Source organism: Brumimicrobium sp., from assembly GCF_048268645.1.
GTDB classification, from domain to species: Bacteria; Bacteroidota; Bacteroidia; order Flavobacteriales_D; family Crocinitomicaceae; genus Brumimicrobium; species Brumimicrobium ulvae.
This window is the reverse complement of the sequence record NZ_JBLWVE010000018.1, coordinates 1-57671: the sequence shown is the minus strand read 5'-3', so window position 1 is coordinate 57671 and position 57671 is coordinate 1. Positions and strand designations below refer to the sequence as shown.

The following is a 57671-nucleotide window of genomic DNA, read 5'->3' as shown; positions in this document are numbered from 1 at the left end:
TCTTCTCTTAATAAATAATGTTTGTTCTTTTGTAATAAAGGGTCCTCCGTTAAGATTTCTCTTGCCGCTTGCCTTGCCGCGCTAACCAACTGACCATCGCGTGCCAGATCAGCCAACCTAAGGTTTAATATTCCACTTTGTTGTGTTCCCATTATGTCCCCAGGTCCTCGAATCTCCAAGTCGACTTCTGCAATTTTAAAACCATCATTTGTTGCCACCATTGTTTGAAGACGTTTTTTGCCTTCTTGTGAAAGTTTTTCACCAGTCATCAGAATACAATATGATTTTTCAGCGCCTCGACCTACCCTACCACGTAATTGATGTAATTGAGATAAACCAAAACGTTCAGCGCTTTCAATAACCATCAAGGAAGCGTTAGGGACATTCACACCAACTTCAATAACGGTTGTGGCCACCATAATTTGGGTATTGCCTTTTGCAAATTGTTCCATTTCAAAAGCTTTGTCTTCTGGTTTCATTTGTCCATGTACAATACTAATTTGATAGTCTGGTCGGGGAAAGGCCCGCGATATTGCTTCATAACCTTCCATCAAGTTTTTGTAATCCATGGTTTCGGACTCTTGAATTAAAGGATACACAATATAAATTTGTCTACCTAATGCAATTTCTTCCTTAATGAGTTGAAATACTTTTAATCTACTCTTTTCAAAATAATGCAGCGTTGTAATGGGTTTTCTGCCTGGTGGCAATTCATCAATTACAGAAACATCTAGGTCGCCATAAAATGTCATGGCTAAAGTTCTTGGAATCGGGGTGGCGGTCATGACCAAGATGTGAGGAGGTTTTTCGTTTTTCCTCCATAGTTTTGCCCTTTGAGCTACACCAAATCGATGTTGTTCGTCGATGACTACCAATCCTAAGTTTTGAAATTTAACTGTAGGTTCTAATAGGGCATGAGTTCCAATTAAAATGTTGATCTCTCCATCTGCCAAGGCTTGAAATAAGACTTTTCGTTCTGATTTCTTTGTTGAACCTGTCAGTAATGCGACTTTAATATTTAATGGGGAAAGTAATTCTTCAATGGTTTTAAAGTGTTGCTGAGCTAAAATCTCTGTGGGCGCCATAAGTGCCGATTGGAAATCATTCCCTATTCCAAACAGCATAGCCAGTACAGCAACCAAAGTTTTACCACTTCCTACATCTCCTTGGAGAAGACGATTCATTTGATTACCACTGCGCAAATCTCTTCTGATTTCTTTGGTGACCCTCTTCTGTGCATCTGTAAGTTCAAAAGGGATATGGTTTTTATAAAACGCATCAAAGTACTCGCCCGTTTTTTCGAAATAATACCCTCCAGCTTTCTTAATGTTGGCGTTTTTTCTTAAAAACAGTTCTAACTGAAGGATGAATAGCTCTTCAAACTTTATTCTCAATTGCGCTCTTTTGACATCTTCAAAATTGCGTGGAATATGAATGTATTTATAAGCTTCCTCTCGGGAAATTAAATTGTATTGTTGAACGAGTTCTTGCGGTAATATTTCAGGAATCTTTCCAGTGATATTTGAAGCAAGATTGTAGCTTAGTTTTTCAATTCCTTTTGAATGAAGCCCTTTTTTTGTAAGCTTTTCTGTACTGTTGTATATGGCTTGAAGCCCTTTTTCATGAGAAATATTTTGAAAAGGGGTAATTTCAGGATGGGCAATGTTCCACGAACTACTGTAGCGTGTTGGTTTTCCGTAAACCCTGAATAAAACACCTGGCGTCAACTTGTCTTTAACCCATTTAGCTCCTTTGAACCAAACCAGATCAATTACACCAGATTCATCTTGAAAACTTGCTTGTAATCTTTTTCCGCGGCCAGTACCGATTTCACGCACGCCTATGATTCGACCTTTCAACTGTACAGATTGTCCTTCGTGAACAGGGAGGTCAATAATTCTCACATAGCTTGAACGGTCAACGTACCTAAAAGGAAAGTAATTTAAGAGGTCCCACAATTTATCTATTTCAGCCTCCATTCTTAAAGCGTTGCCACGTTCGGCACCAACACCTTTAAGGTATTCAATTGGAGTGTTGATAAGGTAATCCATGGTTATTTTACTTCAGTTTAATGAGGCTTAATTTTTTTTATTTGAACGGGGAGATTGATTTCATCTTCGTAAACAAATAATAGAATTCCATTGCTTAATCTAGACTTCGGAATAATCAGATTAGCCAACTGTTTAGTTGATTTATAAAGTGTTCTTCCTGTAACATCATAAATACTTATTTTCCCAATATTTTCAGTAATAACAATGTAATTGTCGTTTGATTCTTGGACTTTAAAGAAAGGAGGTTGTGTAGCATTCTCTATATCTGATAGAGAAGTATTGTGCAAAATAAACGCCCTGTCTGAAGCCTGTTGTAAGGAGTCTATTCCACCTGCAATCATCCAATTTCCTCCTCCTAACTTTGCAATCCCTTTCAAATCCATCACATGAAATGAGGTGTTGAATTGATTTAAATGTACGTTGTCATTTGTGGTATATTCTAATATTCTATGGTTTGGAGTTACAGGATTGTTGGTGTAAAATTCTAGCGCGTCATAATTGTAGGCTTTTCTAGCGCCGCCTATCCAAAAAAGAGTTTTGTCATGGCCAGAACAAACTCCTTTATAGAGTGGGTTACCGGGAGAGGAGAAAATCATTGACCAGCTAATTTGGGAGGGGTCATCCTTGTCGATAACGCCTTTTCTAAAATAATTTGTGGCTTGATAGGTAGGGTCTTCTGTTACTCCTCCAAAATAATAGATGGTATCACCAAGAATATAACCTGATGCTCCAAAACTTTTATATTGTGCGTTATTTGGCAACGGAGTTCCGGTTGTCCATGAATCAAAAGAGGGATTGTAGATTTGTACATCAGGAACTGTAGTCGTGTTACTGTGTCCTGAAATAACAAATATTAAACTGTCCCTCCAAACGTTTTGGACATGGTCGTAAACAGGAGTAGGCATTTCACTTCTATCGATTTCGAAAGTATCTAAAAAAGGATTGTATACATGTACTTTTTGAGATGAAACCTCCGTTCCATCATTCAACACATGTTTTCCTCCAATAAGGTAAATTCGATTTTTCACAAAGCTTGCAGCACTACCAATCTTAGCTAAAGTATCTGGGACATCCAAAACTTCTGTCCACTCATCATTACTTACTTCGTATTTAAATACCCTTTGATGGATACTTGACGGAATCAGAGGGTTGGAAATTCCTCCAAAGCTATAGACTAAACTATTGTTGTTGACTTTAGCTTTGCAAATTGTGTTGTTGGCTGAGGCAATAGGTAAAGGCGCTACTTTTGTCCACTTCCAATTCCCTTGAGCACTAATCCCAAACGAAATTGAAAGTAAAATAAAAAATAGAATCAATTTATTCATAGGTACGAATTTAATGAAATTCGCCGATAGATTGCAGGGATCTTTTAAACAACTTAAGAGTTAATAGAATATTTAGTGAATTGATGAAGATGAGTCGTGCTTTTTCTTTTAATTGCACGTGATATTCTTTAAGTTTGTTAGACAAAATAAATTATATGAAAAAAGTTGGTGTAAACGGATTTGGGAGAATTGGAAGATATTTTACCCGAATGAGCTTAAAACAGGAGGAGATTTCTGTTGCTGTAGTAAATGATCTTGCTGATGTGAATACATTGGCACATTTGTTCAAATACGACTCAGTACACCGAAAGTTAGATGTAGAGTTCACAGTTGAAGGAAATACAATTGTTTTTGAAAATGGAAATAAGATTGTTTTTACACAATTTCGTGACCCTGCAGATATTCCATGGGAAAAATATGGCGTTGAATTCGTGCTAGAATCTACAGGTCTTTTTAGGACTGAAGAATTGGCATCAAAGCATTTTAAAGGTGGAGCAAAAAAAGTGATAATAAGTGCTCCAGGTCAAGGAGAAAATATAAAATCAGTTGTTTTAGGAGTCAATGACGAACTCCTCAAAGATGATGATACTTTAATCAGTAATGCTTCTTGTACTACTAATTCAGCTGCGCCAATGGTTAAACTTATTTCGGAACTATGTAATGTAGATAGTGCATATATTACAACTGTTCATAGCTATACTTCAGATCAAAGATTGCATGATGCCCCGCATAAGGATTTGCGTAGAGCTAGGGCTGCTGCAGAATCAATTGTTCCTACAACTACAGGAGCGGCAAAAGCATTAACGAAGATTTTCCCGGAGTTAAATGGAAGAATTGGTGGGTGTGGAATTCGTGTGCCTGTGCCAAATGGTTCTTTGACCGACCTTACGATCACTGTTGACGGAAAAGTTCCAACAGTGGAAGCCATCAATGCAGAATTTAAAAGAGCCAGTGAAAATGAACTTAAAGGCATCTTAGCATATACCGACGAACCTTTGGTTTCTGCGGATATAATTGGAAATCCAAACAGTTGTATTTTTGATAGCCAATTGACTTCTGTAGTTGGAAACTTAATCAAACTTGTAGGTTGGTATGACAATGAAGCAGGCTATTCTAATCGTTTGGTTGACTTATTAAAAAAGATTTGATTTGGCCATCGAAATAGAAAGAAAGTTTTTGGTTGATAAAGAACAATGGCGTGCTGTTCAGCCCGCTCAAGGTGTGCGGATAATGCAAGGTTACCTGTTGAATTCAATCGAAAAGACAGTCCGCGTTCGTACAAAAGGAAATCAAGGATTCATTACAATTAAAGGTAAAACAGAGCATATCTCTCGTGTGGAATACGAATATGAGATCCCTGTTCATGAAGCTGAAGAATTGTTGAACACATTTTGTCCAAAAAAAATCGATAAAATTAGATATGAACTCGTTTTTGAAGGTTTTTTATGGGAAGTGGATGTGTTTACTCGTCCAAACAAAGGTCTGATCCTAGCTGAAATCGAACTTTCTGATGAACATCAACTATTTAAGTTGCCAAAATGGGTAGGAAAGGAAGTGTCGGATCAAGCCAAGTATTTTAATGCAAATATGTTATAAATCGCTTAATTAACTGTGTGTTAGTGTGGTGTTGGTTCGTTGTGTAGTAAGGTGCATATTGTTCACCTTAAAATCATCTTGAAAGACACCGTTGATATGATATATTTAATTTAACTTTGCAGGCTGTTATGTGTGAAAAAAAGATGTTGTTAGAAATCATCATTTAAAAGGTAAAAAACATAAAATAAAACGGTGTCATGAAGGCAAGAGGAATATTTATTTTAATATCTATCCTAATTATAGGAGTTGTAGCGTTAATCTATCCATTGTGGAACAACGTGATATGGTTTATGGTCTTTTTTGGACCATTGATTCTAATAGGATACTTTGATATTTTACAACGTAAGCATAGTATTCGTAGGAACTTCCCAGTAATTGGTAATTTACGCTTTATTTTTGAGTCTATCCGTCCAGAAATAATGCAGTATTTTGTAGAAACAGATACCGATGGTCGACCAATTAATCGTCTTGATCGTTCTTTGATTTATCAACGTGCAAAAAAGGTAAATGATACTGCTCCTTTTGGAACCCAATCAAATGTTTATGATATCGGTTATGAATGGATGGACCATTCGATGTATGCTAAGAATCGGAAAGAAATTGACCATGACCCTAGGGTGATGATTGGTGGTTTAGATTGTAAACAACCCTATGCTGCAAGTATTATGAATATTTCAGCCATGAGCTTTGGATCTTTAAGTAAAAATGCAGTTTTAGCAATGAATAAAGGTGCTAAGATCGGAGGTTTTGCTCAAAATACCGGAGAAGGAGGGATCAGCCCTTACCATCTTCAATATGGTGGAGACTTGATTTGGCAGATTGGAACAGGGTATTTTGGATGTAGAGATAAGGAAGGAAATTTTAATCCTGTTACTTTTAAAGAGAATGCGAGTATCCCTAATGTTAAAATGATTGAATTGAAAATCTCTCAAGGTGCAAAACCTGGACATGGAGGACTTCTTCCAGCGAGTAAAAACACAGAGGAGATCGCACGAATTCGTCACATCGAACCGCATACCGAAGTACATTCACCAAACACCCATAGTGCTTTCTCTAACGCTACAGAGTTGATGTACTTCATTAAGCAAATGAGAGACCTTTCAGGTGGTAAACCGGTAGGATTTAAAATGTGTATTGGTAAACAAATTGAATTTACAGATATATGTGAAGCCATGATTGAGACTGGAATTAAGCCAGACTTCATTACGATTGATGGTGGAGAGGGTGGAACTGGTGCTGCCCCAGTTGAATTCTCAAACTCTATAGGTATACCGTTACGTGATGGATTAGCGTATGCTGTTAATACACTTAGGGGCTATGACCTCAAGAAAGATATCAGCGTTGTTGCTTCAGGAAAAGTATTCAGTAGTTTCGATATTGCTAGGTTAATTGCAATTGGTGCAGATACTGTTGCTTGTGCACGGGCGATGATGTTGGCGACAGGTTGTATACAAGCCTTACTTTGTCACAAAAATACTTGCCCAGTTGGAGTGGCAACACAAGATAAACGTTTAATGAAAGGACTTGATGTTGAAAACAAGTCGCTGCGTGTTGCTAATTTCCATACACAAACTGTTTATAGTTTCATTGAATTGTTAGCGGCAAGTGGTGTCGTTACGCCAAAAGAGTTAAAACGTGTTCATATTAACCGCCGTGTTGAAATGGATAAAGTGAAGAAGTATAGTGAAATTTATCCACTCACAGAGGTGGGTTCATTGTTGAAAAAACCAGAGTTACAACACGTAACAAATTAATTAAAGCGAATTTGAATTGAAGGCATCCGAAGGGTGCCTTTTTTTATGACTGAAATTGAATCAGTTGAAAGTGATAGATTATTGAATGTAATCAGGAGTGTTCAATGTTAAACTGTCCTGAATTTCAGTGTAAATTTTGATCAACACTTCCTGTTGAGTTGTGTAATAATCCATGGATTCAACATAGCGTAGACTGTCGATATTGTACTTCTCGAAGATAGGATGCATTGCTGTAGGTAAAGTCTCGTAAAATGTGTTTACGTTGGCTTCTTGACTTTTATAGTAGGACTCCACAATCATTACGTCCTGAAGAACTAAAGTAAAGGTGTCTATAGGGATAAGATTGTCTGGAGCTTCAACATTCTCTAACTCGTATGAACAGTTGGTGTGAAGCAATAAAAACAAACCCATGAAAAGACATTTGGCTACTTTCATTTAGTCTTTGCGATTAAAAGTTAATCTTTTTCCGTTTTTCTCATTCAGTATTTTCCCATTATCGAATGCTAAAACACCATTTACAAAAGTTTTTTCAATGGAGTGGCTAAAGGTAATGCCTTCAAAAGGAGACCATCCACATTTGTATAAAATATTGTCTTTTTGAACCTTTGTAGAAGTAGAAGGGTCAATGATAACCAAGTCTGCAAAATAACCTTCGCGAATAAATCCACGGTTTTCAACACCAAATAATACCGATGGAGCATGAGCTGTTTTTTCAATAACGCGTTCTTTGCTAATTATTCCTTGTTTTGACTTTTCTAATAATGCCAATAAAGCATGTTGAACCAAAGGTCCTCCCGATGGCGCTTTGAAATAGCTTTGAGACTTTTCCTCTAATGTATGAGGTGCGTGATCTGTTGCAATAACATCAATTCTATTGTCCAAAACCGCCTTCCATATTGCTTCTCTGTCTGCTGCCTTTTTTACAGCTGGATTCCATTTGATAAATGTACCTTTTTGATCGTAATCTTCTTCTGAAAACCAAAGGTGGTGAACACAAGCTTCTGCGGTAATTCTCTTTTCTGATAACGGAGTCTTATTCTCAAATAAGGATAGTTCTTTGGCTGTTGAAATATGCAGAACATGGAGTCTGGCATTGTGCTTTTTTGCTAAAGCAACAGCCATTGAAGAGGAAAGGTAGCACGCTTCTTCACTCCTGATTACAGGGTGATACTTCATCGGAACGTCCTCACCGTATTTTTCACGATATAATTCCAAGTTCTTACGCACTGTAGTTTCGTCTTCACAGTGTGTTGCAATTAACATTGGAACTTCACTAAATATTTTATTTAATGTTGTTGGTTCATCAACGAGCATATTCCCCGTACTTGATCCCATAAATACTTTGATCCCACAGACATCATTAGGGTTTGTTTTTAAAACCTCTTCGATATTGTCGTTTGACGCCCCCATGAAAAAGCTATAGTTAGCAGCACTTGATTGAGCGCCTATTGCATATTTATCTGCAAGTAACTCTTGGGTTAATGCATTGGGAACAGTGTTGGGCATTTCCATGAATGATGTGACTCCACCAGCTATGGCCGCACGACTTTCAGATTGGATGTCTGCTTTGTGTGTTAACCCGGGCTCACGAAAATGAACTTGATCATCGATACTACCAGGGACTAAATATTTTCCTTCACAGTTTATTTCCGTTGCCGAAGCATCAGCTATTGTATCTGCAATTTTTTCTATTCTGTCATTATGAATTAAAACATCACCAACCTTAGAGCTTCCTTCATTGATAATTGTAGCTTGCTTTAATAAATACTTCATAATTTCATTTTTCTCATTTTCCAAACTCCAAAGAATGCTTCTTTGAAAATACCTGAACTCATTTTTGAGGTTCCTCTTTGTCGATCCACAAAGGTAATGGGAACTTCAACAATACCTAGTTTGTGCTTTCTTACTCCATATTTCATACAGATTTGAAAGGCGTAGCCTTTAAATGGAATAATGTCGTAATTGACTTTCTCCAATGCTTCTCTAGTGTAACATTTGAATCCAGCCGTTGTGTCTTTAATTCCAATCCACAGAATCATTCGAACGTATATAGATGCAAAGTAAGACATCAATATTCTCATAATCGGCCAATTTTTGACTTTACCTCCTTTGCAATAGCGTGAACCTATTGTTAAATGAACACCTTCTTTGGTGCAGGCCTTGTAAAGGCGTATTAAATCGTCTGGATTGTGAGAAAAGTCAGCATCCATTTCAAAGATATAGCTATAGTCTTTGGTCAGGCACCAATCGAAACCGGCTTTGTAGGCTGTTCCTAAACCGTTTTTACCTGGGCGCTCTAAAATAAAAAGACGGTTGGGGTATTCTGATTGAAGTTCTTTTACTTGTTGGGCAGTGCCATCAGGTGAGTTGTCATCTACAACCAGCAGATGAAAATCTTTATCGTAACTGAAAACCTTTCGAATCATCTTTTCGATGTTTTCAATTTCGTTGTAAGTAGGAATAATTATAATACTGTCTGACACTGCGAAAACTTATAATTCGCTAATATAATTTAAAATCCATAGACCTTTAATCTTAAATGCGAAAATTATTCAAATTATTGCTTCGATTCACCTTCTAGGTCATCAAGTACATTGTAGATCAGTTCAAATTCGTAACCTTTATTGGCTAAGTACCGTTGTACTTTGATTTTGATTTCAAAATCACTTCCTTTTTTTTCTCTCCATTTTCTAGCCGCTAAATTCTTGATGTTTTCTAGGTAAAGTTCTTCATCAATTGTTTTGAGGGCATCGGTAATGCACCTTTGTGGTACGTTCTTTTGTTTAAGGTGTGCGGTGATTTTGTTGCGGCCCCATTTTTTTATGCGGTATTTTCCTGAGACAAAACTGTCTGCGAATCTTTGCTCGTCGAGAAATTGATAGGAAATAAGGTGGGAAATTAAAGCATTGGTGTCCTCATCATCTAAACCATATCCGCGAAGTTTGTTATAAACCTCACTGTGACATCGGTCTTGATAAGCACACCAAGCCTCAATTTTCTGTTTAGCTTCTAAAAAGGAATATTTGACATTCCCTTTCATGCTTAAATCTTTACAGTTTTTCCTTCACTATTTTTAAAGGAATATTGTAGTAAATGGAAGTTGGTTACACCTGTAACTGGAATCCATTTTTTGTATTTTAAAAACCATTTTACTTGTTTTGAGAGAATTCCACGTTTAAAGTGAGATTCAATATAAGGATGAACTTCTAATGAAAGTTTATTCATTTTCTTATCCTCGATCAAGTAAGTCAAGTTGTTTTCAATTTCGTCAGCAAATAAAATACTTGCGGTAATTTCTCCTGTGCCATTACAAACTGGGCATTTTTCAGAAGTTTCAATGTCTGTTTCAGGACGTACACGTTGACGTGTAATCTCAATGACACCAAATCTTGATGGAGGCAGAATGTTATGTTTAGCACGGTCAGGCTTCATAAACTCTTTCATTTTTTCAAAAAGAGCTTTATTATTTTCCTTTTCATGCATATCAATGAAGTCGACAGCAACAATTCCACCCATGTCTCTTAATTGGAGAACACGAGCTAGTTCTTCGGCCGCTTCAAGATTGGTTGCAAGTGCGTTACTTTCTTGACCTTTGGCATCTTTTCTGTTTCCACTGTTTACATCCACCACGTGCATGGCTTCAGTATGTTCAATAATCAAATAACCACCACTAGGAAGCGGAACTTTTTTACCAAACAAGGTTTTGATTTGTTTGTTGATACCAAACTTTTCAAAAATGTCTAGCTTGCCATTATATCGTTTTACAATCTTCTCTCGTTCAGGTGCAATAGAAGCCACATAGAGTTTCATTTTTTCATATAATGCATCATCATTCACATGAATGTTTGTGAAATCTGCATTAAGAAGATCACGAAGTAGAGAAGAGGCTTTATTGATTTCTCCTAAAATTCGCCTTGGTGGCTTTGAGTTCAATAAATTACCATGCAACTTCTTCCACTTTTCAAGAAGATTTTTTAAGTCTTGATCTATTTGATCAATCTTTTTGTTTTTCGCAACAGTTCGAATAATCACACCGAAATTTTTCGGTTTGATGTTCTTCATAATATCACGCAGACGTTCACGCTCTTCAGGGTCTTTTATTTTCTGAGAAATAGAAACCTTGTTAGAGAATGGAACGAGTACTAAATACCGACCAGCTAATGTTACTTCAGCACTTAATCGAGGTCCTTTACTCGAAATAGGTTCTTTTGCTACTTGAACCATTATGTGTTGAGACGAAGAAACTACATCTGTGATTTTTCCATCTTTTGCTATATCTTCTTCAGATTTGAAGTACAAGAGGTCGGCTACGTTTTGTTTACCTTGCAACGTATGTTGGGTGAACTTATTGAGTGATAGGTATTGTGGACCCAGGTCGAGATAATGCAAAAACGCATCTTTCTCGTACCCAACATCAACAAAACATGCATTCAGACTGGGAACAACTTTTCTCACTTTACCATGGTATACATCACCAACAGCAAAGTCTGTTTGTTCACTTTCTTCATGTAATTCAATAAGTTTCCCGTCTTTTAGTAGTGCAAGCCAAACACCCCCTTTGCGGGAGTCAACTACTAATTCGTAATTCACGGAAGCCTATTTAAGTTTATATAATACAAATAACTTAGCAATAGTATTTGCCAAGTTATCTGTTAAAATCTGTCTATATTAAAAAAGAAAATCTATTTCTTCTTCTTATGACGGTTTTTTCTTAAACGCTTCTTTCTTTTGTGGGTAGACATTTTATGTCTCTTTTTCTTTTTACCGCTTGGCATAACTATATGTTTTAAGTATTAATATTCTATCTATAATGTGTCTTCAAAAAAAACACTCCTGCTTTTAGGATTTAAAAACAGGAGTGCAAAGATATAAATAACTTTTATAAGTCCCAAAATCGGAACGTTTTTTCATTTATTTTACCTTAACGTTTGATTTTACGTCTTCTACAAACGTTTTCGCTGGCTTAAATGATGGAATGTTGTGTGCAGGAATGATAATTGTCGTGTTTTTTGAAATATTACGACCCGTTTTTTCTGCTCTTTCTTTAACGATGAAGCTACCGAAACCTCTAAGGTAAACATTCTCTCCATTTGTTAAAGAATCTTTCACTGTGCTCATAAATGATTCAACAGTTTTTTGAACTTCATTCTTCTCTAATCCAGTTTCTTCAGCAATTTTTGCAACAATATCAGCTTTTGTCATAATTTATTTTTTTTACTTGTAACAACAATATGATTTTCAGGTACAAAGGTACTTAGCTTATTCCTTTTATCTTTGTATTTTTAATAATAACTTTAAAGTTTTACCTAAATGCATCATTTTGCTCTATCAATTCGGGTTTGGTATCGACAAAACCATCGAGAACTTCCTTGGAGAAGTACTAAAAACCCATATAAAATATGGTTGTCTGAAGTTATTATGCAGCAAACAAGGGTCGATCAAGGACTCTCCTATTATAAAAAGATACTTGAAAGGTATCCTTCTGTTGAATTTTTAGCAGAAGCAGATGAACAAGAAGTATTGAGGTTGTGGCAAGGCTTGGGTTATTATAGTCGTGCAAGGAATATGCATAAAGCTGCTCAACAGGTCGTTGATGATTTCGGAGGTGTTTTTCCTGACAACTATAAAGATATAAAAAGCTTAAAAGGGGTTGGAGATTATACGGCTTCTGCAATCGCTTCTTTTGCTTATGATTTGCCATATCCCGTGTTGGATGGTAATGCATTCCGTGTGTTGTCGAGGTATTTTAATGACCCTACACCTATAGATACGGGTGAAGGAGCAAAGGTTTTTAAGGCTTATGCCGAAGATCTAATCAGTAAAGATGATCCTGCTGAATTTAATCAGGCTATTATGGAAATGGGTGCTATGATGTGCCGACCTAAAAATCCTAACTGTGAACATTGTCCCTTAAATGAAACTTGCCTTTCTTATAACGAAGGAGACCCATTGAGTTTACCCGTGAAATCGAAGAAGGTAAAGGTGACCAAGCGCTATTTTCATTTCTTACTCCATCCTGAATCGGGTATAACACTTGAAAAGCGCACCAAAAAAGGGATTTGGCAAAACATGTATCAGTTTCCAATGCTTGAAGTCGAGAAAAAAATTGCTAAAAGCGAATTGAAGAAAAAAGTGAAGGAGCGATTTGGAGTTGAATTAACTAAAAAAGTATTTGCCGAAAAACATATTCTGTCACATCAACATATTGAAGCTGTATTTTGGAGAGTAGGGGGGGAAATAACCCTTGACCCAAATGTGAAGGTGGATTTAACAACTATTCATGATTATCCTTTGCCAAGACTTATAGATCGATTCATTGAAAATAATTCTGAGCTCTTTGGCTAAATTGAAGATTCTTCAATATTTAGGAAAATAGTATGTATATTTAAATGAATATTTTTTTAATTTTGTAAATATGGCAGGAAGTGTAAATAAAGTAATCCTCATTGGTAACTTGGGTAAGGACCCCGAGGTTAGAGTGCTAGAAAACGGAACTAAATTGGTTCGCTTTCCTATCGCTACATCTGAAACGTATACGGATAAAACTACAGGAGAGCGTAAGAGTATTACTGACTGGCATAATATTGTTATTTGGAGAGGACTGGCAGAAGTTGCAGAAAAATACTTAACAAAAGGTCAAAAAGTTTACATTGAAGGAAAGTTGAAAACGCGTTCCTGGCAAGATGAGGCCGGAATAACAAAGTACAGTACTGAAGTTGTTGCCGACAATATGACTATGTTGTCCAGTAGGTCGGAAAGTATGCCGGCTTCCAATCAACCGGATTTCAATACTGGAGATACGCCAGAAAAACCAAAGCAAATGAGCGGCGGATTGTCTGAGGATGATGACGACGATTTACCATTTTAAAGCTATTGTTTAATGGATGATACAGATCCCCTGAGTTTTTACTTGCTATCAATAACTACAACAGATTTCGGAATTGGTTTTTGGATTTCAGTTGTTGTGTTGTTGCTGTTGTTAGTGTCTTCAGCCCTTATTTCTGGGTCAGAGGTAGCCTTTTTCTCTTTGTCTCCCGAAGAAAGAGAGGGTGTTGATGTTGGAAATGAACCTTATACTGAAACAGCCTCGCAACTCTTGAGGCAGCCCAAAGATTTATTGGCCACAATTCTTATTGCTAACAATTTTGTTAACGTGGCAATTGTTATTTTATCGAGCTTTATCTTTGATCAAATTTATCCTGCTAATCCAGATTTAATTGGAGTGGATTATTTAAGGGCGACAATTGAAATTGCTGGAATAACCTTTGTCTTATTGTTGATAGGAGAAGTAGTACCAAAAGTCTATGCCAATAGAAATAGCCTGAGCTTGGTGAAGCTGATGTCATCTCCATTAAATTTTATTGGTAAACTACCGCCTTTCTCATGGTTGAAGAATTTTTTGGTGAATGGGACTGAAGTGATTCTTAAATATGCAAGAAAACGACAAATTGATGTCTCTACTGATGATTTAGAAAATGCGATTGCCTTAACGCGTGAGGAAAGTACTTCTCCGGATGAACAAAGAATTCTTGAGGGAATTGTGAATTTTGGAAATACAGATGTTAGACAAATTATGCGTTCAAGAGTGGATGCAATTGCAGCGAATGAGGACATTACTTATGCTGAGTTGATGGAACTGATTTTGAATTCAGGTTATTCTAGAATTCCAGTTTTTAAAGACACTTTTGATAATGTTACAGGAATTCTTTTCGTTAAAGACCTGCTTGGACATTTAAATGCTCCACCAGACTTTGAATGGCAAAAAATTATTCGTCAACCTTTCTTTGTGCCTGAGAATAAGAAAATTGATGATTTGCTAAAAGAATTCCAAGAAAAGAAAATGCACATGGCTGTAGTGGTCGATGAGTATGGAGGGTCCTCAGGAATTGTAACCTTAGAGGATGTTCTTGAAGAGATTATTGGTGAAATTACAGATGAGTTTGATGACGAAGATATCGTTTATACCAAGGTCGATGAATCAACTTACTTGTTTGAAGGTAAAACTTCCTTAGTCGACATGTATAAAGTTTTGGAAATCGATGGGAAAGCTTTTGAGGAATCAAAAGGTGAGTCGGACTCTATTGGTGGTTTTTTAGTGGAACAATCGGGGCGAATTTTACGGAATAAGGAGTTTTATGTTTTCGAGAATTTTAAATTCGTTGTAGAGTCTTCTGATAAGAAAAGGGTGAAAATGGTCAAGGTGATTAAACTTTAATTGATTAGAAATGGGTAAGGTAGTTGTTTTTATTTTCGGAATTATTCTTTTGAGTGTTGTTGCGTGTGAAGGGAAGAAAAACTACGTACCAAAACCCTCAACCTATCTGGAATTGAATCTTCCTGAGCGTTCTTATGATTTGTTTTCTGATTCTTGTGGTTATTCATTTAATAAGCCCAGTTATTTTAATGTGAAAAACGTTAATGGACAACCTTGTAATCGAGATGTTGACCTTTCTAGCTTGAACGGTACTTTGCATTTGAGTCGAATAGATTTAGATACTTCTCTGGCTGTTTACGTGAATTACGCCATTGATAAAGTGGAAGAACATAAGGTGAAGGCAACTGCAATTTATGATTCTACCTTTATTAGAAATGATGACCGCGTCTTTGGAACTTTTTTTGAATTACAGGGAAATGTTGCTTCTCCATTTCAGTTTTATTTAACGGATAGTACTTCTCGTTTCATTAGTGGAGTAGTTTATTTTAATACACGCCCAAACTACGATTCTATTAAACCTTCTTTAGATTTTCTTAAAAAGGATATTTTTGAATTGATGAATACTTTGGAATGGAAATGATTGTTCATTTCTATAGCGATAAACATCCTTTTGCCGTTCAAATATTTATGTCTTCATTCGTGTAGTTTTTTGTTTTTTTGATTCAATTCAATTGAGAATCATTACTTTTAATGTAAATAACTATACATGAAAACAATTTTATGCTCTTTCGTTTTTCTTTTACTTAGCTCTACTTTTCTTGCACAAGAACACTATTCTAGGGCAAAAATATGGTTTGTAGATGAAGGTATTTCAGCCTTGTCTGACTTAGGTCTAGCCATAGATCACGGGCATGTGAAAAACAATACTTTTATCATAAGTGATTTTTCTGAGGCCGAGATTCAAAAAGCGATAGAGGCTGGGCTGCAAGTAGATATTTTAATTGAAGATGTTAAGGCTCATTATGTTGAGCAAGCAACTGCAGTTTACACAAAGAATATTGCTTGCCCAGATGTTGGGGCGCCTTCCTATGCACCACAAGTTCCAACGAATTTTCAGTTGGGTTCCATGGCAGGCTATTATACCTATCAAGAGTATTTAGATATTCTTGACGATATGAGGAGCCAATACCCCAATTTAATTACCGAACGAGCTGCTGTTTCGGATACTTTGACCCATGAAGGTCGACCTTTGTATTTTGTGAAAATTTCAAATAATCCTTCTGTAGAACAGTCAAAGCCAAGAGTTTTGTATACCGCCTTGCATCACGCCCGAGAACCAGGCTCTTTGTCTGAAACGATATTTTTCATGTGGTATATATTAGAAAACTATGGGGTAGATCCAGAAATAACATATTTGGTTGACGAGCTAGAACTTTTTTTCTTACCTATGATTAATCCTGATGGTTATATCGAAAATGAAACCAACGACCCAAATGGAGGAGGAATGTTTAGAAAAAATAAAAACCCGAATATTGGAAGTTCTAATCCGGGGGTTGACTTAAATAGAAATTATTCTTATCAATGGAATACCACTGGAGTGAGTTCAGATGAAAACAGTGACGTTTTTCCAGGTGTAAGTTCTTTTTCTGAACCAGAGACCAAGAATATAAAAAAGATTGCCGAAAAATGGAACGTGGAATTTGCGTTGAATGCACATACGCATGGCGGAATGATGTTGTTTCCTTATGGTGCAACAGAGAATGATTTTGCGGCAGACCATACTTATTTCACAGCAATTGGAAATCAAATGGTGAGCTACAATAATTATTTAAATCAAAAAAGCTCTGGTTTATATCCTGCTTCAGGTGATTCTGACGATTTTTTATATCATGACCACGGTATTTTTGCCTTAACTCCTGAAGTGAGCCATAATGGATTTTGGGCGCCTGCTTCTGTGATAACTGATGATTGCATTGACATGCTTTTTAGTAATATTGTTTTGGCACACTTGCCATTGGTCTATGGAGTTACAAAAAGCCTTGATGATGAGATGTTTATTAACGACATGACAGGAGATTTTAATTATGAAATTACACGTTTGGGTAGAACTTCTGGAGTGCTGACTGTTAGTGTTGAATCTATTTCTGGAATTCAAACTGTAGGTAATCCAAATACATATAATTTAGCTCTAGAAGAAACTCAATCGGGAACCATTGCTTTTAGTTTGAATCCAAACATTCAGTACGGAGATGAAATCAAGTATGTGTTGGTTACCGATAATGGAACGTGGCAGCATAGAGATACCTTAATTAAAACATATGGAAGTCCTACGGTTCAACTTTTCGATGAAGCCAATACAATTGATAACTGGGTAGGAACTTGGGATTTAACAACAGAAGACTATTATTCACCAAACTATTCCTTTACCGATAGTCCAAATGGGAATTATAGTGGTAACTCTGAAGAGGTATTTCGATTAAAGGATACTATTGATTTAACCAATGCCATTGATGCTTTGGTTTCTTTTAGAGCTAAATGGGATATAGAAGATAACTATGATTATGTTCAATTCATGGTCTCCACTGATTTCGGAAATTCTTGGAATGCACAGTGTGGAAAATATACCAATACCGGTGTTTCTGTTTCTGGCGGAAGTCAACCTATCGAACCTTTATATGATGGAATTCAAAACGACTGGGTGCTCGAAGAAATAAATTTGAGCGAATATTTAGGAGAGCAAATCATGATGAGGTTTGTATTGAATACCGATTATTGGGAGCATAATGATGGTTTTTATTTTGACGATTTCCAAGTAATGTACAATTTGGAATCAGCAAGTAGCATTGCTGAAGAACATTTAATTTCTTTCAATCTTTTCCCTAATCCTGCAAATGAAACAGTAAACATTTCCGCCAATGAAATTCTAAATGGTGAGGTTTCGATTTTTAATACCAAAGGTCAAAGGGTTAATTCATATAGTATCAATGGTCAATCAAAACAAGTTGAATTAGATGTCTCAAGCCTTGAGCAAGGAGTCTACTTCGTTCGTGTTTCAAATGAAAAAATGGTTTCTCAATCTAAAAGATTAGTCATCGTAAGGTAGTCAAAAGGATTAGTTTGGTCTTGGTGCTTTGACAGTCAGGGAGGGAATTATAACTTCATAATTTTGTTTTAATTGGGCTTTGTTCCAGAAATAAACAGTTATGCGATCTCCTTTTTGAAGTTCGAAATCAATTGTGTTTTTTATGAGGAAATTAATTACTCGCTCCTCAGATAGTGGACTTTCCTGTAAGTTTAAATCGAGCTTATTCCATGTTAAAGTAGAATCACCCCGCATTGCAGAGTAAACCAAAATTGGGTTTTCTTCATGGGGGTCTTCCATTTTCCAATCACCACTAAAGCTGATGTTGAGCTCAAATAAAACTTCTTCATAAGCTTCTTTGAGTTCAAATTCAGTGATGTTGTAAAATTCTGCCTTATTATTCATATGGATTTGTTTACTCACATTGTTTATTTTTTTTAAGGCCTTTTTGTAGGAAATCAAAATATTCTGACTGACTACTTTGTCATGGACTAAAGTTGAAACTTCAAGGAGCTGCGAAAGTAATTCTTTCTTTTCTTCATCTTCCCAAGCTGTTAATTGAAGTCGGTCTCCAACTTTGTAGAGTCGACCCTCTGATAAGTAGTATTCTTTGTGAAGAATGTCTCGAACTTTTCTGTTGTTAAGCATAAATAAGACGTCTCTATTGCTCTGGAATGTAGCTGAGGTGTCAAATGGTTTTCCAAGCCAGCTTACAGAATCTAATTTTGGATAATTGTATTTTTCGCTCAATAAATTATGAAAAGAAGGAGGGATGTCTAAATGTGAATTCGTTCCTTTGAAAGTTTTTGTTCGTTTAAGCAAAGGAGAGTAGATCATCAGTGCAGATCGGTATTTTTCTATTGCGCTGGATTGTGCAATTTCACCCATCATGTGGTCACCTAGAATAACATAGATGGTATTTTGGTGTTCAGGTCTTGACTGTTGCGATTTAAAATATTCTTTTATAGCATCGTCTGTATAATGGAAGGTGGCAAATTCAGCGATGTATTTCATGTGCTTTTTCTTGATTTGTTCATTCGCAGAGGAGTTTTTAATAGTTGTTTCTACCATTTGATGATAGCGTTCATGTTCTTCTATGATATAAGGATAATGCATGGATAAAGTGAGATAGACATCAATGAATGGGCTGTTGTTCTTTCTGGTATTGTTTATTTCTAAAACGTTTTTTAGAAATTGTTTGTCAGGAATCCCAAAGGGTATTGAGTCTATACTGGTTTTCAATCCTGTTCCTTCATAATTATATTCTTTGCGGTCATAAATATTGCTAAAGCCCTGATCGTTAATGAATAAATCCATGTAGTCAAATCTGGCATATCCTCCGAAGTGGAAATTTCCTGTGTATCCATTGTCAATTAGCCAAGTCGCTAAAGTCTCGTTGTTTGGATAGCCAGAGCTGTTGTTAGTAAAGCCTTTTTTCCCGTGAGGAAGACTGCCTAAAATACTCGGTAAAACAGCAAATGATCGTTCTGACGTGGCCAAGGAATTGTCAAAGTATAAGGCGTGCTGAGCGAGTGAGTCTAAGAAAGGAGTGTAGCTGATTTCATCTGCATCTGGACCACTAAAAGAAGATGAAAGTCCTTCTACAATCAAGAATACAATATTTGGTGGAGATTCTTTGAGGTCAAAAAATGGACCTAGTGGATTTTCTTTATCGTTTTTTCTATATAATGGATAAGTGCTGTTTTGTAATTGGGGATTGGTGGTTTTTTGGTAAAAATCAATGTGTTCATTGGCTAAAATCTTGAGTTTAGGTTGTTGACTTTTATAAATTGATTGAATAAAGTGAATGGTTTTGTTTTCTGGAATATTCGTAAAGCTACCATTGTCCTTTTCGACTTTTAATCCTAGAAAAATTGCAATTATCCCTATGGCTAAAAAAGAGTAAAGTATTAAGTTATCATTCCTGAGGGTGACAAACTTGATTCCGATAAAATAAAGTACCGAAGGTAAGGGCAGTAGAAGATATATCCACTGGAATACGAAATAGTTGTTGACAATTATGTTGGCTTGATCAAATGAAAAAAGAAATACAGTGTTGTCTAGAAGTGTTAAGGTAATTGAGAAGTAAAAGATTGAGATTAGCTCCAAGGTAAGTATGGCGCAAAAGATCAGATGTGTTACTATTCTGGTGGCTTTATAGCGTCTTCCTAAGAGGTAGAGTGGGCTAATGATTAAACTAAAAAAGCCGACAGCAAGCAAAACATTTATTATTCCATAAAACCAGGTCGTCCATACATCCTCAAGATAATGATTTTTAGAAATGATGATTAAACCTATACTCCAGGTTAGAGCTAAAGAAATCAAAAAAGAAGTAAGAGAAGAAGAAAGATGTTTAATCATTTGTAGCCGTTTTTCCCCTTGGGAATGTTTCTAATTTACAAATATATTCAAATAAAAAAAGGAGGGATTACCCTCCTTTTGCTTAATTTTCATATAATCCTTACCAAACGATTTCATAAGGCATTCTCGCTTGAACTCCTGTCATCTGTTCAACTTGCTTGATGCGCTTGTACATTTGAATCATTTCCTTAGGTAACGCAGATTTATTTACGTTTTGATCTTCTTCATCCTCATTTAATGTTTCCATTACTTCCATCCAAGGGTCTTTATCCATTTTGGGGTAATATCTAACTACTGGTTTTTCGATACCCGCTTCTTTGGCTGCGTATGCAATGGCATCTTGAATTCCTCCAAGTGTATCAACTAATCCAACACGTAAAGCATCTGTTCCTGTCCACACTCTACCGCGAGCAACTTCATTGACTTGATCTAATGACATGCCTCTTCCTTCTGAAACCCTGTTTAAAAACTCAGAATAAATAAAATCTACCTCGTTTTGTACGATTTGGTACTCTTCAGGTGACATCTTACGATTAGTCGATAGTACCGCATGTGGGTTTGTACTCACTTTATCAAAGGTAAGTCCCAGTTTGTTTTCGAGCATAGCTCCAGTATAGGGGATAACACCAAACACACCGATGGAGCCTGTGATTGTAGTTTCTTGAGCAAATATTTTTGTGGCTGGAGCAGCGATATAGTATCCTCCAGATGCCGCTACATCTCCCATGGAGACAATGACTTTCTTTTTCTCGTTGGCGAGTTTAACTTCTCTCCATATTTCATCGCTTGCTAAAGCACTACCACCTGGAGAGTTAACTCTAAATACGATTGTTTTTATGTCATCATCTTTTCTAGCTGCACGTAATAGTTTGGTGATTTTACTACTGGCTAAACCTTCTCCTTCAACTACTACCGCTCCTTCGGCAACAATTACTGCGATATTTCCTCTTTTGGTATGTGCAATGTTTTGCTGAGTCTCAAACTTCTTTTGAGCATACCTTTCAAATTTTTTGAGGTTACTGCTTTTTAGTTCATCAACCCCAATTTTTTCTGCCAAAAGTTGAATTACTTCGTCACGGTACTTTACTTCATCTAGAAGTTTGTGGTCAACAGCTTGTTTTACACGTCTAACTAAGCTGCTGTCAGCAATCATTTCCAATTGCTCCATTGTGATGTCTTTATCTTGACTGATGTTGGTTTTAACAGCAGTCCATATGTTGTTCAAGTATGTTTCCAATTGTAGACGACTAGAATCACTCATTTCTGTTAAAAAGTAAGGTTCAACAGCACTTTTAAAGTCGTTGTTTGAACCGCGAACAACTTGCATTTCGAGGTCAAGTTTATCAAACATTCCTTTGTAGAACATCAATTCCGCACCCAGACCTAAAAATTCAAACATTGAAGAATGGAATCCATAGTTTTCACTTGCCGCAGAAGCAATATAGTACTGTCTTAAGCTTACAGCTTCACCGCTGTGGTAGGCTACTACGAATTTACCAGATTCTTTTTCAAATGTTTTGATGGCATTGCGAATTTCTGTTGCTGTAGCATAACCACAGTTAGCCCCTTTTAATTCGATAAAAACACCTTTAATTTTTTCATCTTTGGCTGCTTTTTCAAAACCATATAGTAAATCAGCTAATCCAATTTCATTCACTATACCTAAATTTGAAAAGCTAATATCACTTTTGCTCATTTCGGAAATAGCACCATTGAGTTGTAGGTGTAATATCGTTTTATCTTGAACCGTATAGATAGGCTTTGTGTTAAGCATTGATCCGATTAAACTAGCGAATAATACTAGGAATAAAATGATGAGGACAACCCCAGAGGTTAAGCTGGGCCAAAAGACCCGCCAAAATGATACTTTTTTGTTTGTCATAATTTACTTTTATTTGTAGTCAAAATATATTTTAAAAAGCTCTAGTAAGCAGCCTATGTACTTTTAGAGGAAAACGAATATACAAAATATAGTGTAGACATTGTTGCTCATATTTACAAAAGGAACAAGAATCACTTAATAGGTAAATAAATCAGATGAGATGAAAGAAAAGCGTAAAGTGATTTTGAGTTTAGGAAGTAACATACCTGATCGAAAACAGTATTTAGAAAAAGCGATTGTTGAGCTTGAGAAAGTTTTTGAAACCCAGGTTGTTCGATCGAGAATTTACGAAACTGCACCTTGGGGTTTTGAATCTGAAGTGCCTTTTTTAAATTGTTGTGTCAGTTTCTATTCATCTTGTATTCCTACGGACCTTTTATTTGTCACAAAAAGGATAGAAAAAGACCTCGGAAGAGTTAAAAAAAGCCAAAAAAATGAATACCAATCAAGGGTAATTGACATAGATATACTGTATGTTGGAGAGCTCATAGTGAGGACCGATGAGTTGACCCTTCCTCATCCACAACTTTACGACAGAAGCTTTGTGTTGACGCCACTTATAGAGATTTGTCCTGCATTCGTAGACCCTGTAAAAAAGCAAAATATCACAGCGATATTAGAGACGTGCAACGATAAAAATAGCGTTATATTGTATGAGAATTAGACATTAACATTTTAATAATTAGCAAAAACTTCTTTTAAGTGGTTAAAAAAATCATTATTATTGCAGACAAAACACTGAAAGAAAAAATATTATGATAATGAAAAACAAAGGAATCAAGAGTTTAGCATTTATTGCGGCAGCTGGTTTAATGACTACTAGTTGTGACCTACTGAAAGATGTAGATTATACTGTAACGCCAGATCCATTAGAAATGCATGGTGATAGTGTAAGAGTAAAAATTGACGTAAGTGTTCCTGAAAAAGGAATCAATAAGAAGTCTTATGCTGAGATTGTACCAACAATCGGTAGCCATGCATTAAAACCTGTTACTATTGTAGGTGAAAAAGCAACAGCTAATGGAACAGTGATTCCTTATAAAGCGGGTGGTAGAGTTGTTTATGAAGACGTTATCGCTTATACTCCAGATATGGAGGTTTCTGAATTAAAAGTTACAGGAACAATTTATAAAAAAGGAAAAGAAAAAGGAGAAGTAGAGGAAATGAAAATTGCTGATGCAACAATCATTACTCCATTATTGGTAAATAAAGACTTCAGAGCAATTATAGCAGCTGATGAATTTCAGCGTGTAACACAAGAGAAGCAAATCGCTGAAATTAACTACCTTAAAGGAAGTCCTGTTGTGCGTTCATCTGAAAAAGTAGATGAGGATATGAAGGAACTTGAGGCTTTCTTAACAATGGCTCAAACGAATCCTAAGGTAGAAATTAGTGGTGTTAAAATTGAAGCATTTGCCTCTATTGAAGGTGAAGAAGACCGTAATAACACACTTTCTACTGATCGTTCAGAGTCTGCTAAAAAAGCAACAATGGAGATCGCTGGAAAAAGAAAAGTAGCGAATGAATTTGCTCAAGATGATGCAAACTACTCTACTGTTGGTAAAGGTGAAGATTACGAAGGATTCAAAAAAGCATTAGTTGCTTCAAGCATGGATAAAGGTGATAAAGACCGTATTCTTAGAATTTTAGAAATGCAAAATTCTTCTGCTGCACGTGAGCAAGCAATCCGTGATTTATCTACGTACTTATATTTAGATAAAAACATTTTCCCAGCACAACGTCGTGCAGAAATCGTTGTTGAATACCAATTGACAGGATACTCTGATGAAGAGTTAGTGGCTTTGTCAAAATCTAACATCGATACTTTAAACGTAGAAGAGATTCTTTTCACAGCTACTTTGACTGATGACTTGAACGAGAAATTACGTTTATACAAAGAAGCTGAGCGTTTGTACCCGGAAGATTACCGTACTGCAAATAACGTTGGAACTGTTTACTACATGCAAAATAAATTGACTGAAGCTAAAGCTCAGTTCGAAAAAGCAAACGGTATTCAAGAAAACCCAGTTTCTAAAAATAACTTAGCTGCTATCGCAGGAGTTAATGGAGACCGTCAAAAAGCAAAAGATTTATTGGCTGAAGCTGATGGAGCTGGAAGTGAAGTTTCTTACAATAAAGGGGTGTTAAACATTCAAGATGGTGAGTACGATGACGCTATTTCTAACTTCGGTGGTGAAGCTTCTTACAACAAAGCTTTAGCACAATTGTTAAACAAAGACGAGGCTGCTGCTAAATCAACTATTGATGAGTCAGCTGATGCTGAGACTGCAAGAGGATACTACCTTAAAGCAATCATCGGTGCACGTCAAGATAAATTAGATGCAATCGTTTCTAACCTTAAGAGTGCGTTCGCAAAAGATGCTTCTCTAAAAGAAAAAGCATCTAAAGACCGTGAGTTTATCAAGTATTTAGATAATGCTACTTTTGGTGCAGTTATCAAATAATTAGATATTAATTCTTTCAAAGGGCTAGTCGCAAGATTAGCCCTTTTTTTATGCCTAATGTTTTTGTTTCTTTCTATTACCGTATCTGGTTAAGAAGTGCGTAAAGCATAAAAGTGGTTAAAGCCATCAATCACCAATTGATGCGGGATTCATCCCGCATTTAATAATTTAAGACTTTATAACATTAGCCTTTTTAACGGCTTTTTTTAAATAATTAGAACAAACTGTATCATTAAAGTTTTAAGCACAAAAGTGGTTAAATTCATCACTCGCTTGTTCAATAATTGAGGAATGATTCCTTCCCCAACTTTTGAGATTGATCCCGTATTCGCTTTTGATTGAGTTATTGATTCTATACTTTGTTGCTGCTAAGGATAAATGCATGTGGTATCGTATTTCGCATTGAGGCTCACCATAGACTTGTTTAAAAGTAGGGTTGAGCAATTTATGTTTCCGTTGGGCGAAGTGCTTGATAAACTGGCGCTATCGTATGAAAGCGTTTTTTGACTACAAATCAAATGATATTATTGAATTAAAAACTTTTTCGGGTTCAACTACTGTTACTTTATAATCTTCACCTTGCATAAACAAAAACGCCTCCTCTGTTAAGAGAAGGCGTTTGATATAATAAAGCACTGTTCTTATCGGCCTATTTACCGTGACATTGTTTGTATTTTTTACCACTTCCACACGGACAAGGCTCGTTTCTTCCAACTGTTTTCTCTGCTACAACGGGTTGTTGTTTTGGAGCACTTTGTTGTTGTGACTGAGCCATCGCTTGGTCGTAGCCTTGGCTTCCTTGAAATTTTTGACCTCCTCCTGCAGGAGCAGTTGCATTCACTTGAGCTTGTGCGTAACTATCACTTTGCTTTGTCGCCTTGTTTTGAACCGACGCAGCGTCTGGCTGAACAGGGATTGCACCCTTCACTAAGAATTCAACTGTTTCTTGATTCAAACGATCAATCATATCTCTAAATAGATTGAAAGATTCTAATTTATAAACCAGCAATGGATCCTTTTGCTCATGACGTGCTTGTTGCACCGACTGTTTTAAGTCGTCCATTTCACGCAGGTGTTCTTTCCATTCGTTATCAATCAATCCTAAAACAATCGCTTTTTCAAATTCACGAACAATAGAATAACCTTTAGAATCATATGCTGCTCTAATTGTTGTCGAAACCTCTATTCCTTTATTTCCATCTGTTAATGGAACACGGATGTGGCGTTCCCTGTTTTCAGGCTGTTCGTAATGTTGTTTTACGTTCTCGTAAACCAATTCTGCAATCTTCTTGTTCTTCTCATCGTAACGATCAAGCGTGGCGTTGTAGATAGCATTAATTGTGTCGATTTGACTATTGTTTTGAAATTGTTCTGCAGAAACAGGAGATTGAATACCCACTACACGTAGTAATTCAAGTTCAAAATCATTGAAGTCATCTTTGCCGTTGTATTTACTTACAACAACTTCGATAGTGTCATAGAACATGTTAGCGATATCAAGATCTAATCGATCACCATAAAGTGCGTTCTTACGTTTTCTGTACACTGCCTTACGCTGTGCATTCATTACGTCATCATACTCTAATAAATGTTTACGGTTACCAAAGTTGTTTTCCTCAACTTTCTTTTGAGCTCGTTCAATAGATTTAGAAATCATTCTATGTTGAATCACTTCACCTTCTTTTAGTCCCATTCTGTCCATTAACTTTGCAATACGCTCTGAACCGAACTTACGCATTAAATCATCCTCCAATGAAACGAAGAATTGAGAAGATCCTGGATCTCCCTGGCGTCCTGCACGACCACGTAACTGTCTGTCAACACGACGTGAATCATGTCTTTCTGTACCAATAATCGCCAGTCCTCCAACTTCTTTTACACCTTCACGTAATTTAATGTCGGTACCACGTCCCGCCATGTTAGTAGCGATGGTCACGGTTCCTTTTGTACCTGCTTCTGCAACGATTTCCGATTCTTTTTGATGATGCTTAGCATTCAGTACATTATGTTTGATTCCTCTCATTTTAAGCATGCGGCTTAATAATTCTGAAATCTCAACAGTTGTTGTACCTACTAGAACTGGACGTTCTTCTTTAACCATACGTTCGACTTCATCAATTACAGCGTTGTACTTTTCACGACCGGTTTTGTAAACCATGTCTTCAAGGTCCTTACGCAATAAAGGTCGATTGGTAGGAATAACAACAACATCTAATTCATATATATCCCAAAATTCTTTTGCTTCAGTCTCTGCCGTACCAGTCATCCCTGACAACTTGTGGTACATTCTGAAGTAATTTTGAAGAGATACACTCGCATAGGTTTGTGTTGCTGCTTCTACTTTAACATTTTCTTTTGCTTCGATTGCTTGGTGAAGCCCGTCTGAATAACGACGACCTTCCATAATACGTCCTGTAGATTCATCAACAATTTTTACCTTGTCTTCTACAATTACATATTCAACTTCCTTCTCAAATAAGGTGTACGCTTTAAGCAACTGGTTAATGCTGTGGATTCTTTCAGATTTTACTGAGTAATCACGAATTAACTCGTTTTTCTTTTCAGCTAAAACCTCTGGAGTTAATCCTTCATTTTCAAGTTTAGCCAACTCTGTACCGATATCCGGCATGATGTAAAAGTTAGGATCGTTTTGTCCTGACATCAAGTCAATTCCTTTATCCGTAAGATCGATAGTGTTGTTCTTTTCATCAATCACAAAATAAAGTTCGTTATCGATAATTGGCATTTGCTTATTCTGCTCTGCCATATAAAAGTTCTCTGTCTTCTGGAGGTGAGCCTTAACTCCAGGTTCTGATAAGAACTTAATTAATGCTTTGTTTTTTGGAAGACCGCGGAAAGCACGAAGCAACTTTTGTCCTCCTTCATCTAATCTTCTTCTTTGTTCTTTTTTATCCTCTAAAGGTTCGTTAATTACCGCTAAGTCCTTTTTCGCTTCAGCAAGTACTTTATTCACAAACGCTCTTTGGGCACTCACCACCTTTTCAATTAAAGGTTTTAAAGCAACATATTCTTGTTGATCTCCTTTTGGTGTAGGTCCAGAAATAATTAATGGCGTTCTTGCGTCATCAATTAACACTGAATCGACCTCGTCAATAATTGCATAATGATGCTTTCTTTGAACCAAGTTTTCGATATCACTTGACATATTGTCACGCAAGTAGTCGAAACCAAATTCATTGTTCGTACCAAATGTTATGTTTGCTTTGTAAGCTTCTCTTCTTGATTCCGAATTCGGTTTGTGCTTGTCAATACAATCAACAGTTAAACCATGGAATTGGTAAAGTGGTCCCATCCATTCACTATCACGACGAGCAAGGTAATCGTTTACAGTAACCAAGTGAACACCTTTTCCAGCAATAGCGTTGAGGTAGACAGGAAGCGTTGCTACTAAAGTTTTACCTTCACCTGTTTGCATCTCTGCAATGTTTCCTCCATGAAGAACAGCCCCTCCCATAATTTGAACATCATAATGAACCATGTTCCACTCAACATCAGTTCCTGCTGCAGTCCATTTGTTTTTCCAAATGGCTTTATCTCCTTCAATTTGTAAACCGTCGTGTGTTTTTGCTAATTCTATATCAAAATCAGTTGCGTTAACCACAAGTTGTTTGTTCTCAGCCCAACGGCGTGCAGTTTCTTTGATGGTAGCAAAAGCATCTGGCATAATTTCTTGAAGTACAACCTCAAGTTGCTTATCTAATTCTTCTGTTAACTTGTCTATTTTTTCGAAGATATTCTCTTTGTCAAGAACAATTGTGTCGGGATGGTCTGCTTGATCTTCTAGAGTTTGGATTTCTTTTTCAATTTCTGCAGTACCTTCCTTGATTTTGTCCTGGAACATCTTTGTTCGTGCCCTCAACTCATCATCACTAATGTCATGAATTGTTGCGTAAATTTCATTTACCTTGTCTATGATTGGCTGATATGTTTTTCGGTCTTTTACCGATTTGTCGCCAAGTATCTTTTTTAATAGTCCTCCTATCATTTTAATGCGCTTGTTTAGAATCCAAAAATAAGCTTTATACTTTTAATTGGGGTGTTGATTTATAAGTAATTTGATGTTATCATAAACTATTCCAAGTATAGATAACTGACAAACTGACGCAGGTCCTAAATAAAAAAGCCTCGACTAAGGTGTCGAGGCTTTGATAATCAATGATTTTGCTAGTATTCATCTTCGTTAAAGAAGAAGTCTTCCTTTGATGGATAATCAGGCCAAATATCTTCGATATTTTCATAAATTTCCCCTTCATCCTCTATATGTTGTAAGTTCTCAACTACTTCTAGTGGTGCTCCTGTACGAATTGCGAAGTCAATAAGTTCGTCCTTAGCAGCTGGCCAAGGTGCGTCTTCTAAATAAGAAGCTAATTCTAATGTCCAATACATAATTATATAAGTTTTATCTTGTGATTCAATAAATTGTCTGTTTCAAAGCGCAAAAGTAATTTTATTTTTTGAAATTCCAAATTCTAAAGTAATTTCTGGTCTAATTGCATTTTGTGTATACTTAAACTCTTGGTTTCCATTGAATTTCTTCAATGTTTAAGTCAAAGGCTACTTTTCTTGAAAGTACAAACAAATAATCGCTCAATCTGTTCAAATACTTCATGGCTAATTTGTATTGATCGCTTTCATCATTAAGTCCTACGGTTAGTCTTTCTGCTCTTCTGCACACACATCTTGCAATGTGGCAATGCGAAAGGATGGGTTCTCCTCCAGGTAAAACGAAATGACGCATTGCTGGAAGTTGTTCATTCATTTCATCAATTGCCTTTTCGAGATAAACAATGTCTTCTTCGTAAACCAAAGGCAAATTCATTTTTGTTCCTTCTGGTTGAGTAGCCAATAAAGAGCCAATAGTGAATAATCGATCTTGAATCTCGATCAATTGATTGAATTGATTCTTAGGAATTTCTTCATGGTCACGAACAAGGCCAATCCAAGAATTGAGTTCGTCAACAGTACCATAACTGTCTATGCGTAAATCATTTTTTGATACGCGTTTACCACCAATTAATGATGTTTGTCCAGCGTCTCCTTTTTTGGTATATACTTTCATGAGTGATTATTAATGACTTTTTAATTTCGAATCTGAATATAAGTAATTTCTATTGGATTAAAGAAAAGATTTAGCCTAAAGTTGAGTGAAATATTTCAATGTATTTTTTTTCATGTTTGTCGGTGTCTCCCAATAAAAAAAGGCAACGATTATTTCGTTGCCTTTTAATGTGCTGAAGTTAAAAATGCATTACGCGTTTAATACTCCTCTTGAAATAACAATCTTTTGAATTTCAGAAGTACCTTCATAAATTTGAGTGATTTTTGCATCACGCATCAAGCGTTCAACATGGTATTCTTTTACGAATCCATAACCTCCATGAATTTGAACAGCCTCAACCGTTTGTTCCATTGCGACAGATGAAGCGTATAGTTTCGCCATTGCACCTGATTGATCATAGTTTAGACCTTGATCTTTTTCCCATGCAGCTTTGTGTACCATTAATCTAGCTGTTTCAACAGCAGTTGCCATATCTGCAATTTTAAATGCAATGGCTTGGTGCTGACTAATTTCTTTCCCAAACGCTTTACGTTCTTTCGAATAGGCTACAGCCAACTCCATAGCGCCAGAAGCAATTCCTAATGCTTGAGCAGCGATACCGATTCTTCCTCCTGAAAGGGTTTTCATTGCGAATTTGAATCCAAATCCATCTTCACCAATTCTGTTTTCCTTTGGTACCTTTACGTCTGTGAAAAGTAAAGTGTGTGTGTCACTTCCTCTAATTCCTAGCTTATCCTCTTTTGCACCAACTTCGAAACCTTCCATCCCTCTTTCTACGATGAATGCATTAATTCCTTTGTGTCCTTTTTCAACATCAGTTTGAGCAATTACAATATATGTAGATGCAGAGCTACCATTCGTAATCCAGTTTTTGGTACCGTTTAATAAGTAGTGATCTCCTTTGTCAATTGCAGTTGTACGCTGTGATGTCGCATCAGAACCAGCTTCAGGTTCAGAAAGACAGAACGCACCGATTTTTTCTCCAGTAGCAAGAGGAACCAAGTACTTTTGTTTTTGCTCTTCAGTTCCATATGTTTCTAGTCCCCAGCAAACAAGTGAATTGTTTACACTCATACAAACGGATACAGAAGCGTCAACTTTAGATATCTCTTCCATCGCTAGTGCGTATGAAATGGTATCCATTCCTCCTCCTCCATATTTTGGATCGACCATCATTCCTAAAAAACCAAGTTCACCAAGTTGTTTGATTTCTTCTTTAGGGAAACGTTGTTCATTATCTCTTTCGATAACCCCTTCCTTTAATACATTTTGTGCAAAGTCTCTTGCCGCATCACGTACTGCAATTTGTTCTTCTGTTAATTCGAAATTCATATCTTGTTTATTATTGTTAAATATTGAGATGATGGTATTGGTCAAAAACTGAACTTACTGTCCTTATCTCAATGATATCTAAATATATTTACTTATAATTGATGCGTAAAATTAAGGTAATTATTCAAATTTCACACTGTAAGTGTAATAGAAATGAAAACTTTTCGCGTGATCGGTTTAATGTCAGGGACTTCGTTAGACGGCTTAGATGTCGCAGATGTAACTTTCGTTTCTCAACCTGATGGCTTCTGGAAATTTACATTAAATCATTCAGCTATTTATAGTTATGGTTCTGAGTTGTTAGCACGCTTAAAAACAGCCCATCAAATTCCTGCTCAAGATTTAGTCCAATTAAGCACAGACCTAGGTCGTTTATATGCCGAATGGGTGAATCGTTTTATAGATGAACATCTAGTAGATAAATCAGAAGTAGACTTTATTGCAAGTCATGGTCAAACCATTTTTCATCAACCTGAAAAGGGATTTACCTTGCAAATTGGCAATGGACCCGAGCTTTCTGTTCTGACTCAATTGCCCTCAGTAGTTGACTTCCGAACAAAAGATGTGGCCTTAGGTGGGAATGGAGCGCCACTAATCCCAATAGCAGATCATTTACTCTTTTCCAAATATGCAGAAGCCTTTCTGAATTTGGGCGGTTTTAGCAATGTGTCATATAGACAAAACAAAGAAGTGCTGTCAAATGATATTTGTCCTGTGAATATTCTCATTAATGAATTAATGAGAAGTGTTGGTGAAGAGTTTGATGCGTATGGGAATTATGGTAAGGGGGGAGCGATCAATCAAAAACTTTTTGATGAATTGAACGGCTTAACTTTTTATGCTCAGTCGGGACCAAAATCTTTGGGTTGGGAATGGGTCGAAGCGGAAATTCTACCATTATTGGAACAAGAAACAGATTTGAAAAGTAAAATAAGAACCCTTTATGAACACATTGCTTTCCAAATTGGAAAAGTGTTGAATAATATCGGTGCTAAATCAACTTTGGTGACAGGAGGAGGGGCGCTGAACTCATTTTTAATTGAAAGAATAAGAGGTTACTATAGAGGAGTGCTGATCGTTCCCGAAAAAGAAATAATTGATTTTAAAGAAGCAATAGGGTTTGCATTCTTAGGATTGTTGAGGTGGAATGATGAGATTAATGTTTTGTCTAGCGTAACAGGTTCAAAATGTGACTCTTCGTCAGGAATCATTTTGATGCCTTGAATTAAATCGGAGGGGATAAGTTGCCATTGGGAATTGTTTTTTATTTTTGTTCTGGAAAATTATTTATCACTTATTAATAGGCAGGTGAAATAATTTGAAAACAAATACTTTGAAATCGTTTTTGAATATATAGATCTTATAGTAACTGATAATGGTTTGATGAATTTTTAACAAGGACTAAACTTTTAAATGGAAGAGTTTAGGGTTTATTTTTTAACACAGCTAAAATTACAAAGAAAGTATCAAGAAGATACTAGGGTTAACACTACATTATTATGGAACTATTTATTGTTTTTGTTTTTATTTTGGGGTATTTGGGAATTACCCTTGAGCACAGTTTGAAGGTTGACAAACTTGTTCCTTCTCTGCTAATGATGGCTTTTGCGTGGGCAGGAGTTTCTATAGGGTTAAATGATTTTGGGGCATGGTTCAATTCTGCGGCGCATGAATTAATGGACATTACAGGAATGAATGCTATCGATAGAGGTCATTTGATGCAAGAAACATTGCTTCATCATTTTGGGAAAACATCTGAAATCTTGATCTTTTTAATAGGTGCAATGACGATTGTAGAAATCATTGACCATTTCCATGGATTTTCAGCCATTAAAGGATTTATTCGCACCAATAAAAAACGAACTTTGCTGTGGATTGTGGCGTTTTTAGCGTTTATTCTTTCTGCAATCATCGACAACCTAACAGCTACGATTGTATTGATTACCATTTTGAGAAAAATATTAAGCAATTCAGAGGATCGAGTATGGTTTGCTGGAATCATCATTATTTGTGCAAACGCCGGTGGAGCATGGTCTCCGATTGGAGATGTAACAACAACAATGCTGTGGATGGGTGGGAAAGTCACTGCTATAAAACTGATAGAGTACTTATTGATTCCTTCAATTGTATGTATGATCGTTCCAACTTTTGTTGCAAGTTTTATGAAGCCTTTTAAAGGAACATTTGAATTGCCCGAAGAGGATGGAGAGGTGAATTCGAAAGCTTCTTTAATGTTATACCTCGGTTTGGGAATGATTGTTTTTGTACCAATTTTTAAAACAATCTTCCATTTACCTCCTTATATTGGAATGATGCTGTCGTTAGGTGTTGTTGCACTTTTTGCAGAAACAATTAGCGTAAGACAGTTTAAGATGTCTTATGTTGGAGTTGTTAAAAAAGGTCAAAAACCAGAATATCTTCCAGAAGATTCAAAAGAAGAGCACGAAAGTCCTACCTTTAGGGCGTTAACAAAAATTGAAATGCCTTCAATCTTATTTTTCTTAGGTATTTTAATGACTGTTGCAGCACTTGAATCACTGGGCTTGGTGTTTAACTTTGGTCAGTCTGTTCAAAACAGCATGCATGATGATATCTTTGTTTTGTTGTTGGGGATAGGCTCGGCTGTTATTGATAACGTTCCACTTGTTGCGGCAAGTATGGGGATGTTTAATGCGCCAGTTGATGATCACATTTGGCAATTCATTGCATATTCTGCAGGAACAGGAGGGTCAATGCTGATAATCGGTTCTGCAGCAGGTGTTGTAGCAATGGGGATGGAAAAAATTTCATTCTTTTGGTATTTGAAAAACATGTCTTGGTTGGCATTTATTGGTTATCTTGCAGGTGCAGGATTTTATTTATTAGAAAGAGCGTTGTAACAAAATTTAATTTAATTCGTTATTGATACTATGAAAGGATCATTTTTACTACAAGTTGTTCAAGATTCAACAGCAATCGGAGCTGAAGAGAACTACAAAGAAGTTGCTATTTGGGAAGCTGTTTCAGATGCTGCAAGCAGTGTTATGGGACTTGTAATCCTGTTGTCATTAGCAGTGATGTCTATTTATGCAGTCTATGTTTTTGTAGAACGTTTATTGGCATTGAAAAGAGCTTCGAAGAAAAATCCAAACTTTTTATCTGAAGTGAAAAGGTACCTTACAGATGGTAAGATTGATGAAGCGAAAAGTTTATGTGTTCGCACAGACTCTCCTTCTGCAAGAATGCTAGAAAAAGGAATTGATCGTTTAGGGAAACCAGTGGATATCGTTGCATCGACAATTGACAATACTGGAAAATTAGAAATTTCAAGACTGGAACAACGCTTGAGTTTCTTGGCAACTGCTGCAGGTGCTGCTCCTATGATTGGGTTCTTAGGAACTACGATAGGAATGGTTCAAGTGTTCAACGACATGAAGAATCTTGATTCTCTGGATTTAGGGACAATTGCGCCAGGGATTATGACTGCCATGATTACAACAGTTGCAGGTCTTATTGTTGGAATTATAGCATATATGGGATACAACTATTTAGTGACTCAGATTTCAAAAGTTGTATACCGAATGGAAAATGATGCAATGGAATTTATGGATATTCTCCATAAACCTTCAAAGTAAAATATTGAATTATGGGATTTGGTACACAAAATAAAATAAAAATTGAGGGCGGGATGGCTTCCATGACCGACTTGGTGTTTTTATTGCTCGTATTCTTTATTATTATGAGTACAATGGCAGAGAAAAACACTCCTGTTGAGTTACCACAGCCTACTGAGAAGTTAGATACCTCGAAAGAAAATGCCACAACCACAATTGTGATTACTGAAAATGACCTCTATCAAATTATGTTGAGTGATGCCAGTAATACCACGAATCCTTACGGAGTGAAAACGGATGGAGTGAGCTATGAAGAAATTCGTGACTTCTTAATTCAAGAGGTTGAGAAAACACCAGAAATGAAAGTGAAAATTGCAGGAGCAAGAAAAGCAAGTTATGAAGCAGTGTTTCAAATTTTGGCTTTGTCAAAGACAAAAGGATGGAAGCCTGTTTTAGCATATGATTAATTTGAATGAATAGAAATGGCAGTAGTACCTGTTGTAAGAGCATCGGACAATCGTAAAGGAATCATCGCAGCAATTGCGTTCCTATTGATTACCTTATTCTTACTTTTCTTTATTAAATACAGTGAACCTGATCCGCCAAAAGTAACCGTTCCTATTCCCATCACGATGAGTGAAAGTGGAATTGAAGATTTTGAAATTCACAATGCAGGTGGAGGATCTCCAAGCGAGAATGTTACGCCAACTCCAACGCCACAAGAAAACCCTCAACATCAGGCAACACAAGAAGAGTCTCCTGTTCAAACCAATACAGGAACAGGAGAGTCCAATAGCAATAACTCAACTTCTCAAGAAGAAGAAGCAGCAAACCCTTTCTCAGGAAGTGGTTCAGGTGGTTCTGGAACGAGTGGATCTGGAGGTGGATTCGGAAATGATAGCGGTCCTGGAAGTGGAAGCGGTGAGGCAGGAACAGGAGGTGATGGTGAAAGAGTCCGTTTGTCTAATATACGTTCAAAACCTAAAACACCCAACGACGAAAGATCTACAATTGCCTTAAAGTTAACTGTTGACTCGCAAGGGAAAGTGGTTAGGGCAGATGTAATTAGAAATGGAACCACTGCTTCTAACCAAAGGTTAATTGATGAAGTGATTGAATTGGTGAAAAAAGAAGTGCGTTATAAGGAAAAGCCTGGAGCTCGAAACGAAATCACGTATTATACCGTCACTGTTCAACCTGGATAAAATGATTCCCGAAAATTATGATGAAAAGGTCGATTGGTTATTCAATCAATTTCCTGTTTTCCAAAAAGTAGGTAGTTCCGCCTATAAACCTACACTTGACAATACTCTTGCTTTAATTCAATTTTTTAATGTTCCCATTGACAAGATGAAATTCGTTCATGTTGCAGGAACTAACGGTAAAGGAACTACGTGTTCTATTATTGCCAGCGCATTAACAGCCGCAGGAAAGAGGGTTGGTTTGTTTACATCTCCTCATATCAAAGATTTTCGAGAAAGAATTCGTGTGAATGGTGAGAAAATTGGAGCAAATCAGGTGGTCGACTCTATTGACCGTATTCAAAATACCGATTTTGATTTCTCCCCTTCTTTCTTTGAAATGACTTGGGTGATGGCTTTGGCGCATTTTCATAAAGAGAAGTGTGATGTTGTAGTTGTCGAAACGGGATTAGGAGGTCGTTTAGATGCAACAAATGTTATTCTACCAGAATTGTCTGTCATTACCAATATCGGACTGGATCATGTTGCGATATTAGGAGATACACGGGCGAAGATTGCTGGTGAAAAAGCAGGAATAATTAAAAAGAATGTTCCTGTTTTAATTGGAGAATCCGATGATGAAATAAAGCCTGTTTTTATTGAAGCTGCAAATAGAAACCTATCACCAATTTTCTTTTTACCCGAACAAAATGATGAGCATACTTTTGAAACAAATAAACGTTTGGCTTTTAAAGCCATTGATTTTCTCTTAAAAGGAGATTCAAGACTTGATTCAATAAAGAAAACGGCTTTAAAAGATTTATACAAGAACACAGGATTGTATGGTCGAAATCAATTGTACAGTGCAGAACCTTTGGTGATTTTGGATGCAGCTCACAACGTAATGGGAGTTCAACGTTTTATTCAAGATGTTCAAAAGAAATATACCAATAAAAACGTTAGGGTTTTATATGGAGCATCAAATGATAAAGATTTAGCTGAAATATTTAAGCTCTTTCCAGAAGAATGGGAATATTATTTCACTGAATTCAATAGTCAAAGATCTATGAAAATTGACGATTTTAAGTCAGTAAATAAAATAAATGAAAAAAAAGTAAGTTTTTTTTCTGATGCAAAAAAAGCCTTTGCTATGGCGCAAGAACTTAATAATAAACAAGATATGTTGATTGTTTTTGGAAGTTTCTTTTTACTCGAAGAAATAATTTAATTTTTTTTCAAAAAAGTTGCAATAGATTTAAATATTGTACTTATATTTGCACCCGCAACGGGGTTAAACGAAACCTCAAAACAAAGCGAAAAGAAAGGGCCCTTAGCTCAGTTGGTTTAGAGCACCTGCCTTACAAGCAGGGGGTCACTGGTTCGAATCCAGTAGGGCCCACAAAAAAAAAGCACTTACAGAAATGTAGGTGCTTTTTTATTTTATGCCAATTAGCTTTTGAGACTGATCCATTTTTCAAACCATCAAAAAAACAACTATCTTAGTCCGACCAACACCAATTTAAAGTGGCAAAAACAGAATATTCAGTTTATGTAGTCGAGTTATCAAAGAAAGTGTTTTCTGAAAGTGCAAAATTCAGGAGGGCGAACCCGCAATTCAATGGAGCTTTGCAATGTGTTTATGTGGGGATGACAAGTAAAACCCCTGAAGAGCGCTTTAAACAGCACAAAACAGGCTATGTGAATAAGAAAGGGCACAAAATATCATCGCGTATTGTTGAGCAATATGGAAAGTACTTACGTCCGAGTTTATACAATCATTTGAATCCGATGAAAACCCAAGCTGAAGCAATGGCAATGGAAGAGCAATTGGCCCTAGAATTAAAACGTCAAGGGTATGGAGTATGGTTTAATTAGTCTTCAAAGTTAGACATGCCGTTCTCATCTGTTGTGAGTACCTCAGTCATGAAATCAAAATAGGGGCGGATGGCCTTGAATGCATTGTTAATCTCTTCCATAAATCCTGGAGATAATACTTCTTCGTCTGTAAAGTTTTTGGTGAAAACGAATTGTTTTTTACGAATCAAATCTATGTTTTCATGTTCTTTGTTGAAGCCTTTTGGTGCTGTTTTTAATTCTTCACCTTCCATTTCTCCCCAAATGTTTTTGAATGTTTTGTCCCCAAGGATTTCCCTGATCTCTGTGGCATCCATTTCGAATTCTTTTCTGATGCGCAATAAATCTTCTTTTTCTGGTGCCCAAAAACCACAAGCGATAAATGATTCACCAGGCGTTAAATGAAGATAATAGCCACCTCGAAGTTTTGGTTTTGCTCTTGTGAAAGATGCTCCAAGATGGGTTTTGTAAGGTGTTTTATTCTTCGAGAATCGAATATCTCGGTAAATACGGAACACCTTAAGCTTTTCAATAGCATCATGTTCCTGCATGCTTATCATTAACTCATTATAGAACTCCTTCATTTCAGACGCTATAGCTTTAAACTCAGCCTTGTGCTCGTTAAACCAATCACGATCGTTGTTCTTTGCTAATTGTTGAAGAAATGTAAACGCTTTTTGAGGGACTTTTTTTGCCATGATGTTTTTATTGGAGTTTAAAGTTAAGAAAGTATATGCGTTTATCAAACAAGGCGATGACATAAGGGTGTTTGTAAAATAAAAAGCCGATTTGCATAAACTATGTTTAGACCATCATCATTGATTCCATAACATCCTATCCATCCATTCGAAAGGTCATTGTCATTGTCTACAACAAGTCGCAAGTGTGCTGGATTGATTTGGTGTAACTTTACAGAATCACTGAGTTGAATGTCAATGTTGAACCTATCTGTTATGTTGGTGCGTTGTACTTTCCAGTTTCGTTCGATGACAGAAAACAAATGACATGAAGTGGAATAAGCAAGACCAGCAAACATTTCTGTGTTAGAAGCATCAGTTGCATGCAGCTTGTCTTCATTGGAACCCATTAGTACAAAAGACCTGTCTTTTGAAAAAGTTCCGTTATTTTCTTGATTCGTTGTGTGAATTTTTTTGAGGTATAAACGAACAACATCGTCCATCTGATGCGATTGCTTTTGATTTAATAATGAAATGTCATCTCGACCAATTCCAATGATGTTGTTTTGGTACTTTGAATCTGCTTGCCAAATGTTAGCTCCGTTTGAGGCTTTGGAGTTCACAGTATTAGAAACAGATCCTAATGGTTGACCATATTTTATGGCGAGGTAGCTATGTACCCTATTCAATTCTTCATCATTTAAAGCACTTGCAAAGACAATCGCTTCTCCTATGAAGCCTTGGTAATAGTGAGCGTTGGGGATTTCTCCAATTCCGAACATTTTATTTCCTGTTTCTGCAAACCTACCTGACCCTGAAGTGACATAGAAACTTAAGGAACTATCAAGAGTCAAATTGTTGTAAGTTTTTAGAAAAACATCTCCACCTCCAAACTTTTTCACTCTTTTAAATTGAAAAGTGCGTAATGAAGGGAGGTTATTTATATTGTTGGTCCAGTTTATTGAAGTACCATTTGTCAATTCTCCTCTGTACCAGGAAGATTTACTAAGTATTGAGAGTTCGTTTTTAGAGAAATTATCTGATCTGTATCCAAAAACTCCTCTGCCGTCATTGTCTGAGCTGTTGCCGTGTAACTTGAAATAGAAATTATGGTTGCTTTATTTCTATGGAGTATACCCGTCATGTTTGAAACTTCTGCTCGGAATCCATTGTTCCCTGATTTTCCGTTGAACTGAAGATAAGGATTGTAATTCCATGACTTATATCGATATTTGTTTAAAGACCTAAGGTGAACAGTAATTCTAACATAAAATGAAGAGGAACGAATTTAATTTATGATATTTGTTCATTCAAAAACAAAACCATGAAATATACTCGTTTGCAATTACAGGATTTGAAGGATTTAGAAAAAGAATTCGTTGAGTTTTTAGTATTGAATGGCATCCCAGCAGAAGATTGGGAGAAAATGAAGAAAAATGATATAGAGAAGGTGGAGGGAATTATCGATCAATTTAGTGATGTAATTTGGGAAAGTGTCTTGAGAAAAACTGAAATGGTTGAATTGAGAAGAAAAGATACTTTAACGGTTTGTAGAGTAGTAGAAGGAGAGTTAAGCACGCTTGTAATTAAGACCTATGATGGTGATATTGATTTAACGCATGCAAATGAAGTTGAAAACGCCTTGTCTGATCTGGAGAATTATGAAGTGAACGTAAGGGTAGATAAGATTACCAAACCAGTAACAGAACAATTGTTTGAATTGCTTCAAATTGGGTTTTATATCACGAAGAACGAAAAGTACAAAGAGGTAATTGATAAGCTGAAATAAAGCTGAATATTGTTTTGATTGAGAAGTATTTGATTTTCAATCTCACCCTCACTCTAGAGCGCTCTCCCTATTTTTCCTTAATCTAGACAATTGCAAGGATTGTCAAACTTCACCGTTGTATTGGGGAAGGCGGTAGTCCATTGCTTAACAAATGAAGTTGCAAAGGTCGTTCCTCTAAAATCGATAAATACTAATTGTTGCAACTCTGCAAACGCGGGGTCAATTGTCGTAAAGCGATTGTCCCATAGGTCTAAATACCTTAGTTTTTTCAGGTTTTTTATTCCAGCTGGAATGGAGTTGATCTGGTTTCTACTGATGTTCAAATAAGTCAAGTCTTCTAAGTAGAATAACTGCGGTGGAAAATGGTTGAATTTGTTTTTGTCAAGGTATAAAAATTCTAGCTGGGAAAATAGGGTGAAGAACTCAGGCAATTCCTCCAGCTTATTCTTTGTTAATTTGAGTCCTTTTAAATTTCTATATTGCTTTAATTCAGAAGGCAACTGCACTAGTTTTTTCTTGCTTAAATCTATTGCGTATATGGTGTCTGGATGTGCTTGTTGTACTTCTTCAAGAGAATAATAGTGTAAATCATCCACAGGGATTTGGCCCCAAGTGAACTTACCAATTATAATCAACAATCCAATTGCGAAGACGTTCCTCATCTTTATGCATTTCTTTAACCAATTCATCTAAGGTATCGAATTTTTTCTCGTCACGGATGCGTTTGAGGATTTTTAATCTTAAATTTTCACCGTATAAATCTCCTTCAAAGTCCAAAAGGTAGACTTCAATAGAGATGCGGCCAGAATCATCAACCGTTGGCCGTTCACCTATGCTCACTAAGCCAAAGTATTCTGCATTGTTTTCTCTTGCGACTCGCGTGGCGTAAACACCGTTTTTAGGAATCAGTTTAATGTCATTTTCAAGCTCGATATTGGCTGTAGGAAAACCAAGTTTTGTACCTAGTTGTTGACCGTGAACGACAGGACCATTGATTTGAAATTCTTCACCTAAATAAGTGTTGGCCAATTCGATATTACCTTCTTTTAATGCTTCACGGATCTTTGTTGAACTCACATTGACTTCATCGATGTCTTTAGCGCCAATTTCTATGACTTCAAAATCGTAAACAGGTGCCAGTTCCTTGAGTAACTCCAAGCTTCCTTCTCTGTTTTTTCCGAACTGGTGATCATAACCAATCACAATGGTTTTGATGTTCAACTTGTTGACTAAATAGTCGCGGACAAATTCAAGTGCGGTTAAACGTGAAAATTCTTTGGTAAATGGGTGGACAATAATGTTCTTCAACCCCATGCGCTCTAACTTGTCTAGTTTTTCAACCTGGGTTTGAATTAGTTTTAAGCCATGAGATTCAGGGAATAGCACCATTCTAGGGTGAGGGTAAAAGGTAAAAAGTACAGATTCGCCGCCTATCTTCTCAGCGACTTCATTGAGCTGCTTGATGATTTTTTGATGTCCCAAATGTACTCCGTCGAACGTTCCAATGGTTAAAACGGGATGAGGAATCTTTGCTATTTCATTAAAACCTTGAAAAACTTTCACTTATGACTAACTTTTTTTCAAAGATAAAGATTTCAGCATTCATGTGGGTTTTATTTACGACTTTTCCTCATTTCATAAAAAAAATGAATATTCTTATTTTAGTATGCTTGCATAGTAAAGATATAATTGTTATGTTTACGACAGTAAAAAGCTGAATATTCATTAAAACTATATAACATGTCAGAAAACAATACGATTAAAGGTGGAGAGTTCATTATCCGTGATACAAAGCCAGAAGATATTTTCATTCCAGAAGAATGGACTGAAGAACAAGGAATGATTGCGAGTATGTGCGATGATTTTATCGAGCAAGAAATTAAGCCGAATTTGGACCGCATAGATGAAATGGAAGAGGGATTAATGCCTTCTTTATTGGATAAAGCAGGTGAGTTAGGTCTTTTAGGTTTGTCTGTTCCAGAAGATTTAGGAGGAATGGGCGTTGATTTTAAAACGACTTTATTGGCTACCGAAAGATTAGGAAAAGGATATTCTTTCTCTGTTGCTTATGGTGCACACACAGGAATCGGAACTTTACCAATTCTATACTATGGAACGCAAGAACAAAAAGAAAAATATATTCCAAAATTAGCTTCTGGTGAATGGAAAGCATCTTATTGTTTGACAGAGCCTTCTTCAGGTTCTGATGCAAATTCAGGAAAAACTAAAGCTGAATTAACTGATGATGGAAAGCATTATATCATCAATGGTCAGAAAATGTGGATTACCAATGGTGGATTCGCAAAGGTATTGACTGTTTTTGCTAAAATTGGTGACGATAAAAACTTAACTGCATTTATTGTTGATGCAGAATCTGAAGGAGTTTCTTTAAATCCGGAAGAGAAGAAGATGGGAATTAAAGGTTCTTCTACGCGTCAGGTATTCTTTAATAACGTTAAAGTTCCTGTTGAAAATATGCTTTCTGAGCGCGGAAATGGGTTTAAAATCGCCTTGAATATTTTGAATATTGGTCGTATTAAATTAGCGGCAGGTGTTTTAGGTGGAGCGAAAGATGCTATAACTTATTCAATTAAATATGCTAACGAGCGCGAGCAATTTGGGCGACCAATCTCTAAATACGGAGCAATTCGTCATAAAATTGCCGAGCAAGTAATTAAATCTTTTGTCGTAGAGTCAGCAACTTACCGTGCCGGTCAAAATATTGATGATGCCATCCAAGCATATATTGATGGGGGTATGGACAAAGAGCAAGCAACCTTAAAAGGAATTGAAATGTTTGCTCCCGAATGTGCAATCTTGAAAGTTGCAGGTTCTGAGTGTTTAGACTATGTTGTAGATGAGGCAGTTCAAATTCATGGAGGAATGGGGTATTCTGCAGAATCGGCGGTAGAAAGAGCTTACCGTGATGCACGAATCAACCGTATCTTTGAAGGAACCAACGAAATCAACCGTATGTTGACTGTAGACTTGGTGTTGAAAAGAGCAATGAAAGGAGAACTTGATTTGATGGGGCCCGCTCAAGAGGTAGCCAATGAATTAATGAGTATCCCAGATTTTGGTGATGCACCAGAAGGTGTTTTTGCTGAAGAATATAAAGCATTGGCTGGATTCAAGAAAACAATATTAATGGTAGCTGGATCTGCAGTTCAGAAATTAATGCAAACCCTAGCTAAAGAACAAGAGGTTTTAATGAATATCGCCGATTTATCAATCGATACTTACATGGCAGAATCAGTTCTATTGCGTGTAGATAAGATGATTGCAATGAAAGGTGAAGAAGCTTGTAAAGATGAAATCGCTATCGTGAAGACATACTTCTATGATATGGCAGATAAAATCAATAAGTCAGCAAAAGATGCAATTAACGCATTTGCTGGAGGGGACGAAGCGAAAATGATGTTGATGGGATTACGTCGATTCACTAAAATCGAAGGATTTAATTCTAAAGAAGCACGTCAGCAAATCGCACAACGTGTTATCGAAGCTGGAGAATATAACTTCTAGGAAGAATATAACCAACAAAAAAGGGCGCATTTATGCGCCCTTTTTTGTTGGTTATACTTAATATAATAAATGGCTCATCCTCTTTGTAATGGATGTTTCCAATACGATAGAATGTGGAGAGACTAGTTAACGACTAAAAAAAAGAGATTCCTCGGCGCTGCGCTTTGTCGGAAAGACATAGTTGTGGCTCGGAAGTTTAAAAAAAAAGCACTACTCAAGCGGAGCTTGAGGAGTGCTTTTTTTTCCGAGACCTACCAAATGAAATGTCATTCAGACAAAGTTTATATTCTTGCAAAAGAATGTAAACGCCGAGGAATCTCTTTAAAATGTTATGATTTAAATTGTTCAGTTACTTTTGTTTTTCATTATAAGTTGACGATTTCTGTAAAGTCTACTTCACGATTTCTATACCATCAGCAATAAAAGTCATCCCATATTTAACTTCTGTAACCGCATCGATTTCTTCCTGAGATGCATTAGCGTCCTCTAAAAAATGCTTTTGCATATCTACAGAAACAGTATCTTGAATTGCTTTTCCTGACATGTAAGCGATGGTACCTGGTTCTGTGTCAACAGGAATAGTAAAGTGGTCTTTAAAACGAACTCTAAATGTTTCACCATCTTCCTTTGCGATGTTTATCCAACATCCCATTTTTGAGCAAGTTTCGTTAATCTCCGCTTTGAAAGTGGCTTCCAATTCTGTTTTTCCCTCAAACTGTGCTAATAATTCCTCAGTTGAAATGGCAATTGTTGTGTCAACCTTGTTAGGACCAAACGAAGTTTGATTCGGATCAATCGTTGTCTCTTCCTCTTCTTCTGTTTCTTCAACTACAACTTCTGTTGAGTCTGTTTCGCTAGTAGGAGCATCAGTTGTTGAAGGAGTGTTACAGCTAGCAAAAAAACCAGCAGTCATCAAACCTATCATTAAGTGTTTCTTTTTCATAATTATAATTTTCCGCTAAACTACGATTTTTGATTCTTTTATAAAATAAATCTTTTAAACAAATGGATGAATCGAAGCGCCTCGCTCTTTTCTCTCTTTCTCACACTATATTTAAAATTTATTTTAAATATATAGTACCTTGTATTGCATAGTACTATATTCTTTTGTATATTTGTCCTGTAATAATATAATTATGAAGGTAGAGAACACGAAAGCACAAATGAGGAAAGGTATTTTAGAATACTGTGTTTTATCCATCCTTTCAGAAAAAGAATGTTATCCATCTGAAATCATTGAGCAGTTGAAGGAAGCTGAATTGATTGTGGTAGAAGGAACGCTTTATCCTTTACTCACCCGATTGAAGAATGCCGAATTGCTAGATTATCGTTGGGAGGAATCTAACGCTGGGCCACCAAGGAAGTATTATGGATTAACCAAGGAAGGCGAGTCTTTCTTGTCGGAGTTAAAAGCCACATGGAGCATATTGAAAAAAGCAGTTAACCAATTAGAAAATAAAACGCTATGAAAAAGACAACAACTATAAATCTGGCAGGTATGGTTTATCATATTGAAGAAGATGCTTTTCAGATTTTGAAGGATTACCTTACAGACATTAAACGGGTTTTTTCTAGTCAAGAAGGTGTAGAAGAAATGGTAGCGGATATTGAATCGCGAATTGCAGAACTATTTCAAGAACGATTAAACAAAAATAAAGAAGTTGTTACTTATGCAGATGTTGAAGAAGTTATCTCAATCATGGGGTCACCGAATCAATTTGATGAGGATTATGACGAGGCTGAATATGAAGAAAATAAATCAGAAACACAGTTCAATCAAAAGGCGGAATCTAAGCGATTGTACAGGGATACTGATGAAGGAATGCTGGCGGGAGTTTCCGCAGGTTTAGGTCATTACCTTAACATCGACCCCGTTTTGATTCGTGTTTTGTGGATCGTATTGGTTTTGGTTGGTGGTTCTGGAGTTTTGGTGTACATCATAGCTTGGATTGCAATTCCAGAAGCAAAAACTACAGCTCAGAAGTTGCAAATGAAAGGTCAACCTGCAAATTTGGATAACATAAAAGCCTTCGCCGATTCAGTGAAAGAGGAAGCTAAAACTGGATTTAAGCGCGCGTCAAACTCAGTGAAATTTACCATTGAAAAAGGGAATGGGGCCATAACTACAGTGCTTCGCATGATTTCAAGGTTAATAGGTTTTGTTTTGATAATTGGTGGAATCGTTTCAATAGTTGCGCTTGTACTTGTGTTCATTACAAAATCAAATTTTGTGTTCGTCAATGGAATTCCTGTATTTACCGATGTTAAAACAGGAGTAGGATTGATTTTTGAAGATGCAACCCTCGCGGTTTGGAGTATTTTCTTTGTTGCTTTGATTCCAATTATGTTTTTAATTATGTTGGGAGAAATGCTGACCTTGAGTGGAAAGAAGAAGTCAAGAGCGTTTATTCTAACTTTATTGGTGATTTGGTTTGCTGCAATCGTAACGATTTCTGTACTGGGAGCAAAAACCGGCTTCGATTTTAAAGAAAGATACACTTCTGTTGAACGTCAAATTGTTCAAGTAGACTCTCTGGATTTACAAGTGAATTTATTCGAAGATGATTTGAAAATTTCCAATGAAATGGAATATAGTTTCAACAACTATTTATCTATAGATGAAGAAGAAATAAAAATGGGCTATGCAAGAATTGAAGTGTTGTCAACACCAGATTCTATATTCTATTACACCGTTGAAAGACGTAGCCAAGGTGGAACATTGAAAAGTGCTAAAATCAATTCTGAAGATGTTTGGTATGCCATTGCACAAGATGGAAATGTCTTGAATATTCCAACCCGTTATTCATTTCCTAAATCAAGTAAATTTAGAGGTCAAAAAGTAACAGTAAAAATATTTGTACCCCAAGGAAAGCAGATTGTATTGAATGGGAACTTAGAGAATTACCCCCTAAAAGTTCACACAAGAACGCATTTTTCAGACGATTTTATAGAGCAATCTTCAACGTGGAAAGCAACTGATTTAGGAATGGAGTTTAAAGGTTTTTTAGAGTAAAAAACCTTTAAGTTGTGAGTGTGAATTTTGAGTTTTTTTAAATGATAAATGCAGAAGGGGGTTGGTACACACGAAGTCCCGACTGCATTCATCATTCATCACTCATAATTATCAGACAAACATTTATTCACCCCAACCCACCACCATTTCCTAGCGTTTAATTATCTTTGTGTCAAACAAGAAAATAAGCATGGAAATTCCCAAAACATACGAACCACAGAAGTCAGAAGAAAAATGGTACAAACACTGGATGGAGAAAAACTATTTCCACAGTGAACCAGATGACAGAGAGCCATATACCATTGTAATTCCACCGCCCAACGTTACAGGAGTTTTGCACATGGGACACATGTTGAACAATACCATTCAAGATGTTTTGATTCGTCGTGCACGTATGCAAGGTAAAAATGCATGTTGGGTGCCAGGAACAGACCACGCATCTATTGCAACTGAAGCAAAAGTAGTGAACAAATTACGTGGTGAAGGAATTAAGAAATCCGACTTGACACGTGATGAATTTATGGAGCATGCTTGGGAATGGAAAGAAAAACACGGAGGAATTATCCTTGATCAATTGAAGAAATTAGGAGCTTCATGTGATTGGGAGCGAACAACCTTCACAATGGATGAGAGCTATGCTGAATCTGTTGAAGACATTTTCATTGATTTATATAAAAAAGGAAAAATATACCGTGGCGTAAGAATGGTGAATTGGGATCCATCTGCAAAAACGGCGCTTTCAGATGAGGAGGTAATTCACAAAGAAGTGAATTCTAAATTGTACAACGTGCGTTACCAAATCGAAGGAACGGATGAGTGGTTAACAATTGCAACAACTCGACCTGAAACCATTTTGGGGGATACCGCAATTTGTGTGAATCCGAATGACGTTCGTTATGTAAACTTGATCGGTAAAAAAGCCATTGTTCCTATTGCTAACCGTGCTATTCCAATTATCGAAGATGATTATGTGGATATGGAATTTGGTACAGGGTGTTTGAAAATTACACCAGCACACGATGTGAATGACCACGAAATGGGTGAGCGTCACAACTTGGAAGTAATTGATATCTTGAATGCCGACGGTTCCTTGAATGAAAAAGGATTGCATTACGAGGGGATGGATCGTTTTGAAGCGAGAAAAGCTATTGCAAAAGAATTAGAAGAGAAAGGTTTCATGGTGAAAGTGGAAGACCATATCAATAAATTAGGCTTTTCTGAAAGAACCGACGCAGTTATTGAACCGCGTCTTTCTTTACAATGGTTCGTAGATATGAAAAACTTATCTGAACCAGCATTGGAACATGTGATGAATGGCGACATTAAGTTCTATCCAGACAACATGAAAAACACCTACCGTCACTGGATGGAAAACATCAAAGATTGGTGTATTTCTAGACAATTGTGGTGGGGACACAGAATTCCTGCGTGGTATTTTGGTGAAGGAGACGACGACTTTGTAGTGGCGAAAAATCAAGAAGAAGCCTTGAAATTAGCCAACGAAAAAGCAGGAAGAACTATTTCTGAAGTAGAATTAAAACAAGACGAAGATGTTTTGGATACTTGGTTCTCGAGCTGGTTGTGGCCAATTTCTGTTTTTGATGGATTAACAAACCCAAACAACGAAGAAATAAAATATTACTATCCAACAAACGATATCGTAACGGCTCCAGAAATTATGTTCTTCTGGGTAGCAAGAATGATTATTGCTGGATACGAATGGATGGATGAACAACCGTTTAAAAATGTATATTATACTGGAATTGTTCGTGATAAATTAGGCCGTAAAATGTCTAAATCATTAGGGAACTCTCCAGATCCGATTAAATTAATTGAAGACTTCGGAGCGGATGGAGTTAGAATTGGAATGTTGGTTTCATCACCAGCAGGAAATGATTTGCCATTTGATACAAGTCAGTGTGAGCAAGGAAGAAACTTCACCAATAAGATCTGGAATGCCTTCCGTTTAGTAAGTTCTTGGGAGGTTGCAGAAATCGAGCAACCAGAATCTTCTAAAATTGCAGTAGAGTGGTTTGAAAGTAAACTCAACGAAACTTTGATTCACATCAATGACCAATTCGATAAATTTAGAATTTCTGATGCTTTAATGGCCTCTTACAAATTAGTTTGGGATCATTTCTGTTCTTGGTATTTAGAAATGATTAAGCCAGCCTATCAGCAACCGATTGACGCAAAAACAAAAGCACAAACGATTGAATTCTTTGAGCAATTAATGAAAATCATTCACCCTTTCACACCATTTATTTCTGAAGAAATTTGGCACTTATTGAAAGAAAGAAAAGAAGGAGAAGATATTATTGTTGCAGAATGGCCAGAAGCTGGAAAAGTAAATGAAGACATTATTAACAACTTCAAAATAACTGCTGAAGTGATTTCTAATATTCGTAACATCCGTAAGCAAAATAACATTGCCAATAAAGTTGAAATCGAATTAGGAATTGTAAAAAGCAATAATCATTCAGTAGCAATGGATCCTGTTTTAATCAAAATGGGTAACGTTTCAGCACTTTCTTATATTGATGAGAAAATGGACAATGCCTTCTCTTTTATCGTGAAGAATTCCTCTTTCTATATTCCTTTTGGCGATACTGTGGATGTTGAAGCTGAAATTGAAAAAGTTAAAGGTGAATTGAAATATACGGAAGGCTTTATGAAATCTGTTCAAAAGAAGTTAGGGAACGAAAGATTCGTGAATAACGCACCCGAACAGGTGGTTAATATCGAAAAGAAGAAGTTAGCCGATGCTCAGGAAAAGATTAAAATCTTAGAAGAAAAATTGAAAAGTTTGGGGTAGGGAGATTAAGTCTGTAGCCTGAGAACTTCTTATTGCTTCAGATTAATATATTTAATGTTTCGATAGGTACAAAATACTTAGTATTGAAAAGGGATAGTTGATAGGTAAAGAGATTCCTCGTCGCTTTGCTCTGTCGGGATGATATTAAATAAAATAGAACTAAAACGTTTTTAACATGACAATACAAGATATTCAAAAAGACATTCAGGAAGGAATTCCTTCAAAAGTTCCACCAGCAAAGCCTTATGATTCTTCAGTGAATCACGCTCCAAAAAGAAAGCAAATTCTTTCTAAAGAAGAGGAAAAGTTGGCCTTGAAAAATGCTTTAAGATATTTTCCTTCTGAGCAGCATGCTGAGTTGTTACCTGATTTTAAACACGAATTGGAAACTTACGGTCGAATTTATATGTACCGTTATCGTCCAGATTATAAATTGCACGCCAGAGACATTAAGGAATATCCTGGGAAATGTGACCAAGCGAAAGCCATCATGCTCATGATCCACAATAATTTGGATTACGCAGTAGCACAACATCCACACGAGTTAATAACCTACGGTGGAAACGGTGCAGTATTCCAAAACTGGGCGCAATACCGTTTGACCATGAAGTATTTATCGGAAATGACGGAAGAACAAACTTTAGTGATGTATTCTGGACACCCGATGGGACTTTTTCCATCGCATAAAGATGCTCCAAGAGTTGTGGTTACGAATGGAATGATGATTCCGAATTATTCGAAACAAGACGATTGGGAAAAGTACAACGCACTTGGAGTTACGCAATATGGTCAGATGACTGCTGGTTCTTTTATGTATATCGGACCTCAAGGAATTGTACATGGAACAACGATTACCGTTTTAAACGCAGGAAGAAAAATTGCAAAAGACGGTGAAGGATTAGCAGGAAAATTATTCCTTACCGCCGGACTAGGTGGAATGTCAGGAGCACAACCGAAAGCAGGGAATATTGCAGGATGCATTACCGTATGTGCTGAAATCAACGGAAAAGCAACAAATACCCGTCATTCTCAAGGTTGGGTCGATGAGGTAATTTCAGATTTAGATGAATTGGTTGCTCGTGTAAATGTAGCAAAGGCCAATAAGGAAGTCGTTTCGATTGCTTACCAAGGAAATATCGTTGATGTTTGGGAGAAATTCGATCAAGAAAACGTAAAAGTTGACTTAGGATCTGACCAAACTTCATTGCACAATCCTTGGGCGGGAGGATATTATCCTGCTGGATTAAGTTTGGAAGAATCCAACAAAATGATGGCCGAAAACCCAGAGCAATTTAAAAAAGAAGTTCAAAAATCTCTTGTTCGACATGCCAATGCGATCAATAATCACACAGCAAGAGGAACCTATTTCTTTGACTACGGAAATGCCTTTTTATTAGAAGCGTCACGCGCTGGTGCAGATATTATGGCAGAAAACGGAATTGATTTCAAATATCCATCTTATGTTCAGGACATCATGGGACCTATGTGTTTCGATTTCGGATTTGGACCTTTCCGTTGGGTTTGTGCTTCAAACGATCCAGCAGATTTAGCCAAAACTGATGAAATTGCTTGTCAAGTTTTAGAAGAATTACAAAAAGAAAGTCCAGCTGAAATTCAACAGCAAATGGCGGACAATATCCAATGGATTAAAGGTGCGCAAGAAAATAAATTAGTTGTGGGTTCACAAGCAAGAATCTTATATGCCGATGCATTAGGAAGAATGAAAATCGCGGAAGCTTTCAACAAAGCAATAGAAAAAGGAGAAATCGGACCAGTAGTTTTGGGAAGAGATCACCACGATGTTTCAGGAACAGATTCGCCTTATAGAGAAACGTCAAATATTTACGACGGGTCACAATTCACTGCCGACATGGCGATTCAAAACGTAATCGGGGATTCATTCCGCGGTGCAACTTGGGTTTCCATTCACAATGGTGGTGGAGTAGGTTGGGGAGAAGTCATCAACGGTGGTTTTGGAATGTTGCTCGATGGAACAGCCGATGCTGACAGAAGATTGAAATCTATGCTGCATTGGGATGTAAACAACGGAATAGCCAGAAGAAACTGGGCAAGAAACGAAGGATCAATGTTTGCAATCAAACGTGCCATGGAAATGGAGCCTTTGTTAAAAGTTACAGTGCCGAATTTGGTGGATGATTCATTATTTAATTAGGAATTGAAATTACGAATTACGAATTTTGGATGGAACAAAATCCACGCAAAAACAATCGTTTAAAAATGGAATACGCAGGGACGGTTTGCAACCGTCCTTTTCCATTTGTTTTAAATTGTTGTGTTTTACTCCAGCTTAATCCGCGTTCCTTCATCCTACTTGAACCAAATCAATCAGTGGTCTTTGAATACTTGTTTTTCCTTATATTTAACCAATTCAGAATGAAAAGAAACGATGTAAGAAAAATTATTAGTTATTCCATTGCTTGGGAGTTTGCTATCGGGGTAATAAAAAAATTAGATTTGAACTACCATAATTTTTGTGGTAAAACAATATCGTGTAGTGGAAGCCGATTATCAATTGAAATTTAGTGGAGAATCACGCTTGCGAATATTCTTGCAAGCCATAGTTGTTGTTCCTCTTTTAGGAATGATACTTTTTGCATTTTTTATTTCTTTTAATCTAATAGGAAAACTTATATTTATTGGGGTGTTCTTATTGTTGTTATACCTTTTTATAGACAGCGCTATTAAGAATGTAATACTCAAAAATGATTATATACAAGTAGAGAAATTAAGTGGTAGGAAAATTATTTATAACTATGATTTCATAAAGAGATTCGTAATAAAGCAACAGTTGAATCCGCATCCTACATTGTTTTTAGGTGAATTAGATAAGGAGATAATTGTTGTTGAGCTTGTGAGAAATAAAAAATCAGAGATAACCTTCTTTTGTCCCGAGGATAAAAAGATTGAATTGAATGAGTTTTTGAGGAGTAAAGGCTTGAGAATGTTTATTTCTGAATAAACACTGAAGACATTCCCTGTTTGCATAATTTTGTACCGATTATTAAATTTGTTGTTTCCTCCATTGGTAATAGCACATTTTGAAATTCAACAGCTCTTCTTTAAGCACTTTACCACTTAACTTAGGATTTAAATGTTTATATTTATCAATAAGGAAAAGTCATGGAAATTTCATACACCACAAAAGAAGAAGCGAATAGAATGGAGGAAAAGCGATTTTTAGCTTTAAAGCCAAGTGAGCGACTAATTGAGTTTTTAAATGAAATGCCCTATTTTGCTCAGTTTCCTTCCAAAAAACCACAGGAAAAGGAAGAAAACTTTATTGTGATTTTGAATGATGAAAAGTGATGGAAGATTGGAGTAATAATATTTTACAATTTTACGAACTAGCTCAAAAGGAAAAAGTAGAAATGGTTATGGTTGGAGGCGGGGCAGTAAACTTCCACGGTTATAAACGACATTCAGCAGATGTCGATTTTTGGATTAAAACCAGTTCAGAAAACTTAAAGAAATTAGTTAAGGTTTTTAATCAGATGGGATATGAATTGACCCAATTTCCAAAAGAAGTCGTTGAACAAAAACAGAATATCTCCGTTAAATTTTCACCGAGAGAGCCGTTAAATTTAGAACTTATCACTAAGTTTTCAGCAAATAAGTCTTTCGATGAGGTTTTTAAAAATGCTGAAACTTCAATATTAAAAAAAGAAGAAAAAGAGATTCATATCAAAGTAATGAATTATAACGATCTTATTTCTAGTAAAATAAAGTCGAATAGACCAAAGGACTTATTAGATATTCAAGAATTAGAACGAATCAGAAACAACTTTGATTAATCTTTTCAGCGCTTATTCTTCACGGAAATAAATTGACTTCATTACATAAAAATATCCGCCAAAATCAGCGATGCTTGTATTCGCGTTATCCGCGTGCCGTCATCCAAAAAACACCCAAAACCACTCAACTAATCAATATGGAAATCTCAAATCGTAGCTGTAACAGGCCTTTAGCTTTAAGCTTATAGCCCTCAGCTATGAAATCCTACTTTTTCCTTATCTTTACACAATTCAAAAAGAGAGAAACATGTATAAAAAACTATTCGTTATCCCAATTCTTGGAAGTCTGCTGATTGGATGTAACCAAGAGCAAGGAGAAAATCTAGAACAAGAAAAAATGAAAACAACTTTGGAATATCCAAAAACAGAGGAACGCAGTGATGCCGACACTATTTTTGATAAAGTTATCGCTGATCCCTACCGTTGGATGGAAGATGATATGAGTGATGAAACAGCGGAGTGGGTAAAGGCACAAAACAAGGTGACTTTCGATTACCTAGACGAAATTCCATACCGCGATGATTTAAAAGAGCGTTTATCAGAATTGTGGAATTATGAGAAAATATCTGCACCTTCTAAAAAAGGAGATTATGTTTATTATTCTAAAAATGACGGATTACAAAATCAATACGTTGTATACAGAAAAGATGCAGAAGGAAACGAAGAAGTGTTTTTAGATCCAAATACATTTTCTGAAGACGGAACAACTTCTTTAGGTCAACTTTCTTTCACAGAAGACGGAACTTTGGCTGCTTATGCTATTTCTGAAGGAGGTTCAGATTGGAGAAAAGTAATCGTAATGGATGCCGTGAAAAAAGAAATCTTAGAAGACACATTAATTGATGTGAAATTTTCTGGACTTTCTTGGAAAAATAACGAAGGTTTCTTCTACAGTAGCTATGACAAGCCAGAAGGAAGTGAACTTTCTGCAAAAACAGATCAACATAAATTGTATTACCATAAATTAGGAACAGCACAATCTGAGGATAAAGTAATTTACGGAGCAACAGAAGAACAGAAAAGAAGATATGTTGGAGGTTCTGTTTCAAAAGATGGAAAATATTTGTTCATTACAGGAGCTATTTCAACTTCAGGAAATGAGTTAAGTGTTTTGGATTTAACAGATGAGAACGCTGAAATCAAACCGTTGGTAACAGGTTATGATCAAGATGCAGGAGTTTTGACAACAAAAGACAATACTTTCTACATTTCAACGAACTTAAACGCGCCAAACAAAAGATTGGTCAAAACAACATTTGAGAATCCAACAACTGACAATTGGGTAGATGTAATTCCAGAAACAGAAAATGTACTTTCTACTTCCAAAGGAGGAGGTTACTTGTTTGCTCAATATATGGTGGATGCAACTTCAGAAGTCAAGCAATATGATTTTGATGGAAAATTAATCAGAACAATCGACTTGCCAGGGATTGGTTCTGCTGGTGGATTCGGCGGTAAAGAAGAAGATACGGTTTTGTATTATTCTTTCACGAATTATATTACTCCAGGAAGTGTGTTTGAATTTAATCCAGCAACTGGAGAATCTAACAATTATTGGAAACCAGAAATTGATTTTAATCCAGCTGACTTCGTTTCAGAGCAAATCTTTTATGAATCAAAAGACGGAACAAAAGTACCGATGATTATTACCCACAAAAAAGGAGTAGAGCTAGACGGAACGAATCCCACAATTTTATATGGTTATGGTGGATTTAACGTAAGTCTTACACCTTCTTTTTCTACTGCAAATGTAGTTTGGATGGAAAATGGCGGAATCTACGCTGTTCCTAACCTTCGTGGTGGTGGAGAATACGGTAAAGAATGGCACAATGCAGGTACGAAAATGCAAAAACAAAATGTTTTTGATGACTTTATTGCAGCAGCTCATTACTTAATCGATAATAAATACACTTCTTCTGATTACTTAGCAATCCGCGGTGGATCAAACGGTGGTTTATTGGTAGGAGCATGTATGACACAAGAACCAGATTTATTTAAAGTTGCCTTGCCAGCGGTAGGGGTTCTAGATATGATTCGTTACCATACCTTTACTGCAGGTGCAGGTTGGGCTTACGATTACGGAACAGCAGAAGACTCTCCTGAAATGTTAGATTACTTATTAGGTTACTCTCCAGTTCACAACGTGAAAGAAGGAGTGAGTTATCCAGCAACTTTGATCACAACAGGAGATCATGATGATAGAGTAGTACCAGCGCATTCGTTTAAGTTTGCAGCAGAATTACAAAAGAAAAACGGAGGTAATGCACCAATGTTAATTCGTATTGAAGTAAATGCTGGTCACGGTGCAGGAACACCAATCAGTAAAACCATTCAGCAGTATGCCGATATTTATGGATTCACTTTGTATAATATGGGGGTGAAAGAATTACGAATTAAGAAATAATCAATTACGAATTATTGGTTTGCGATAATTCTGCAGTCTAATTAAAATTTAGCCAGTTGTGAAGTTTACTTTGCAACTGGCTTTTTTTTATATATTAAGGTAATGACCTCATCTAATTAGGTTAGTAATTTAAAATAGGTGGGTAGATGTCTCCCTCTTTTTAGGAGAGGGATTAAGGGAGAGGATTTACCCATTGTTAGGAGGATTTTTAACTCGTTATCTTGCTAATTCATAAAAGCAAACTATCTTTAATTATTAAATTTTCAAATACCTATTCTTGAAGAATAGAAAGACTAACAAAAAAACAGTCAAATATGCCGCAATCGCATTAATTACAATCCTAAACCTTTTGGTCTTATTAATGTGGCTCGGACAACTTTCGTTTGGACATGGGCTAGGAGATTTAAGTTATCTTGGTTTTTATACCTTGTTGGCCGTTCTAGGCTGCATAATTGTTGTTGTAAATAAGAAAAAATTCGTAAACATAATTTTGATAGTCGTTTTCATTATAGCAAACTTTTTATTTCTCGAAAAAGCAACTATAGGAAGAGGCCCTGAGCAAAAATGGAACGGTCATTTATTTGTTTTAACCCAAAGACAAAACTCTCCATTTTTTTGTCAAACAAGTTTTTTTTGGAGAACATTTAAATTAATCTAGTCATCAAATCTCCCTTTCAAGGCTTCTACCAAATCGGTTTTATAATTGCGTGATACTGGATATTGCTGATGATCTTTAAGTACAACATTTTGACCTTCTATTTTTTCAATTTGATCGAGATTGATAATATGCGATCGATGACAGCGGTATAATTTAACGTGTATTTGCTCGTACATTTTAAGTGGTTTTGAGGAAAGTATCACTTTGTCTTTTAGTTGAAATTTACTGTACATTCCATCTGCGGTAATGGATAGTATTTCGTGAATATTGATGAAATAAGTTCCTTCATGAGATTTAATTACGATGACATTTTGATTCTCAATTGTTTTTAATTGCTGATAGGTGTTTTCTGTTTTCTTTTCGTTGATAATACGTTCTAAACATTCAGCAAGCTCAGTGTGTTCTATTGGTTTTAATAGATAGTCGAAAGCTGAAAGTCTAATTGCCTGAATGGTATATTGATCGTATGCGGTAACAAAAATCAATTTAAAATCGAATTCCTCTTCATTTAAAAATGATTTAATTTTTAGTCCAATATGTTCGGGCATTTGAATGTCTAAAAATACAACATCTGGTTTCTCTTTTCGAATTAAATCAACGCCTTCCAATAAACTTTTAGCCTCACCTACTAATTGGTACGGAAGTCCGAGTGATTCTATTGAAAAAATCAATAATTCTCTTGGGTTAGGCTCATCATCGATAACAATGTATTTAATCATTTTCTTTCACTTTTATGGTGGTTTTTGTTCCTTGGTCAGTAGAAGAGACTTCTAAGTCAACACTAATCTCATTGAGGGAGTTGATATATGTAATTCGCTTTCTAATCGCTTGCATTGCAAATGAATCAGATTTGTTGTTTTCTTGGTTAATTTGATTGGCTTTTTCTATTCCAATCCCGTTATCGCTAATTTCTAAGGTGTAAGATAAGTCATCAATTTTATGAAGAATAATGCTGATCTTCTTTTCGCCATGTTTATGTTTTAATCCATGATGGATTGAATTCTCTGCAATGGGTTGTGTGATTAATGATGGTATTCTAAAGTCTTCTAAATCCATTTCTTCATTGATATTCATCTCAATATTCAGCTCATCTTCAAATCGATTTCTCTCTAATTCTAAATAGTTATTGAGAATGTCTAATTCTTGCTTTAAAGAAATCAGTTCTTTTTGTGAATAGTTTAATATTCCACGCATTAATGAAGAAAATTTCTGAACCATTTTGAAGGCTGCACCTGTTTCTTTTTTTGCAATTTTCAATTGAATAGAT

50 protein-coding genes and 1 tRNA gene (1 of these 51 running past the window's edge) are annotated in these 57671 nt (G+C 36.3%); 29 read left to right on the top strand and 22 right to left on the bottom strand.

Annotated elements, in window-relative coordinates:
- A protein-coding gene (gene recG / locus ACN0U3_RS12765; RefSeq protein WP_299204891.1) for an ATP-dependent DNA helicase RecG crosses the window boundary here: on the bottom strand, positions 1–2051 show its 5' portion. It extends 49 nt beyond the left edge of the window; the window shows 2051 of its 2100 coding nt (coding positions 1–2051); it begins with the start codon at positions 2049–2051; the stop codon falls past the left edge of the window.
- 17 nt (positions 2052–2068) lie between these two features.
- Positions 2069–3376: a hypothetical protein gene (locus tag ACN0U3_RS12760; protein ID WP_417266522.1), complete on the bottom strand. Its 1308-nt coding sequence runs from the start codon at positions 3374–3376 to the stop codon at positions 2069–2071.
- Between the two features lie 155 nt (positions 3377–3531).
- Between ACN0U3_RS12760 and gap the strand changes: the two genes are divergently transcribed.
- The 3 genes from gap to ACN0U3_RS12745 all read left to right on the top strand — a co-directional run bounded on the left by gap (position 3532) and on the right by ACN0U3_RS12745 (position 6726).
- The gene (gene gap, locus ACN0U3_RS12755) at positions 3532–4524 is read left to right on the top strand and encodes a type I glyceraldehyde-3-phosphate dehydrogenase (RefSeq protein WP_417266521.1); all 993 of its coding nucleotides are present in this window, start codon (positions 3532–3534) and stop codon (positions 4522–4524) included.
- Between the two features lies 1 nt (position 4525).
- Positions 4526–4972: a CYTH domain-containing protein gene (locus tag ACN0U3_RS12750; RefSeq protein ID WP_417266520.1), complete on the top strand. Its 447-nt coding sequence runs from the start codon at positions 4526–4528 to the stop codon at positions 4970–4972.
- Between the two features lie 197 nt (positions 4973–5169).
- Positions 5170–6726, top strand: a complete 1557-nt coding sequence (locus tag ACN0U3_RS12745; RefSeq protein WP_417266519.1) for an FMN-binding glutamate synthase family protein — start codon at positions 5170–5172, stop codon at positions 6724–6726.
- Positions 6727–6804: 78 nt separating this feature from the next.
- Here the strand turns inward: ACN0U3_RS12745 and ACN0U3_RS12740 are convergent, their stop codons facing one another.
- The 6 genes from ACN0U3_RS12740 to ACN0U3_RS12715 all read right to left on the bottom strand — a co-directional run bounded on the left by ACN0U3_RS12740 (position 6805) and on the right by ACN0U3_RS12715 (position 11928).
- Positions 6805–7161, bottom strand: coding sequence for a DUF4296 domain-containing protein (locus ACN0U3_RS12740; RefSeq protein ID WP_417266518.1), 357 nt, complete (start codon positions 7159–7161; stop codon positions 6805–6807).
- On the bottom strand, positions 7162–8502 hold the full coding sequence (locus ACN0U3_RS12735; protein ID WP_417266526.1) for a dihydroorotase: 1341 nt from the start codon (positions 8500–8502) through the stop codon (positions 7162–7164). It abuts the gene before it with no gap.
- Positions 8496–9209, bottom strand: coding sequence for a polyprenol monophosphomannose synthase (locus ACN0U3_RS12730; protein WP_299204906.1), 714 nt, complete (start codon positions 9207–9209; stop codon positions 8496–8498). The genes ACN0U3_RS12735 and ACN0U3_RS12730 overlap by 7 nt, the downstream gene beginning before the upstream one ends.
- 74 nt (positions 9210–9283) lie before the next feature.
- Positions 9284–9766, bottom strand: a complete 483-nt coding sequence (locus ACN0U3_RS12725; protein ID WP_417266517.1) for a regulatory protein RecX — start codon at positions 9764–9766, stop codon at positions 9284–9286.
- A 2-nt stretch (positions 9767–9768) separates the two neighbouring features.
- Positions 9769–11316: an Rne/Rng family ribonuclease gene (locus tag ACN0U3_RS12720; protein WP_299204911.1), complete on the bottom strand. Its 1548-nt coding sequence runs from the start codon at positions 11314–11316 to the stop codon at positions 9769–9771.
- Between the two features lie 321 nt (positions 11317–11637).
- Positions 11638–11928: an HU family DNA-binding protein gene (locus tag ACN0U3_RS12715; RefSeq protein ID WP_299204914.1), complete on the bottom strand. Its 291-nt coding sequence runs from the start codon at positions 11926–11928 to the stop codon at positions 11638–11640.
- Positions 11929–12036: 108 nt separating this feature from the next.
- Here ACN0U3_RS12715 and mutY point away from each other — a divergent pair, with 108 nt between their 5' ends.
- The 5 genes from mutY (at position 12037) to ACN0U3_RS12690 (ending at position 17984) form a co-directional block, all read left to right on the top strand.
- On the top strand, positions 12037–13071 hold the full coding sequence (gene mutY / locus ACN0U3_RS12710) for an A/G-specific adenine glycosylase (RefSeq protein WP_417266516.1): 1035 nt from the start codon (positions 12037–12039) through the stop codon (positions 13069–13071).
- A gap of 70 nt (positions 13072–13141) precedes the next feature.
- Positions 13142–13594 (top strand): single-stranded DNA-binding protein, encoded by a 453-nt coding sequence (locus tag ACN0U3_RS12705; protein ID WP_417266515.1) that lies wholly within the window; start codon positions 13142–13144, stop codon positions 13592–13594.
- Between the two features lie 12 nt (positions 13595–13606).
- Entirely contained in the window at positions 13607–14941 is a 1335-nt protein-coding gene (gldE, locus tag ACN0U3_RS12700) for a gliding motility-associated protein GldE (protein WP_417266514.1), read from the top strand.
- A 10-nt stretch (positions 14942–14951) separates the two neighbouring features.
- Complete coding sequence (locus tag ACN0U3_RS12695) at positions 14952–15521, top strand: gliding motility lipoprotein GldD (RefSeq protein WP_417266513.1); 570 nt, start codon at positions 14952–14954, stop codon at positions 15519–15521.
- 126 nt (positions 15522–15647) lie between these two features.
- Positions 15648–17984 carry a M14 family zinc carboxypeptidase gene (locus ACN0U3_RS12690; RefSeq protein WP_417266512.1) on the top strand — a complete coding sequence of 779 codons (2337 nt, stop codon included), beginning with the start codon at positions 15648–15650 and terminating at the stop codon, positions 17982–17984.
- A 9-nt stretch (positions 17985–17993) separates the two neighbouring features.
- Here the strand turns inward: ACN0U3_RS12690 and ACN0U3_RS12685 are convergent, their stop codons facing one another.
- The gene (locus ACN0U3_RS12685) at positions 17994–20324 is read right to left on the bottom strand and encodes an LTA synthase family protein (RefSeq protein ID WP_417266511.1); all 2331 of its coding nucleotides are present in this window, start codon (positions 20322–20324) and stop codon (positions 17994–17996) included.
- A gap of 100 nt (positions 20325–20424) precedes the next feature.
- Complete coding sequence (gene sppA / locus ACN0U3_RS12680) at positions 20425–22206, bottom strand: signal peptide peptidase SppA (RefSeq protein WP_417266510.1); 1782 nt, start codon at positions 22204–22206, stop codon at positions 20425–20427.
- A 160-nt stretch (positions 22207–22366) separates the two neighbouring features.
- Here sppA and folK point away from each other — a divergent pair, with 160 nt between their 5' ends.
- Both folK and ACN0U3_RS12670 read left to right on the top strand, forming a co-directional pair.
- Complete coding sequence (gene folK, locus ACN0U3_RS12675) at positions 22367–22870, top strand: 2-amino-4-hydroxy-6-hydroxymethyldihydropteridine diphosphokinase (protein WP_299204938.1); 504 nt, start codon at positions 22367–22369, stop codon at positions 22868–22870.
- Between the two features lie 97 nt (positions 22871–22967).
- Entirely contained in the window at positions 22968–24671 is a 1704-nt protein-coding gene (locus ACN0U3_RS12670; RefSeq protein WP_299204941.1) for a tetratricopeptide repeat protein, read from the top strand.
- A gap of 649 nt (positions 24672–25320) precedes the next feature.
- Here the strand turns inward: ACN0U3_RS12670 and secA are convergent.
- The 4 genes from secA to ACN0U3_RS12650 all read right to left on the bottom strand — a co-directional run bounded on the left by secA (position 25321) and on the right by ACN0U3_RS12650 (position 31083).
- Positions 25321–28683 carry a preprotein translocase subunit SecA gene (gene secA, locus ACN0U3_RS12665; RefSeq protein WP_417266525.1) on the bottom strand — a complete coding sequence of 1121 codons (3363 nt, stop codon included), beginning with the start codon at positions 28681–28683 and terminating at the stop codon, positions 25321–25323.
- A 173-nt stretch (positions 28684–28856) separates the two neighbouring features.
- Positions 28857–29078 carry a DUF2795 domain-containing protein gene (locus ACN0U3_RS12660; RefSeq protein WP_299204944.1) on the bottom strand — a complete coding sequence of 74 codons (222 nt, stop codon included), beginning with the start codon at positions 29076–29078 and terminating at the stop codon, positions 28857–28859.
- A 121-nt stretch (positions 29079–29199) separates the two neighbouring features.
- Positions 29200–29751, bottom strand: coding sequence for a cob(I)yrinic acid a,c-diamide adenosyltransferase (locus tag ACN0U3_RS12655; RefSeq protein WP_299204947.1), 552 nt, complete (start codon positions 29749–29751; stop codon positions 29200–29202).
- A 189-nt stretch (positions 29752–29940) separates the two neighbouring features.
- The gene (locus tag ACN0U3_RS12650) at positions 29941–31083 is read right to left on the bottom strand and encodes an acyl-CoA dehydrogenase (RefSeq protein WP_417266509.1); all 1143 of its coding nucleotides are present in this window, start codon (positions 31081–31083) and stop codon (positions 29941–29943) included.
- Between the two features lie 153 nt (positions 31084–31236).
- Between ACN0U3_RS12650 and ACN0U3_RS12645 the strand changes: the two genes are divergently transcribed.
- From ACN0U3_RS12645 to ACN0U3_RS12610, 8 genes are all read left to right on the top strand, one after another.
- The gene (locus tag ACN0U3_RS12645) at positions 31237–32307 is read left to right on the top strand and encodes an anhydro-N-acetylmuramic acid kinase (RefSeq protein WP_417266508.1); all 1071 of its coding nucleotides are present in this window, start codon (positions 31237–31239) and stop codon (positions 32305–32307) included.
- Positions 32308–32582: 275 nt separating this feature from the next.
- Positions 32583–33962: a sodium:proton antiporter NhaD gene (gene nhaD / locus ACN0U3_RS12640; protein WP_417266507.1), complete on the top strand. Its 1380-nt coding sequence runs from the start codon at positions 32583–32585 to the stop codon at positions 33960–33962.
- A 30-nt stretch (positions 33963–33992) separates the two neighbouring features.
- Positions 33993–34697: a MotA/TolQ/ExbB proton channel family protein gene (locus ACN0U3_RS12635; protein WP_417266506.1), complete on the top strand. Its 705-nt coding sequence runs from the start codon at positions 33993–33995 to the stop codon at positions 34695–34697.
- An 11-nt stretch (positions 34698–34708) separates the two neighbouring features.
- The gene (locus tag ACN0U3_RS12630) at positions 34709–35143 is read left to right on the top strand and encodes an ExbD/TolR family protein (RefSeq protein WP_299204962.1); all 435 of its coding nucleotides are present in this window, start codon (positions 34709–34711) and stop codon (positions 35141–35143) included.
- A gap of 15 nt (positions 35144–35158) precedes the next feature.
- Positions 35159–35881 (top strand): hypothetical protein, encoded by a 723-nt coding sequence (locus tag ACN0U3_RS12625; protein ID WP_299204965.1) that lies wholly within the window; start codon positions 35159–35161, stop codon positions 35879–35881.
- 1 nt (position 35882) lies between these two features.
- Positions 35883–37085 (top strand): bifunctional folylpolyglutamate synthase/dihydrofolate synthase, encoded by a 1203-nt coding sequence (locus ACN0U3_RS12620; protein WP_417266505.1) that lies wholly within the window; start codon positions 35883–35885, stop codon positions 37083–37085.
- A 96-nt stretch (positions 37086–37181) separates the two neighbouring features.
- Positions 37182–37256, top strand: a tRNA-Val gene (locus ACN0U3_RS12615).
- Between the two features lie 125 nt (positions 37257–37381).
- On the top strand, positions 37382–37732 hold the full coding sequence (locus ACN0U3_RS12610) for a GIY-YIG nuclease family protein (protein WP_299204971.1): 351 nt from the start codon (positions 37382–37384) through the stop codon (positions 37730–37732).
- On the opposite strand, the gene ACN0U3_RS12605 is transcribed toward ACN0U3_RS12610, so the two are convergent.
- The 3 genes from ACN0U3_RS12605 to ACN0U3_RS12595 form a co-directional block, all read right to left on the bottom strand.
- Positions 37729–38409: a DUF2461 domain-containing protein gene (locus ACN0U3_RS12605; RefSeq protein WP_417266504.1), complete on the bottom strand. Its 681-nt coding sequence runs from the start codon at positions 38407–38409 to the stop codon at positions 37729–37731. The two genes, ACN0U3_RS12610 and ACN0U3_RS12605, sit on opposite strands and share 4 nt — an antisense overlap.
- Before the next feature lie 44 nt (positions 38410–38453).
- Entirely contained in the window at positions 38454–39290 is an 837-nt protein-coding gene (locus tag ACN0U3_RS12600) for a hypothetical protein (protein ID WP_417266503.1), read from the bottom strand.
- Between the two features lie 74 nt (positions 39291–39364).
- On the bottom strand, positions 39365–39532 hold the full coding sequence (locus tag ACN0U3_RS12595; protein WP_417266502.1) for a hypothetical protein: 168 nt from the start codon (positions 39530–39532) through the stop codon (positions 39365–39367).
- A 180-nt stretch (positions 39533–39712) separates the two neighbouring features.
- On the opposite strand from ACN0U3_RS12595, the gene ACN0U3_RS12590 reads away from it, so the two are divergent.
- Complete coding sequence (locus tag ACN0U3_RS12590) at positions 39713–40177, top strand: DUF6495 family protein (protein ID WP_417266501.1); 465 nt, start codon at positions 39713–39715, stop codon at positions 40175–40177.
- 77 nt (positions 40178–40254) lie between these two features.
- Here the strand turns inward: ACN0U3_RS12590 and ACN0U3_RS12585 are convergent, their stop codons facing one another.
- The gene (locus tag ACN0U3_RS12585) at positions 40255–40839 is read right to left on the bottom strand and encodes a leucine-rich repeat domain-containing protein (protein ID WP_417266500.1); all 585 of its coding nucleotides are present in this window, start codon (positions 40837–40839) and stop codon (positions 40255–40257) included.
- Complete coding sequence (locus tag ACN0U3_RS12580) at positions 40796–41740, bottom strand: bifunctional riboflavin kinase/FAD synthetase (protein ID WP_299204986.1); 945 nt, start codon at positions 41738–41740, stop codon at positions 40796–40798. Before ACN0U3_RS12580 ends, ACN0U3_RS12585 begins: the two co-directional genes overlap by 44 nt.
- Positions 41741–41917: 177 nt before the next feature.
- On the opposite strand from ACN0U3_RS12580, the gene ACN0U3_RS12575 reads away from it, so the two are divergent.
- On the top strand, positions 41918–43702 hold the full coding sequence (locus ACN0U3_RS12575; protein ID WP_417266499.1) for an acyl-CoA dehydrogenase family protein: 1785 nt from the start codon (positions 41918–41920) through the stop codon (positions 43700–43702).
- A 391-nt stretch (positions 43703–44093) separates the two neighbouring features.
- Here the strand turns inward: ACN0U3_RS12575 and ACN0U3_RS12570 are convergent, their stop codons facing one another.
- Positions 44094–44645, bottom strand: a complete 552-nt coding sequence (locus ACN0U3_RS12570; protein WP_417266498.1) for a DUF4920 domain-containing protein — start codon at positions 44643–44645, stop codon at positions 44094–44096.
- Positions 44646–44838: 193 nt separating this feature from the next.
- Here ACN0U3_RS12570 and ACN0U3_RS12565 point away from each other — a divergent pair, with 193 nt between their 5' ends.
- The 9 genes from ACN0U3_RS12565 to ACN0U3_RS12525 all read left to right on the top strand — a co-directional run bounded on the left by ACN0U3_RS12565 (position 44839) and on the right by ACN0U3_RS12525 (position 56404).
- Positions 44839–45171: a PadR family transcriptional regulator gene (locus ACN0U3_RS12565; RefSeq protein ID WP_299204993.1), complete on the top strand. Its 333-nt coding sequence runs from the start codon at positions 44839–44841 to the stop codon at positions 45169–45171.
- Entirely contained in the window at positions 45168–46715 is a 1548-nt protein-coding gene (locus ACN0U3_RS12560; RefSeq protein WP_417266497.1) for a PspC domain-containing protein, read from the top strand. The genes ACN0U3_RS12565 and ACN0U3_RS12560 overlap by 4 nt, the downstream gene beginning before the upstream one ends.
- 190 nt (positions 46716–46905) lie before the next feature.
- On the top strand, positions 46906–49530 hold the full coding sequence (locus ACN0U3_RS12555; protein WP_417266496.1) for a valine--tRNA ligase: 2625 nt from the start codon (positions 46906–46908) through the stop codon (positions 49528–49530).
- 175 nt (positions 49531–49705) lie between these two features.
- Entirely contained in the window at positions 49706–51703 is a 1998-nt protein-coding gene (locus tag ACN0U3_RS12550) for a urocanate hydratase (RefSeq protein WP_417266495.1), read from the top strand.
- 321 nt (positions 51704–52024) lie between these two features.
- A complete protein-coding gene (locus ACN0U3_RS12545; RefSeq protein WP_417266494.1) occupies positions 52025–52510 on the top strand; it encodes a hypothetical protein in 486 nt (161 codons plus the stop codon).
- Between the two features lie 161 nt (positions 52511–52671).
- Positions 52672–52857, top strand: a complete 186-nt coding sequence (locus ACN0U3_RS12540; protein ID WP_101333829.1) for a hypothetical protein — start codon at positions 52672–52674, stop codon at positions 52855–52857.
- Complete coding sequence (locus tag ACN0U3_RS12535) at positions 52857–53342, top strand: nucleotidyl transferase AbiEii/AbiGii toxin family protein (protein ID WP_101333828.1); 486 nt, start codon at positions 52857–52859, stop codon at positions 53340–53342. Before ACN0U3_RS12540 ends, ACN0U3_RS12535 begins: the two co-directional genes overlap by 1 nt.
- Before the next feature lie 247 nt (positions 53343–53589).
- Positions 53590–55746 (top strand): prolyl oligopeptidase family serine peptidase, encoded by a 2157-nt coding sequence (locus ACN0U3_RS12530; RefSeq protein WP_417266493.1) that lies wholly within the window; start codon positions 53590–53592, stop codon positions 55744–55746.
- A gap of 277 nt (positions 55747–56023) precedes the next feature.
- Positions 56024–56404, top strand: coding sequence for a hypothetical protein (locus ACN0U3_RS12525; protein WP_299205008.1), 381 nt, complete (start codon positions 56024–56026; stop codon positions 56402–56404).
- Here ACN0U3_RS12525 and ACN0U3_RS12520 read toward each other — a convergent pair.
- Complete coding sequence (locus ACN0U3_RS12520; protein ID WP_417266492.1) at positions 56401–57123, bottom strand: LytR/AlgR family response regulator transcription factor; 723 nt, start codon at positions 57121–57123, stop codon at positions 56401–56403. The two genes, ACN0U3_RS12525 and ACN0U3_RS12520, sit on opposite strands and share 4 nt — an antisense overlap.
- Positions 57116–57671, bottom strand: a 556-nt coding sequence (locus ACN0U3_RS12515) for a sensor histidine kinase (protein WP_417266491.1), incomplete at its 5' end; no start/stop codon positions are given. The genes ACN0U3_RS12515 and ACN0U3_RS12520, both read right to left, overlap by 8 nt.

Excerpts from the sequence above, each read along its gene's own strand:
- ACN0U3_RS12535 (WP_101333828.1), top strand. The coding sequence starts at position 52,857 with ATGGAAGATTGGAGTAATAATATTTTACAATTTTACGAACTAGCTCAA.
- ACN0U3_RS12705 (WP_417266515.1), top strand. The coding sequence starts at position 13,142 with ATGGCAGGAAGTGTAAATAAAGTAATCCTCATTGGTAACTTGGGTAAG.
- ACN0U3_RS12645 (WP_417266508.1), top strand. The coding sequence starts at position 31,237 with ATGAAAACTTTTCGCGTGATCGGTTTAATGTCAGGGACTTCGTTAGAC.
- ACN0U3_RS12595 (WP_417266502.1), bottom strand. The coding sequence starts at position 39,532 with ATGACGGGTATACTCCATAGAAATAAAGCAACCATAATTTCTATTTCA.
- nhaD (WP_417266507.1), top strand. The coding sequence starts at position 32,583 with ATGGAACTATTTATTGTTTTTGTTTTTATTTTGGGGTATTTGGGAATT.
- ACN0U3_RS12550 (WP_417266495.1), top strand. The coding sequence starts at position 49,706 with ATGACAATACAAGATATTCAAAAAGACATTCAGGAAGGAATTCCTTCA.
- ACN0U3_RS12560 (WP_417266497.1), top strand. The coding sequence starts at position 45,168 with ATGAAAAAGACAACAACTATAAATCTGGCAGGTATGGTTTATCATATT.
- ACN0U3_RS12520 (WP_417266492.1), bottom strand. The coding sequence starts at position 57,123 with ATGATTAAATACATTGTTATCGATGATGAGCCTAACCCAAGAGAATTA.
- ACN0U3_RS12670 (WP_299204941.1), top strand. The coding sequence starts at position 22,968 with ATGAAAAACAAAGGAATCAAGAGTTTAGCATTTATTGCGGCAGCTGGT.
- ACN0U3_RS12745 (WP_417266519.1), top strand. The coding sequence starts at position 5,170 with ATGAAGGCAAGAGGAATATTTATTTTAATATCTATCCTAATTATAGGA.
- folK (WP_299204938.1), top strand. The coding sequence starts at position 22,367 with ATGAAAGAAAAGCGTAAAGTGATTTTGAGTTTAGGAAGTAACATACCT.
- gap (WP_417266521.1), top strand. The coding sequence starts at position 3,532 with ATGAAAAAAGTTGGTGTAAACGGATTTGGGAGAATTGGAAGATATTTT.
- ACN0U3_RS12630 (WP_299204962.1), top strand. The coding sequence starts at position 34,709 with ATGGGATTTGGTACACAAAATAAAATAAAAATTGAGGGCGGGATGGCT.
- ACN0U3_RS12570 (WP_417266498.1), bottom strand. The coding sequence starts at position 44,645 with ATGAAAAAGAAACACTTAATGATAGGTTTGATGACTGCTGGTTTTTTT.
- ACN0U3_RS12605 (WP_417266504.1), bottom strand. The coding sequence starts at position 38,409 with ATGGCAAAAAAAGTCCCTCAAAAAGCGTTTACATTTCTTCAACAATTA.
- ACN0U3_RS12530 (WP_417266493.1), top strand. The coding sequence starts at position 53,590 with ATGTATAAAAAACTATTCGTTATCCCAATTCTTGGAAGTCTGCTGATT.
- ACN0U3_RS12655 (WP_299204947.1), bottom strand. The coding sequence starts at position 29,751 with ATGAAAGTATATACCAAAAAAGGAGACGCTGGACAAACATCATTAATT.
- ACN0U3_RS12625 (WP_299204965.1), top strand. The coding sequence starts at position 35,159 with ATGGCAGTAGTACCTGTTGTAAGAGCATCGGACAATCGTAAAGGAATC.
- ACN0U3_RS12695 (WP_417266513.1), top strand. The coding sequence starts at position 14,952 with ATGGGTAAGGTAGTTGTTTTTATTTTCGGAATTATTCTTTTGAGTGTT.
- ACN0U3_RS12660 (WP_299204944.1), bottom strand. The coding sequence starts at position 29,078 with ATGTATTGGACATTAGAATTAGCTTCTTATTTAGAAGACGCACCTTGG.
- ACN0U3_RS12635 (WP_417266506.1), top strand. The coding sequence starts at position 33,993 with ATGAAAGGATCATTTTTACTACAAGTTGTTCAAGATTCAACAGCAATC.
- ACN0U3_RS12565 (WP_299204993.1), top strand. The coding sequence starts at position 44,839 with ATGAAGGTAGAGAACACGAAAGCACAAATGAGGAAAGGTATTTTAGAA.
- ACN0U3_RS12740 (WP_417266518.1), bottom strand. The coding sequence starts at position 7,161 with ATGAAAGTAGCCAAATGTCTTTTCATGGGTTTGTTTTTATTGCTTCAC.
- ACN0U3_RS12725 (WP_417266517.1), bottom strand. The coding sequence starts at position 9,766 with ATGAAAGGGAATGTCAAATATTCCTTTTTAGAAGCTAAACAGAAAATT.
- sppA (WP_417266510.1), bottom strand. The coding sequence starts at position 22,206 with ATGACAAACAAAAAAGTATCATTTTGGCGGGTCTTTTGGCCCAGCTTA.
- ACN0U3_RS12590 (WP_417266501.1), top strand. The coding sequence starts at position 39,713 with ATGAAATATACTCGTTTGCAATTACAGGATTTGAAGGATTTAGAAAAA.
- gldE (WP_417266514.1), top strand. The coding sequence starts at position 13,607 with ATGGATGATACAGATCCCCTGAGTTTTTACTTGCTATCAATAACTACA.
- ACN0U3_RS12620 (WP_417266505.1), top strand. The coding sequence starts at position 35,883 with ATGATTCCCGAAAATTATGATGAAAAGGTCGATTGGTTATTCAATCAA.
- ACN0U3_RS12685 (WP_417266511.1), bottom strand. The coding sequence starts at position 20,324 with ATGATTAAACATCTTTCTTCTTCTCTTACTTCTTTTTTGATTTCTTTA.
- mutY (WP_417266516.1), top strand. The coding sequence starts at position 12,037 with ATGCATCATTTTGCTCTATCAATTCGGGTTTGGTATCGACAAAACCAT.
- ACN0U3_RS12540 (WP_101333829.1), top strand. The coding sequence starts at position 52,672 with ATGGAAATTTCATACACCACAAAAGAAGAAGCGAATAGAATGGAGGAA.
- ACN0U3_RS12760 (WP_417266522.1), bottom strand. The coding sequence starts at position 3,376 with ATGAATAAATTGATTCTATTTTTTATTTTACTTTCAATTTCGTTTGGG.
- ACN0U3_RS12555 (WP_417266496.1), top strand. The coding sequence starts at position 46,906 with ATGGAAATTCCCAAAACATACGAACCACAGAAGTCAGAAGAAAAATGG.
- ACN0U3_RS12650 (WP_417266509.1), bottom strand. The coding sequence starts at position 31,083 with ATGAATTTCGAATTAACAGAAGAACAAATTGCAGTACGTGATGCGGCA.
- ACN0U3_RS12690 (WP_417266512.1), top strand. The coding sequence starts at position 15,648 with ATGAAAACAATTTTATGCTCTTTCGTTTTTCTTTTACTTAGCTCTACT.
- ACN0U3_RS12575 (WP_417266499.1), top strand. The coding sequence starts at position 41,918 with ATGTCAGAAAACAATACGATTAAAGGTGGAGAGTTCATTATCCGTGAT.
- ACN0U3_RS12715 (WP_299204914.1), bottom strand. The coding sequence starts at position 11,928 with ATGACAAAAGCTGATATTGTTGCAAAAATTGCTGAAGAAACTGGATTA.
- ACN0U3_RS12585 (WP_417266500.1), bottom strand. The coding sequence starts at position 40,839 with ATGAGGAACGTCTTCGCAATTGGATTGTTGATTATAATTGGTAAGTTC.